Source organism: Candidatus Soleaferrea massiliensis AP7 (genome assembly GCF_000820765.1).
GTDB lineage: Bacteria > Bacillota > Clostridia > Oscillospirales > Ruminococcaceae > Soleaferrea > Soleaferrea massiliensis.
In genome coordinates, this window is the sequence record NZ_CCYH01000044.1 from 1 (window position 1) to 57,671 (window position 57,671).

The following is a 57,671-nucleotide window of genomic DNA, read 5'->3' on the forward strand; positions in this document are numbered from 1 at the left end:
TGGCCTCCCACTGTCTGATGGCCTCCCACTGTCTGATGGCCTTCCACTGTCTGATGGCCTTCCACTGTCTGATGGCCTTCCACTGTCTGATGGCCTTCCACTGTCTGACGGACTCCACTGTCTGACGGACTCCACTGTCTGACGGACTCCACTGTCTGACGGACTCCACTGTCTGACGGACTCCACTGTCTGACGGACTCCACTGTCTGACGGACTCCACTGTCTGACGGACTCCACTGTCTGACGGACTCCACTGTCTGACGGACTCCACTGTCTGATAGCTCCTCTTGTGTCATTGGTCTTCATGGCAGATCAGTCCTCTTAAAAACCGGCGCGAACGCTCCCGTTCCAGCATCAGAAGCCGTATGGTTTCCGGGTTCCGGGGATCGCAGAGGGACGGATGTGCATCCGAAAGCCGCGCATCCTTCAAGTTCAGCCGATCCAGCAGATCGGGAATCCGTTCGTCATCTTCTTTGACCGCCGTGAGAAACGGGATTCCGAACAGAACGGCAAAGGCCGCGCCATGGAATGAATCGGTCAGCAGGCCGCCGGCATGGGACATCAGCCACAAAAACTCCCGCGGCCCGACGCCCCGCATCGGATGCAGCTTCCGAATCGGCCGCACGCCGTTGGTGATATAGAGGATGCGTTTTCCGGTTTCCCGGGAAATCCGGCGCGCCGTGTCCTGCATCTGTCCTGTCAGTTCAAAGGCATAGAGCAGCAGATAACCGGGTGTCTGCCCGCAGTCCGATTCCAACGCGCGGTATTCCTCCGGCGTCAGCAGCAAAACCGGGTCGAGCACCGTCTCCACCGGCACTGCCGGCAGCATCCGCATCATAATCCGGGCTGCCGTGGTTTCGCGCAGGCCCAGGGCGGTAAACTTTGCGAGGCATTCCCGGATATCGTCTAATGGATCCTGGCATTCATCCCGCAGAAATACGCCAAAGCTTGCCGCATAGGCGTATTTTTCGGCGGATGCCCCGTCAATATTCAGAAAATAGGCGTCATCCCAGCCCGAGCCACGCGGGTTGAAGACCTGATCCCCGCCGGCGATCAATATCTGATAATCATGCGCGACGGCGGCGATATCCTGCATACGGCAGGGTCCGCTTTGTCTGAGCATCTCCGCGCGGAACCGTTCAAAGCCTTCCCGGGACCGTTTTTGCCAGCGGCCGGTCAGGAGCATCCGCAGCCGGCCGGACAGCGAACGGCCATCCTTCCATGATGGAAGCGCATAGTCCCGCTCGATCTTATCACAGATGTAATCGATGATCTCGCAGTTTCCGCCCTCCTGCGTGACCGCGCGCTGAAGCGCAAACGCCTGCAGCAGAGCCCCGTAATTCTGTGCGCGGTGATAGGTCAGGATGCCGATTTTTTTATCCATGCGGTCTCCCCCCTTTCACGGATGTTATAGAATCATTCGTCTCATCATCAAATCTCGGCAATATAAGCCGTCTTCACCTTCACGCGCTGTTCTCCTTCCATCCTGCCCGCACCGGATGGTCTACGGGCATCCCGGACGGCCATCCGTACAGGTTGACCAGCAGTACCAGAAGATACAGATACACGTTGTAGTACTGGAAGGTGCCCTCGGTCAGGAAGCATCCAGCCAGCGCCAGAACCGGCAGCAGTTGCAGCATCGTCACTCGCCGTGGGAAAACCGCTTTCAGCCTGTTCCTGAACGTAAAGAGCAGGACGCCCATATACCCGTATCCGGCAAGACCCCATGACATCAGCAGATCGAGGTAAAGGTTGTGCGCCATCGCACTGAAACGGTATCCCTCCTGTACGCCGATTTCGACATAATGGAACGCACCGCTTCCGAAAAACAGCCGCAGCGGATGTTCCCACAGATAATATAGGCAGTCGCGGTAGATGTCCAGTCTGCCGCTGCCCGCATCCTCCCGCAGCCGCAGGTAGACCGCATCGGTCAGCTGCCCGAACAGCGCCGGGAAAAACAGCCAAAACAGCAGGACCGCGCCTGCCGCACATAAGATAAGCTGCAGAATGCGAGCGGTTCTCCCCTTTCCCATACAGAGCAAAACCGCTGCGGCCAGGATCAGCAGGCCGAGCAGATAGACCCGGGACTGTGTCAGGACACCGGCCAGACCCGCAAAAATCATCAGGGCCAGACAGAGGACTCTGCCGCGGATGGTGCGAAGCCCACACAGATACGATTGCGCCAGCAGCGACAATATCAGCAGGCAGTAGACCGGCAGACCCATCGCGCCGCCAAGCGCGCGCAGCTGCTCGCCGAACCTCGCGGAAAAGATGCCGGCTCCAAGACTGCCGAGCAGGGTGAACAGCACCGCTGAAAACAGCGAGCCGATCAGGGTAAGCTGAAGCCGGTACACCTGTATTTTGGAGATGGGCAGAAACAATACCGCCAAAGAGAAATAGCACAGGATGGATTCCAGATAAAGCAGCCGTCCGACGCTCACATACAGCACATCCTGCACGATGGTCATGCCAATAAACAACATCAATCCGGCCCAGCCAGCGGTATGCAGCCGCTTTTTCCGTCCGGCCAGCAGCAGCTTTCCACAGGAGAACAGCAGACAAGCAAACAGCAGATTGTATCCGGATATTTCACAGAGTCCCGCGTAGGGAATCAGTGCGGCATAGACCAGCAGATCATCCGCTTCGTCTCCGGTCAATATCAGAAACGCCAGCACCGGCAGTGCCGCAACGCGAAGAACATCCGTTCCAAACGCCGCCGATGCGCCCAGCAGCCCGCATAAAAGGATCAGGCATGGCGTTTGCAGAGCAGCATTCTTTGCTTTTATATGTTTCATGGTGTTCATCCCTCATTGGTGTCGGTTCGGTGTCTGATGTGACTGCACGGTTTTGATACAACCGCTCATTTTTTCATAACATGGCCCGTGATTCTCTGAAAACTCCGTTCAGAAGGAAATTTGATTGATGAGCTTGTGCAAGAACATCATCCCGTTTTTATTCCGCAGAGTCTTGTATCGGTTTCTCTTGATGCCGGAGCGTCCGGTACTGCAGACGGCGTTTGAAGGCCAGCATGTATCCGGGCAGTATCGACGCGGATGCGTTCATCTTTCTGCATATGCGGAAGATTTGTTTTTCTCCGCTAAGGATAGCATAGCAGACAAACTGCCGCAGATGATGCCGCCGCTGCGGCCGATTATCGGAAAACAACGCACACTGCCTGTGGTAAAGCGCCCAGCCCTTTGGGTTGTCCCTGAGCAGCCGCAGGGCGTTGTGCGTGTAGCCGTCCGGCCGCGTCTCGGTGATGGTCAGTACCCGGTACAGCGGCAGAAGCGGATACTCACGGTCAATCTGTGCGTAGACGACGTTCTCCGTCATGAATTTTTCTCCCGGTATCTCCGGAAAGGGATGCTCCTTGAGCAGCTTTGTGCGGTAGACCAGCGCCGCGTCGCCGGTCAGCCCGTTTTGATAGAAGCTTCGCAGGCTTGCCGGATGGCGGGTATACAGCCGTCCTCCGGTCTCCCGGTCTGAAAACCGCTGTTTATAGGCAATGATGCCGGCCAGCTGCTTTTCCGCACAGGCATTCCAATGACACAGCAGCTTCTCCACCGCGTCGCCGGGCAGAACATCGTCCGAATCCACACAGAAGAAAAGCTCCGTTTCAGCCAGCCGGACGCCGAGGTTGTGAGCGCGGTGTTTCCCACCGTTCTCCGTACGCAGCCACCGCAGCGCAAGCTTTCCTTCGCCGCTCCATTTCCGCAGCAATGCCGGCGTTTCATCCTGTGATCCGTCGTCGACAACGAGCCAGATGAAATCCCGGCAGGACTGCAGCAGAAGGCTTTGGTACAGCCTGTTCAGACAAGCCGCGCGATTATAGGTCGGAGTAAAGACCGTCAGCTGTTCCATAAAAACCTCCTGAACCGCAGGCTCCACAATTCTTTATGCGCGATATGTTCCATTCAGGCGGAAAGGCATGCCTGTTCCCATATGACACCTCCATATGGAAGGGGCGATGCTATTCCGTAGACCGATCTTTCCGGACCTCTTCGTGTCTGCCTTCCAAGACATCTTCTGTTTTCCCCGAAGGCCTCAAGAGAAAACGCCTGCATTTCGCCATTCGCAGAACACACTGCGCACCGAATATGCGGGTCAGCCGCCGAAGCATCCTCTGCCGGGCCTGCTGCGGCCATGAAAGCCAGCTCCCCTGCGCATGATGAATCGTATAGGTCTGCGCTCCGAGTGCATATCCGCCCCTTTTCATCGGCGGATAGAATCGATCTGCCTCAAGCAATGCCGGCCCGCCCGGAATACAGGCAAAGGGATTTGCCAGGTCGATGTCGTACCGTCTGCACAATTCCCGTGTCAGTATCGTGACGATGGTCTCATCCCCCATCGAATCGGACAATGCGAATGTGCGGGATTCGTAGTACTCCAGCATCTGTGCGATCCATTCACAATGCTTCGGGGCCGCGATGACGCCGGCCGAGATGTACCGGTTTTCCTGTTCTTTGGCCAGAAAACCCTGTTCCAGCGGCAGATCGTCAAAGGGGCGCAGTACCTGCATATCGGTGTCGAGATAGATGCCGCCATACTCATACAACACCCGCAGCCGCGCATAATCCGCGACAAACGCCCATTTCTTTGCCGCATACGCTTTTCTTGCATAGGTACAGTCTGAGAAGACAAAGTTCCGCTCATTCCACTCGGCAATCCTGTAGTCAGGCAGGAATTTCCGCCAGCTTTCCATGCAGCTTTGCACGATATTCGGTTTTCTGCGCGGTCCAAACCAGCAGGTGTGCAGCAGTTTTGGAATCATGCCGTGCCCTCCTCATACAGCTTCTCATAGGCCCGTACCGTCTTTCGTATGTCATACCCGGATACTATCGACCGGGATGCCTTTCCCATCCTTCTTCTCGTCCGGCAATCAAGCGACAGGATGGCATCTGCCAGCGCCTTTGCATCCCCGACCGGAACCAATCTCCCGTTTTTCCCTTCTTGAACGAGCTGCGACACCCCGCCGACATCGGTTGAAACGACCGGAAGGCCGCAGGCCATGGCTTCCAGCACACAAAACGGCATCCCCTCGTAATTCGAGCTGAGCACAAACAGATCGGACCGCGTCAATGCCGCCCCGACATCCCGCACGATGCTGGGCAGAAACACTTTACTTGCCAGCCCTCCGCTTTGGATGCGTGCTTCGAGGTTCGGGCGCAGAACCCCTTCGCCCAGAATGGTCAGCGTCAGATCGCACCTGCGTGCACACGCCAATTCGAAGGCGTCCAACAGCATCAGATGATTCTTCGGGCCGTACAGCGCACCCACCGTCACCAGCCGCACAGGGCTGCTCCTTTTATCCGTCTCCCGCTCCACTCGATGCAAGGCGTTTATCTCGACGCCGTTTGGAATGCAGACGACGTCTTTTGGGGGCAGCCGGTAGAGCCGCCCAATGCTTTCGGACACATCCCTGCCGACAGCGACCGGACGGAAGCCGAACAGGCGATAGGCCATATGCATGATCAGGCGCAGCGGGCCAGCGGCCTCCTTCTGTGCCATGCTGTGCACCGTGTGCAGACGCAGCTTGGGCCGTGCGGCCAAAACCGCCGGCAGCAGATACGGCACCGCGTGCAGATGGGTGTGCAGCACGTCCGGTTTCATGCTTTTGAGCATGCCGCACAGGCTCAAAAGCAATCTCACATCCGGCCCGGGCCGCTTGCCAAGGTAAGCGGCCGGAATGCCGGTTTGATCGAGTGCTTCTTCAAATGGCCCGCCGGTTCTGCCGGACAGGCACAGAATCTGCAGATCAAACCGCTCACGGTCCAGATATCTGGCAAGCTGCAGCACCAGCTTTTGTGCCCCGCCGACACCCATGGAAGGAATCACGATGCATACTCTTTTCATCGTCTCACCTTCTCCACTCAGAAATAATAATCCATCAGCAGTCATCGGCCTGCCATACCTGCCGTAAAATAGAATTCATCACATATACGGCTGGTCTGAACAGCGGTATCGATTGTTCAAATAAGTTCCACAAGCAATTTATATCAGCTGTGACGATTGGAAAATCGGATCCATCTCATGTATAGTAGGTCCAAATGACAGCATTGACCGATCAGACAGAACCTGCAAGCAGCCATTGTTTATCCATAGCTGCCAAAGAATAAAACGCATCACATTTACAGCTGATGCAGATAGCGGCATAGATTGTTCCGATAGAATTCACTTTACAAGCTGCATATTCCCGCTTTTATCTATTCTTATTTATACGGGCTGAAGCTTTGTTATCCGGAAAGCGTGCCCGGCATTTCTGTCCCGGCGCGCCCGTATAGATGCTGCCGGGCGGCAGATCGCGCGTGACGACGCTCGCGGCCCCAACGACGCTGCCCGTTCCAATCCGGACGCCTTTGAGAATGCACGCGCCTGCCCCAATCCAGACATCGTCCTCCAGAATGATATCCCGATCATTTTCCGCAAGCTTCTGCGCTTCGGTCACACGGTGCATCGGCAAGTCGGGCAGATCGATGCGGTGATCGCCTGAAATCATCATGACCCGCGGCGCGATCATGCAGCCTTCTCCAATCGTGATGCTTGCCACCGTACTCATCAGAAGCGCATTGTCCCCGATCGAGCTGTGACTGCCCACCGACACATTCCGGTAACGGATGCGGCAATTGCGGCCGATGTAAACATCCTTTCCGCAGGATGCAAACAGCCGCCGCTGAAACGGCAGAATCAGCAGACGCCGCACACCGCGCCGCATCCCGGAACAGATGTGGTAAACTGCCCGGCAGATTCCTTTCATCCTCATGTCAATTCCTCCTGATGCTGTTCAAGAACCTTTTGATAGATGTTGGACAGACGGCTGAGCACAGATTCCGCAGTGTAGCAATCGCGCACCTTTTTGGCATTCCGTCTGCCCAGCATCTCTCTGAGCCGTGCATCCTGCAAACGGCCGATCGCCGCAATCAGGCCGTCCGTATCCCCGGGCCGGATCAGGATGCCGCCATCCCGCCCGAGCATTTCCGGAATTGCGCCGACATCCGCCGCAATGACCGGCAGCGCGTTCGCCATCGCTTCCAGAACCGCATAGGGGAACCCCTCCGAACGGGATGGGAATAAAAACAGGTCGGCTTCCCGGAGTTCCTGTTGAACGCCTTTCCACCCCTTTTGACCGGTCAGCCGGATATTTTCCGGCAGGCTTTCGCACAGCCAATCCTCTTTGACGCGTCCGACTAAGCGGAAGGTGATATCCGGCAGCGCCTGAGCCGCCTTCAGGATGACATCACAGCCCTTCTGAACCGATAGTTCCCCGACAAAGACGGCATTTCGTATGTTCGGAGGAACCGGTTTCGGCTCCGGTTCCTCCACGCCGCTCAGAAAATTCGGCAGGATATCAGCTGTGACGCCGCAGACTTTTTGCAGATAGTCCCGGGAAGGCCTGTTCAGGCAGATCACCCGGCCAGACCGCCCGCACAGCCTGCGGATGAGAAACCGCGCGCATCGATGCGCCGCCGCGTCCGGCAGGTTTCGATGGCAGTGCAGGATGACAGGAACGCCGCGGCGCCTTGCCAGCTGCAGCAAACAGCTGTCGCGCAGCATACCGCCAACGGAAAGCGCCGTATTCAGGTGGATGAGGTCGGCCTGTTCCTCATCCAGTGCATGCCGCAGTTCATTTCGAATGCGCCACGCACGCCGAAGCTCCTCTCCAAGCCGGCGCCGGGAGGGCTTTCCGCTCCGTTTCCCGCGAACCGCGCAGTCGATCAGTCTCCACGCCACATCGTCCGGCAAACCGGACTGCATGAGATGGTCCGTCCAAGTCGCAATCCCGCCTGCCGGAGGGGGAAGCGGAGAAAGCAGCAGCACACGCATCACGGCTTTCTCCAGACCTTTCGCTGGATCACCCCGGTATAGCTGCCGATCAAACGCACCACCCGCCGTGAGACATCCAGCGGCATGTACGCTTCGACCTCACAGGCATCCTGCGGCCCTGTCTCCAGCAGAAGCTGTACGGCGCGCAGCACCTCGTCCGGATGAATCCCGCCCAGCAGCATGCCGCCGCAGTCAAATATTTCCGGCCGCTCGGTTGAGGTACGCATCAGCACGGCGGGGAACCGTTCTATGGCGCTTTCCTCACTGAGGGTCCCGCTGTCCGACAGCACAAAGAAGCTGTCCTTCTGTAACCGCACATAATCCGGGAAGCCAAACGGCTCCAGTAAACGCACCCGCTTGTCAAACCGGGTATGGCGCGTCTCTATCCATTTTCTGGTGCGCGGATGCACCGAAAACAGCACCGGCCGGTCATAGGTATATGCGGCGGCGTTGACCGATGCGACGATCTGCGCGAAGGTCTCTTCCCGGTCGACATTTTCCTCCCGATGGGCTGAAACGACGATGTATTCCTTCTTCTGCAGCCCGAGGCGGCACAGCACATCGCTTTGGCTGATCAGCGGCGCGTAATACCGCAGCACCTCGCGCATCGGGGACCCGACGACAAACAGCATATCCCGTTCGCGGCCCTCATCCTGCAGGTTTTGCCGCGCATGCTCGGTATAACACAGATTGACGTCCGCCATGCGGTCGACAAGTTCCCGGTTGCGCGACTCGCTGAGATACCGGTCCCAGCACCGGTTTCCCGCCTCCATATGAAAGATCGGGATGTGAAGCTGTCCAGCCGCATACACCGACATCGCCGAATGGGTGTCGCCCAGCACCAGCACCGCATCCGGCCGCTCTTCTTTCAGCACATCATAGCACCTTGCAATGACATTGCCGACCGTCCGTCCGGGATTTTCCCCGGCACAGTCCAGATAGTAGTCCGGCGGCCGGATGCCAAGCTCCTCGAAAAACACCCCGCTGAGCCGGTAGTCGTAGTTCTGCCCGGTATGGACCAGCCGATGTTCAAAGCATCGTTCACACAGCGCGATGATTCTCGACAGCCGTATGATCTCCGGCCGGGTTCCGAGAATCGTTACAAGCTTCATCCGTTCCATTCTGTCATCTCCTTCCATATCTGTATCTGTCATGTCTCCGTTTCTGTGAGGCTCTACTCCCCGTGCTTCACTTTTGCCGCGCTCCGTTTCTGACGCGCTCCGCTTCTGTCGTGCTCCGCTTCTGCCGCGCTCCGCTTCTGTCGTGCTCCGCTTCTGTCGTGCTCCGCTTCTGTCGTGCTCCGCTTCTGCCGCGCTCCGCTTCTGTCGTGCTCCGCTTCTGTCGTGCTCCGCTTCTGCCGCGCTCCGCTTCTGTCGTGCTCCGCTTCTGTCGTGCTCCGCTTCTGTCGTGCTCCGCTTCTGCCGTGCCCCGCTTTGGTCATGTCCTATGGCTTCGGCGTTTTATGCCAGCGCGGTTTCACGCCGGCCAAACCTCTTCGAAATGCCGGTCCAGGAAACCCATACATTTTAACGCAATCGGGGTTTCTATCCTTTTCAGGAGCGTTCCTGTATCTCTTCCATATCCACGGCTTCCCGTATCGTATCCGGCGTGTTCTCATCGTAGTTCTCGTCGGCCCAGATCACAAAGACAAGATCGCCCATTCCAGTGTTCCGAATATCGTGCACATAGCCGGGCGGGATCGATAGAACCTGCGGATACCGTGCATGGACATACCATCGATGGATTTCCTGTTCCCCGACCCGGCGCAGGCGGATGACTCCGCTGCCCGCGGTGACCAGAAAACGTTCATGCTTGGTCCTGTGCCAGTGCCCGCCCTTGCGGACGCCGGGACCGCAGCGGTTGACGGAGATCTGCCCGCAGCCGGGCGTACGCACAAATTCCGCAAACATTCCGCGCGCATCCGTATGTGCCGTCAAATCCCGGCACAGCCGCTGCATCGGGAGAAAGCTCTGGTAGGTGCTGTAAAGCTTTCTGATCAGTTCATCCCGCAGGTCGGGAATCTGTTTTTCACACAGTTGTCCAAAGGAAGCGATGGTTTCCGCCAGCTTTGCAACGCTGATCTGATAGACCGGCTTTACCTCTGCAAACGGACTTTGAGGCGGCGTTTGCAGAACCTCCAAAAACCGGTTTACCACATCGTCGATGTAACAGAGCGTCAGCATCCGGTCCTCCAGCACCTGGAGCGCTTCGCCGCGCGCGGCCCGGTGGCAGAAGGTTGCGACAACAGAATTGTAGTCCGGGCGGCTCCATTTTCCAAACACGCCGGGCAGCCGGAAGATATGGACCGGCGACCCGCTTTTCCACGCATAGCGGCACAGCGCCTGCTCTTCCGCCAGCTTGCATCCTCCATAGGCGCTGCCGGACTGCGCCTGTACGGAGGATGCAAAGAGCACCGGGCAGGGTTTGCCGCGTTCCAGCAGCAGGCCGGTCAGCGTTTCTGTGAACGCCAGATTGTTCGTCCAGTATTCCTGAGGGTCTTTGGGCCGGCAGCATCCTGCCAGATGGATGACCGCCTGACAGCGCGTCGCCCATTTGCGCAGCCGCTGGGACGAGGTTTTCCGGGTGCAGCAGAACGCCGTCTGACCGCGCGCACGAAGCTCCGCCGTCAGATTTCGTCCGATAAATCCGTCTGCCCCGGTGACAAGCACCGGGCCTAACGGTTCTTCCCGTTCCATCTTCTGAGCGCCTCCTTTACAACATCCACTTCGCGCAGAATCTCCGCAACTTCGCCGGCATGCAGAAGCGTTCCCGCATCGGAGGTATAGGCCGTTCTCCTGCATTCCGCATCCGGCCTGCGGTTCTGTGAGATGCAGAGATACCCGCCCAGGTCCGCCGTGCGCGGCATCTCCTCAAGAGAGATGAGCGTTTCGTGCCGCTTCTCCCCGCCGCGCGGGCCGGTCACGGTCACTTCACCCTTGTACCCAAACAACTCCTGAACCGCCTGCGCCAGTACGGCAACCGTGCAGCTCCTCATTTTGGGAACCAGGATACCGCCGTTCTCGCCGTGCCGCAGTGCCAAAAGCGCAAGCTCCACGGCTTCGGGCAGGGTCATCAAAAATCGGGTCATGTCCGGGTCGGTGACGGTCAGCGGCTTTCCCGCGAGCATCTGCCCGATGAACAGCGGCACCACCGATCCGCGTGAACACAGCACATTTCCAAACCGTGTCAGGCAGTAGGAGATCCGTTCATCCGGACGCCGCATGGCCTTCGCAAGCACCAGCTTCTCCATCATCGCTTTGGTGCATCCCATGGCGTTGACCGGATAAACGGCCTTGTCGGTCGATAGGCAGACCACCCGTTCGACGCCGCAGAATTCCGCCAGCTCCAGCAGGTTCTGTGTCCCCGCGACATTGGTCTTGTACGCCTCCATCGGATTCTCCTCGCAGGCCGGCACCTGCTTGAGCGCGGCGGCGTGGAAGACGCGCTGTGCGCCGTACACCGCCGGCCGCATGCTGTCCCGGTCCCGCACGTCGCCGAGAAAGAACCGCAGGCGGCCGTCCGGATGCCGTCTTCGCAGCTCCTGCTGTTTCCTTTCATCCCTTGACAGGATGCGCAGCTCCTTCACATCCTCCTGAAGCAGCCTGCCGACCGCCGTCCTGCCGAATGATCCGGTTCCGCCGGTAATCAGCAGCGTTTCCCCTTCAAACATGTCGTATCTCCTCTCCGTTTTTGATATTCCGGCCCATCAGCCGCAGCAGCCGTCAGCAGGCTTTAAACAGGCCTTGTCTTCTCCTCGCGTTTGGCAAGCTCCCACGCTTCCGGCTGTACGGCACACGCAGCGCAGTCCGGTTTTTCCGCCGCATGAACCTGGTCCCGCCGTCCGGCGTCTTCTGACCAATCCTGTCTGCTCCTGTTTGCCGGCCGCTTCGGCTCCTTGAGGCCCTCCGGACAACTCTTCTTTCGTGCACGCACTGGCTGCTCTAGCTCCTGGAGCAGCTGCACATACTGATCCGTACAGATCGACCGCTCATACTTCTGCTCGAACAGCCGCTTTGCGTGCTCCCCCATCCGGCGCGCCGCTTCCGGATGGTTCTTCAGCCAGAGCAGATTTCTCTGAAAGCCATCCGTATCGCCGGGCGCGCTGATAAGCCCGGCCCCGGCAAGCTCGCGCGCCAAGGAACAGTCAAGCTTCATCACGTCCAGAACCGGCCTGCCCGCCGCCAGATACGATGCGGTTTTGCTTGGCGCGCTGCAGTCCTCGACCCCCTCCCGGATCGAGACGATCAGACAATCCGAATCCCGCAGCAGATCAGTGTAGGACTCCCCCGTCAGAAAACCGTGGAACCGCACCCGGGAAAGACCCATCTGTTTTGCACGGCGCTCCAATTCGTCCTTTTTGCAGCCGTGTCCGGCCAGCACAAACTCGATGTCCTCCTCCCTGAGCCGATCCGCCGCAGTCAGAATGATGTCCATGTCCTGGCATACGCCCATATTGCCGCAGTAGGAAACCACAAACGTGCCGTTCGCGCAACATCCCTTCTGTGCGGAACTTTCATCCGTCCGCGGCCTGTCCGGCAGCCGCTCATACCAGTTCGGGATCACCCGCACCTTCTCCGGCGCTGCCCGGTCCGTATGAATCAGCTGGGCCTTCATATCGTCCGACAGCGCGACGGCAGCGGCGGCCTTCCGGTAAACGAAGCGGTTTGCGCGCTTCCAGGCCCTGCAAAACAGCGAACCGGAAGACAATCCGCTGAACCGCACGGCCAGCTGCGGATAGCGGTCAAAGCAGACGACCACCAGCCTCTTTCGCAGCAGGAACGCGCCCAGCGCCGCGGCGAACGGCAGGACCGGCGGCGTGGTGTAGACGATGATTGTCCGGTAATAAACAAACCCCGGCAGATGAAGGAGCACCGCCAGAAAGAATGATAAATAATTGATAACTCTGCCGGCAGCGCGTTTTCGAGAGCACTGCAGGTAGCGCATCCGCCGGATATGGACGCCTTCGTAAATCTCCCTGCGGGGAACCCGGACCGATGGTGTATATTCCTTTGGCATACCGCACAGCACGTCGACCCGATGGCCGGAACCGGCCAGATCCGCGCAAAGCTGCGTCGGCAGCGTCGCGCTGGAGATACAATCCGGATAAAAATACTGGCAGAGCACCAAAACATCTCTCTTCTTCAATGATGTCAACTCCCTGGTGAAAATAAGACGCGGCCCGTGAAACGAGCCGCGCCTTATCGAACAAAATTACAGGAGAGCAGAAATCAGTGCGCCTTGCGATTATTCTCACTTTTTTCACTGTTTTTTCAAACCCTCAACTGTATTATAAATAATTTGTCGAATAATGTCAAGACATATTTCGACAAATTTTGAAAAAAACCAAATATTTTTTTGACAGCATCCGCATTAAACCCAAAACGATGTTCTTCCAGATTGTACACGGCAAGCCTATAGCACAGCCAGTTACTGAAAAACATCCTGCGGAGAAGGATTCATCCCCATCTTTTTAAAGAACCTTACCAAAGCTGATGATCTCCGGGCAAAAACTGCAAAGAGACCCTTGCGCGGCTTTATCCGCCGCGCAAGGGTCTCTTGTTATCACGTACCATCTCCCTGCACAGGAGATTTCTTTTTTAAAATCTGGTTTGTTGCAGCAAATCGGCCGCCTTACGCCTCTTCCGCAAACTTCGCGATGATCTGAACCGCACCGTCGATGCCGATTTTAGAACTGTTGATGCACAGATCGTAGTTGTCCGCGCGGTCCCATTTGCGGTCGGAGTAGTAGTTGTAGTAGTTGGCGCGCTTCTTGTCGGTCCGGATCATCAGCTCCTTCGCCTTTTTGGCCGGAAGGTTATACAGCTTCTCAATCCGGCTGATGCGGCTTTCGTCATCGGCGTGAATGAACACGCTGAAGCTGTTCGCCCTGTCCCGCAGGATGTAGTCGGCGCAGCGGCCTACAATCACGCAGGGGCCTTTGTCCGCCAGCTCCTTGATCACATCCGACTGGATCAGAAACAGCCTGTTTTCCAGCGGCATCTCGCCGTAGCTGGAGATGCGGTTTCCCATCATATAGCTGCCCACGGAGAGCGAATACAGCAGGCTGTTCGTCGCCTTCTCATCGTTCTGGCTGAACACCTCTTCGCTCATGCCGCTTTGCTTGGCGGCGAGTTCAATGAGCTCCTTATCATAAAATCCGACGTTCAGAAGCTCCGCCAGCTTTTTGCCGATCTCCCGGCCCCCGCTGCCGAACTGCCTGCCAATGGTAATAATCTTATTCGCGTTCATCATCGATTCCTCCTTTATTTGAATGCGTTCCCGTACAGATATATCGGTTCCCTGATTCTATTATACCCCTTCCGGTGTATTTTTCAAGGTTTTCAGATGCTTTTTATCCAGCCGCTTCATCTCATACACAATGAAGCCCGCCGCAAGCAGCGCCGCGCCGGCATCTGCCACTGCTCCCGAATAGAGCGCGCCTTCGACGCCAAAGAAGAGCGGCAGGATCAGCAGCATCGGGATCAGGAACAGAATCTGCCTGGAAAGCGAAAGGATCGACGATCTGACCGGCTTTCCGATGGCCTGGAAGTAGATGGATGACACGATCTGGAAGCCGTTTGCAAAGCAGAACATCAGATAAAGGCGGAAGCATTTGATTGCAAACTCCTGATAGAGCGCATCCCCCTGTCCGAAGACCGCGACGATGTATTCCGGGAAAAACATGAAGGCGATCCACCCAAGCACCGCAATAACGGTCGCAATCGTGACCAGCCGCAGATAGGTCTTCTTGACGCGGTCGAAATTCCGCGCGCCGTAGTTGAAGCCGATGATCGGCTGTCCGCCGACCGACAGGCCGACAAAGAAGGACATCAGGATCTGGTTGACCTTCATGACGATGCCGAAGACCGACAGCGGGATCTCCGCGCCGTAGACCGACTGCGCGCCGAAGATGCGCAGCACATTGTTCGATACGATGATCACCAGCGTGACCGCGACCTGCGTGATAAAGCTCGACGCGCCGAAGGACAGGAAGGTCCGGGTGGTCTTCCAATCCAGCTTCATGAGCTTTGCGTGGAATTTGACATTCTTGAACCGGCCCAGATAGACAAACGAGATGATGCAGCCGGCAATCTGGCCGATGATGGTCGCCCAGGCCGCGCCGGCCACGCCCCATTTAAAGACAAAAATGAAGATCGGGTCGAGTATCGTGTTGATGACTGCGCCGGTCAGCATCGAGACCATCGCGAACTTCGGACTGGAATCCGCGCGGATGCTCGCGTTCAGCGCGGTGGAGATCATCATGAACGGCAGGCCCAGAATGATGACCTGGGTGTACTGCTGCGCGTACGGCAGCACCTTGTCGGTTGCGCCGAACAGCCCCAGCAAAGGATTGAAGAACAGCAGGCCCAGTACCAGGAACAGCACGCCCGCAATGACCGACACCGTGACCATGTTGCCGAGTCCCTTCGCGGCCTTCTCCTTGTCGCCCTCGCCGAGCTTCAGGCTGAAATATGCCGCGCCGCCGTCGCCGATCAGCAGCGCAATCGCCAGCGAGATCGTGACCATCGGAAACGCGACGTTGGTCGCCGCGTTTCCCAGATAGCCGACGCCGTTGCCGATGAAGATCTGGTCGACGATGTTGTACAGCGAATTGACCAGCATCGCCACGACGCTGGGGACGCCGAATTTTATAATCAGCTTTGACACCTTTTCGGTGGCAAGGGGGTTCTGCTGTACCCCCGTCTGTACTTCTTGATTCATACTTTCACACTCCTATCTCTTTCTTCGCGTTGCGCATCGCATTTTCTGTGATCCGCATCAGGATGCTCTCGGCCTGCACGGCCTCCGCTTCGGTAAAGCCCTCCAGAAGGATGTCGTTCCAGCGATCCATCGTTTCAACGATTTTCGGATAAAGCGCGATCGCTTTTGGGGTCGGAAAGATGTGGCTGACCCTTCGATCATACGCGTCGTCCTCCTTGCAGGCGAAGCCGTCGGCCTGCAGCGACGCCACCGCGCGGGTCACGGTGCTCTTGTTGAGCGAAAGCTCCTCGGCGATCTGCTCCTGCGTAAAGCCCGCATGCTGGCAGATGCAGATGATGAACATGAACTGGCCGCTGCCCAGTCCCATCCGTTCAAATTGTTTGGTTGTGTAGATCTGACTGTAACGCGAGGCAATTGAGATCCATTTACTTAAAATCTTCATAATTTCCGCGCACCATAATGATGCAGCCGGATTCTCCCCTTTCCTCTCCGAAGCTCCCCCGGGCACAATTAGTTGCGCAGGAAACCAATTGGTTTCGAACGAAACTAATTATACGACGAAACGTTTTTATTGTCAAGGAACAATTTGTGAATCTATTGTTTCCCGCATATCGCCCGGCAGGCCCGTCTGCCGAACCGGATGCCGGTCGGGTTCGGCAGCGTTTTCAGCCGGCAAAAGCCCCCTGCATACCGAATCCCGACTCCTATACAAGCCCTTTATATAATAGAAACCATAGGCTACGCCGTCAGGCAGCGGCTGCTATCCGGGCACCACCGGGCGGATATTTTTTCCTGTTTCACATAGCGGTTCGAGTAACTTCAGATATTCTGTACATTGGATAACCTGATGTCCCTGTTTCGATTCGTATTGTTATTCTCCCAATGCTGTTTGCATCTTCCGTCACATATATAAATTAATTTAATTGATTTATATATTAATCATCTTAATTATAGTATTGACAATATTGATTATCGGTGATATACTACAGTCAGAACAGAGAGGAGGCCGATGACATGCATTACCATGCACCATCCCGCTGTCCGGTCTGCGGACACACCATGGAGATCACCCGGCTGCACTGTGAAACCTGCAACACCGAACTGACCGGTAAATTTACTCCCTGCCGGTTCTGTATGCTGGAAGAGAAGCATCTGCAGTTTGTCGAGGTATTCCTGCGCTGCCGCGGATCGATCAAGGAAGTGGAGAAGGCGCTCGGAGTCAGCTATCCCACCGTGCGCAACATGATGGATGCGGCGCTGACGGCCCTGGGCTTCGACGAAAAGACCGAACCGGCCGCAGACCCCAACGAAGAGAAACGCCAGGCAATTCTGGCAAGGCTGTCCAGCCATGAAATCGATGTGGAGACCGCCGTTCAGCAGCTGAGCGGCCTGAAGGAGGAAATGAACGATGAACAGTGAGAAACAGAAGGTACTGGAGATGCTTGCAAACGGAACCATTTCGGCCGAGGAGGCCGAACGGCTGCTGGAATGCCTCGAAGAGGACGCAAAGAAGGAAGCCGCCGGCATCCGGCTGCAGAAGGACGACCGCACGCAGGGCAAAAAGCTGCGCGTGCAGGTGAACGGCTGCACCGAAGAGGATGGCAAGATCAACGTCAATGTCAGCGTTCCGCTGGTGCTGGCACGGTATGCGGACAACATCATCGCCAACTGCATTCCGGCATCCGCCGACAAGGAGCTCAAGGAAAACGGCTTCGACCTGCGCAGCCTGAAAATCGGAGAAATCATCGACACCATTGAAAACCTGGATGAGGACATCGCGAATGTGGACATCGTGCAGGACGCGACGGATTTGAAGGTGCGGGTCTATGTGGAGTAAGCAGGCGCCGCTTCTGAGCGTGCGTGTCTCGCACCATGGCAAGCGCCCGCGGCTGCGGCTTTGTCTGGCGATCTTCCTTCCGGTGCTGCATTGGCTGCTGCTGTGCTATGAGGATCTGCTCGCGCTGCTGCCGGGCACTGCCGGACGCACCTCCCGCGGCGCTGTCGACGCGGCGCATGGCATGATTCTCGGCATCATCGCTTCCAAACCGCAGGAATTTGTGCGGGTGGAGCATGAGAAGGACGCGGAAAAGCTGCGCGTTTCGGTCCGGACCATTGGCTGGGGAAGGGGGAAGAACCGTGATAAGACTGGTCTGTAGATGGCTCGGCTGTTTTTTGTCCCTGCTGGCGGCAGGATGCGTTTTCCTTGGAGAGCTGAACCTCTGGCCGGCCTTCTGGAGCGGACTGCTGCTGACGCTCTTCTACCTGCTCCTGCGCCCGATCATGCAGACGCTGATTCTTCCGTTCAATTTATTTTTACTGGGGCTGCTGATCCCGATCACCGACGCGCTGTTCGTCCTATGGGCCGCATCCTCGTTCGGCATCGGGCTTCATTACTGGCAAAGCGTGCTGACAGCGCTGCTGATCAGCCTGTGCTATCTGCCGGTTTCGATCTATAAGAGATGGAAGCTTTCCCCCTCACACAGCTGATTGAATCAACTGCCCCGATACGCGGCGGTTGCTCTCGGACAAATACACGCATATTTCCATGATCATATCTTTCCCGATAGAAAGCACCCCAAAACGACTATGAGCAAACGGCATCCGCTTTGGCGGATGCCGTTTGCTCATTTATAGATAGGTTTTAATGGGGGTTGACTCATTCATTCGGGCCGTCATACGCCGCGAACTCTCCGGGGAACAGCGTGTCCTCGACGATCCTTGCGCAGTCGATGACACATCCGCGGCAGCTGCGCAGCCGGTCGGTCACGCCGTCGGTGCCGCGCAGGGTTTTGCAGACGATGGTCGTGTTCATCTCTGTAAACTTGTCGGACATCCGGCGGCCCAGCTCGAAGGTCGAAAGCTTGGTGGCGGGCTTTTCGAGATTTCCGTCGCTGTTTTGCAGGCCCGCCAGCAGCACCATGGCGCAGACGCTGCCGCAGGTCTCATACATGCCGGCCACGCCGAGGCCGAAGCCCTCCGATGCCCGGAAGGCCGTCTGCTCATCCATTCCCAGCAAATCGCTGTAGGCACATACGACGGCCTGACAGCAGTTATATCCATTTTGATGCTTCTGTGCGGCAATGCCGACTCTGCTCTCTTTCATATCTATTCGCTCCTTTATAACAATGATGCCGCCCGTTTTGGAGGGCGGCTCTTCCCTCTTTACCAGATGCCCAGCAGATGCTGTGCCAGCAGGCTGACGCCTGCGATGCCGATCCAGCAGCAAAGGCCCATCAGAATCGGCTTGCCGCCCGTTTTGACCAGTTTCACCACGTTGGTGTTGAGCCCGATGGCCGCCATTGCCATGATGATCAGAAACTTGCTGAGCTCCTTGATCGGATCGGTGACCATGGCCGGAAGCTGGAAGACCGTTGTGATAACCGAAGCGAGGATGAAGAACAGCACGAAGAACGGAAAGATCTTTTTCAGCTGCACCTTGTTTCCCGATCCGCGCTCCCTGCGGGTGCGCACAAACGCCAGCACCAGCGTGATCGGGATGATGGCCAGCGTCCGGGTCAGCTTGACAATCGTCGCCGCCTCCAGCGTGTTGCTCAGATACATGCCGTCCCACGCCGCGGCCGCCGCGGTCACCGACGAGGTGTCGTTGATCGCCGTGCCGGCAAACAGGCCGAAGCCCTCATTGGAAAGCCCCAGGAGGCCGCCGAGCGTCGGGAAGATCAGCGCCGCGACAATGTTGAACAGGAAGATGACCGAAATCGACTGCGCGATCTCCTCATCGTCGGCATCAATGACCGGGGCGGTCGCCGCGATTGCCGATCCGCCGCAGATGGAGGAGCCGACGCCGACCAGCGTCGAAATTTTGGCCGGAATCTTCAAAGCCTTATGCAGCACAAACGCGATGATCAGCGAAACGGAGATGGTCGACAGGATGATCGGCAGGGACTGCGTGCCGGTCTTCAGGACGACCGACAGGTTCATGCCGAAACCGAGCAGCACCACCGCGGCCTGCAGAATCTTCTTGGATGTAAAGGTCACACCGGGCTGCAGCCGGTCCTTCTTCTTTAAAAACAGCGTCAGAACCATACCCGCCAGAATCGCAAATACCGGGCCGCCCACGACCGGCAGAAGCTTGCCCAACAGCCATGCCGGAACAGATATGCCAATGCAGAGCAGCAGTCCGGCCCAGTTTTGTTTGATAAAATTCATGCATTCTCCTCCTTTATCGTGTTTCTATTATAGCATCTCTGCACCATTATGTAAAATGATGATTCTTTATTTATCGATAAAAATATGTTATGATATAGAAAAGGAGGGAAACCGCATGCTGGATTTCCGTATCGATACATTCCTGATGGTATGCAAGCACATGAATTTCACCCGGGCAGCTGAGGAGCTGAACATCACACAGCCCGGCGTTTCTGGGCATATCCGGCAGCTTGAGGACAGCTACGGCGTCAAGCTGTTTCACCATGAGGGAAAAAAACTGACATTGACCGATGCCGGCCGGCTGTTTCTGGAGACCGCCCGGACCATGAAGCACGACGAACGCTATCTGAAAAGCCGGCTCAGCCTGCTCGGCGGACGGCGCAGAGCGCTGATCTTCGGCGCGACGCTGACGGTCGGCGCGTTTGTGATGCCGGCAGCCATTGCGCGGTACCTGAAACGCCATCCCGACGCGCCGATTGAGATGCAGGTGGCCAACACCAAGGAGCTGCTCAGGCGGGTGGACGACGGGACCATCGATTTCGCGGTTGTGGAGGGAAACTTCTCAAAGCACAGCTATGACCACCTGACCCTTGAAACTGACCGGTACATCGCGGTCTGCGCGCCGGATTACAAGTTTCACAAGCCGGTCAGCACGGTGGAGGACCTGTTTGGCGAACGCCTGCTGCTGCGGGAATCCGGTTCCGGAACCCGTGAAATACTGGAGAAGCATCTTGCATCGCTCGGGCGCAGTGTCCGCGATTTCGCCGGTATGGTCGAAATCGGCAGCGTACACGCGGTCAAGCAGCTGGCGAAAGCCGGCTGCGGCATCACCTTCCTGTATGAAGCGGCGGTGATGGAGGAGCTGCGCACCGGCACACTGAAAAGAATCGATCTGGAGGACCTGCACGTTCTGCACGCCTTCAGCTTTTTGTGGCGGAAGAACAGCGCCTTTTCCGCGGATTACCATGCGCTGTTCGCCGAGCTCTGTGAACGGGCTTCCGATGCCCATCTGTGATGGCTATTTCTGTATAAAATGGATTCCACAGACGCAGCAATATCGCTTGACGGTTACAGATTCAGAATCTTCTCCGATGTAATTGTTGTTGTATATAAATTTAGATAACATAAACAGGTTCTGGAACAGCGTTGTGCTGATGTCGCGAACGAACGGCACAATGCATGCAGATAACAATTTTAAAAGACTCTACCCTTGCAATATCAACAAAATCACATAGTAAAAGCCCATCTGCAAGCAGATGGGCTTTGGCGCGCTGTAAGGGACTCGAACCCCTGACCTACTGGTTCGTAGCCAGTCACTCTATCCAGCTGAGCTAACAGCGCAATGATTAAGATACCTTCGGTCTTCTCTCAGGTACTCGAATATTATAGCACAAATTAAAGAGCTTGTCAACAGGTACCTCGGCGGATTTCTGCCAATTCCGCCCTGATTTTTCTTCTTCCGTCGATACGGAACCTCCTGTATTGAAAACCATCTCTCAGTTTTTTCAGTTTCACTTTAGCACGGCGATCAAACATCATATCTGTTTTATAATGGTTTATCAGAAATTCCGTAGAAATTTGCTATAAATCGTAGAAAATTGCATGTACAATTCCATTTTTCTTCTTTACAATGATAGATGTCAACATTTTTTCTGTCCGAAAAGGACGCATATAACATCTTCACATCAGCGGCCAGGTTTAAATGGTCCCTTCAAAAACGCTTATTCCGCCGGCCGGGCGATATCAAAAGAAAAACCGGCCGTGGTGTCCTAAGCAGTTCTGCACCGTCCGCTGATGTAATCGGCAAGCTTCCGCCATCCATTCCAACATTTTTACAGAAAGGGGATGCCTATCAACTTCGTATCAAACGGATCGTTCCATCATTTCATACGAACATGAAAGGAGATTTCTTATGAGACTGTTTAAAAAGCTCGCGGCGATATTCCTGAGCGCCGCCGTCATGTTTTCCGCTTTCCCTGCGGCAGGGATGCACGCAGCCGCCGCGGACGCGGAAGCGTTCTGCTATCTGGAGGACGCCGGGATCCTGAGCGCAACCACCGGCTGGGGCAGCGTCGGCTACGGCAAAACCACAAACGGCACCACCATGGAGCTGTTCGACAAAGAGAATGGCGGCAACCGGCAGTTTTCGCACGGCATCGGCGTCCACGCCCATTCGGAAATCGTGGTCAACCTCGAAGACTGTGGGTACAGCGCCTTTGAAACGTATCTGGGCGTCGATGTCAACGGCGACAGCAAATGGCTTGACCGCGGCAGCGTCAATTTCAAGATTTATCTGGATGACACGCTTGCCTACCAATCGGGAACCCTGAAGGTGGGCGACGGGATGCGCGCCGTTTCCATTCCATTGGGGGAACATAAGCGGCTGAAGCTTGTGGCGGACCCGGACGGCAGCAATGCGGCGGACTGGGCGGATTGGGCGGACGCCCGCCTGATCCTGGACCCGGCAAAACAGAACAACCTGAAATCGGTTCAGCTTTCCATCGATCAGCCGCTGCTTCCCGTTGGAGACGCTTTGGAAACCACGCTGCGGGCGGTACGCATCAACGGCAGCGAAGTCGATCTGACAAAGGAAGGCGATGTGACCTATCGTTCCAGCAACGATGCGGTCGCATCCGTCGATGAAAACGGCCGCGTAACCGGTCTTGCGGACGGCATTGCCGACATCACCGCATCGGTATCGCTGGACGGCATTGTAAAAGAGTCCTCTGCCGCCGTCATTGTCGGCACCGGCGCGACCGATCATTCCTGGCCGACCCTCTCCCCGGACGGCAGCAACATGATCCTGTTTGTGCAGAACGGGAACGGGTCTGTCGACTACTTCGTATCCCGGAACGGCAAAAGCGTCGTGAGCGCATCCCCGACCGGGCTTATCACCAGTCTCGGCGATTTTACCAGCGGCCTTACGTTTGTATCGGCCGATACCAGTGAAATTTACGAGGAATACGACATGACCGCGGGCAAGCAGTCCCATGTCGTGAACCACGCAAATGAAACCACCCTGCACTTCGAAAAGGACGGCGTTGCCTTTTCCATTGTCAGCCGCGCCTATGACGACGGCGTCGCGTTCCGTTACATCATCACCGGAAAAGACGGAGAGAAGATGGTGATCGATTCGGAGGAAACCGGTTTTGCGGTGCCGGACGGCTCCATGACCTATGCGCAGCCGTATTCCACCGACGACTATGAAGCCTCGTATACGCAGCAGGATATCTCAGCGGTCAAGGGCAACTACGGCTGGACCTTCCTGTATCGGACCCCATCGGATGTGTGGGCGCTTCTCGCCGAGGCCGAGCACACGCCGCAGTATGCGGGCATCATGCTTCAGTCCACCGGCGACGGCATGCTGAGCACCGGCTACACCCCGCAGGTGGGCAGCAAGAGACCGGAGACCGCCGCCCCGTTTGTCTCGCCCTGGAGATCGATGATGCTTGGCGATCTCGAAACCATCGCGAAAAGCATGCTGGTGGAAAACCTGAGCGCGCCCTGCCAGATCGAGGACACCAGCTGGATCAAGCCCGGCATCTCCGGCTGGACCTGGCTCAACGGCGACTCGACCAGCAGCCCGGATGTATACAAACGGTATATCGACCTGGCCGCGGAGATGGGCTGGGAATACATCACGATGGACGACGGCTGGAGCGCCGGGGGGCGCACAAGCGTGGAATTCCCGGACTGGATGGACGACCTGATGAACTACGCCAATGAAAGAGGGGTCGGTCTCTTTGCCTGGCTGCCGAAAGATGTGGTGAACACGCCGGAGAAGCAGGAGGATGTTTTCTCGAGACTTTCCGCCAAGGGCATCAAGGGCGTGAAGATAGACTGGTTCGGCGGGGAATCCCAGAGCATCCTCACGATGTATGACCAGATCATGCGTTCCACCGCAAAGCACCATCTGCTGGTCAACCTGCACGGCGCCAACCTGCCGACCGGAGAGAGGCGGACCTGGCCGCATGTGCTGACCAGGGAGGCGGTGCGCGGCGAGGAGTGCCGCAATCCGCAGGCCGCACAGAACACCATTCTGCCGTTTACCCGCAATGTCGTGGGCGGCATGGACTACACGCCGCTGTGCACCGGATACAGCCTTTCCGACGCGCATCATGCGGCTATGGGCATTCTCTTCGAAAGCGCGGTCCAGACGCTGGCTGGAAAACCGGCTCAATACCGGGCCAGCGCGGCTTACGATCTCTACCGCAATCTTCCGGCAGCGTGGGACCAGATGGAGGTGCTGGAAGCCGAATTGGGATCGCATACCACCATCGCGCGCAGAAGCGGCGCGGACTGGTATATCGGCGGCATCAGCGCGGATGCCCGGAGCAGCAGCGTCCCGCTTACCTTCCTCGACGACGAAACCTACTATGCCTACATCTATCAGGATGGAAAGGACAACCGCTCCATCGATTTCCGGATACAAAAGGTCACCCGGGAGGATTCCCTGCCGGTTTCCATCTGCCAGTCGGGCGGCTTTGCCGTCAAGCTGACAAAAACACCGCCGACACAGGCCGAATCCATCCAGCTTGACAAGACTCAGCTGACATTGGAAGAGGGAAGCTCCGATCTCATCACCGCAGTCCTGTCCCCATCGGATGTCGACCTGACAACGGTCACCTGGTCTTCAAGCGACGACAGCGTGGCATCGGTCAGCGGCGGACAGGTGAAGGGACTGAAGCCTGGAAAGGCGGTCATCACCGCAGCCACCGGCATTGATGGTACGATTACGGCACAGTGCAGCGTGACGGTCATCGGCAAAACGTTCACCATGAAGGAAGGCTGGTCGATTATTCGGGAAGACCCGGATTTCTGGGAGCTGAACGGGACCAACCGCCTGACCATCCGCACCCAGCAGGGAGACCTTTACGGCTCCGCGAAGAGCACCAAAAACCTGATGGTCACGCCGGCGGGCGCCGGGGAGGATTTCACCGTCACCACCAAGCTTTCCTTCGCTCCGACACAGCACTGCCAGTCCGCGGGCATCATGGTATATGCGAACGACGAAGAGGCGTTTGTACTGTTCCGCCGGTATCACCGCAGCCTGCTGTCCGGCCAGCCGAACGTCATCGCAACCCTGAACAAGCGCTCCAGCTCGTATTCTGGTGAGCAGGCCATTGCCGATCCCGCAATTGGGGAGGATATTTATCTGAAGATTGAGAAGCAGGGCAATTCCCTGAGCGGATATGTCAGCACCGATTCGCAGAACTGGACACTGGTCAAATCCACCGTCACCAACGACGCGCTCGCATCCGCGGATGTAAAAGTCGGATTGTATGTGGGCACCGGCTCCAGCGTTGTCGATTCCATCCCCGCAGTCTTCACCGATTTCGCGGTCAATGGAACGGTGGTTCCATTTGCCGACTATACCGAAGGCTTCAACACCGATCTGGAGATGCAGGACGGCTTCCTCTTCACTTCGCCGCAGTCCGCCGACCTGCTCAAGGAACAGTTTACGCAGTTCGGCGAGATTGTCGTCAAGGATTCCAGCGGCAGCATTCTGGACGGCGACAAGGTTGCATCGACCGGATGCACCGTGGAGCTTGTCTATCAGGGCGCTGTGTCCGCCTCCGCCGCCATCGTGGTCAAAGGGGATGTGGACGGCGACGGCAAGAAGAGCGTTCTCGATCTGATCACCATAAAGCAGTATATCCTGCGTTCACAAACGCCAAACCGCGCCGCGTTCCTGGCCGCAGACTATGACGGCAGCGGCAGGATCGACATCTTCGACCTGCTTCATGTCAAGCTGGATATCCTGAACGGCGGAACCTTTGACTAACCATACATGTTTTAAAGGGATGCGATACAGTCTTTTCTGTATCGCATCCCTTCTTTTGCCCGGCAAACTCTGGGCATCTTTTATAATTCTCCAGTTTTTCAGTATTGATTTGCTGTCTGAGATATACGGCGGACAAACAAAGCGTATGGCACAGCGATTGCTCCGCCGCAGGCGGGCTCCCTTAAACGGCCTTTCTTGATACCTTCTTTGGCCGGCCGAGAAGGTACCGCCTCCTTTCCAAGGTTTTTTGAAAGACAACGTGCAACCGCTGAGATACGGCGATGGGCTTATCCTTTAAAATATCCCGGCAAATAAAGATGATACTTGTTAAGTGTTTAAAACAGATGAAAAGCCGTGCATCCTTTCCCAAAAGGATGCACGGCTTTATAAGGTTTGATATCTTTTATCATTGAATGATTAAACCGCCAGCAGCTTCAGCTCTCCATCCTCCGCTGTCAGCTTGATGATTGACAGATTGTGCTGTTCGTCGTTGTCCAGCAGCAGGCCGCAGATCTTATCCTCGACCTCCTTGCGGATGATCCGGTAGATGTCTCTCGCGCCGCTCTGCTTGCCGAAGGATTTCGACGCAATCAGATCCAGCGCGGACTGTTCGTATCCGAACTTGATGTCCCGCTCCTCCAGCGACTGCTTGAATTCATCCAGCAGCAGCGCCGCAATGCGCGCATAATCCTTCTCGTCCAGGTTGCGGAAGACCACAACCTCATCCACACGGCCCAGAAACTCCGGCCGCAGGAACTCGGAAAGCGCCTTCATGACCTTATCCTTGACCACCTTGTTCGGCTGCTTGTTGAAGCCGACCGTGCCCTCTTTAATCTGAGAACCGGCGTTGGAGGTCATGACGATGACGGTATTTTCAAAGCTGACCGTCCGGCCGTGCGCGTCGGTGATCCGGCCCTCGTCGAGAATCTGCAGCAGGATGTTCATGACATCCGGATGCGCCTTCTCGATCTCGTCGAACAGGATGACGCTGTATGGCTTGCGGCGCACCTTCTCGGTGAGCTGTCCCGCCTCGTCGTAGCCGACATAGCCCGGCGGCGAGCCGACGATCCTGGAGACACTGTGCTTCTCCATGAATTCGGACATGTCCAGACGGATCAGAGGGTCGGCCGTGTCGAACAGCTCTTCAGAAAGCACCTTGACCAGCTCGGTCTTTCCGACGCCGGTCGGGCCGACAAAGATGAACGACGCCGGCCTGCGCTTCGGGCTGATCTGCACGCGGGTGCGGCGCACTGCGGCCGCCACCAGCTCCACCGCCTCATCCTGGCCGATGATGCGCTTCTTGAGCGCTTCATCGAGCTTTGCAACGCGCCGAAGCTCGGTCTCCTTGATCTTGGACGCCGGAATGCCGGTCCAAAGCTCGATGACCTTCGCCAGATCGTCGTCGGTCACCGCGGCATCCAATGCCAGCGGCTCCAGATCCTTCTGTTTCTGCTGCAGCTGCAGCTCGCTTGCACGCAGCTTCGCGGCCTGTTCGTAATCGAGCGTTTCCGGCTTCGCTTCCATCTCGTCGATCTGATTGTTGAGCTCTGCAAGCTCGCGGGAAATTTTATCGTATTCGTCCAGGTATTTGTTCTTCAAAGAGGCACAGGAACATGCCTCATCCAGCAGGTCAATGGCCTTATCCGGCAGGAACCGGTCGGTGATGTACCGCTCGGACAGCACGGTCGCCTTGCGCACAATCGCATCGGACACCTTGACGCGGTGATGGTTTTCGTAGTAATCCTTGATGCCCTTCAGCACCTCGACCGTATCCTCGATCGACGGCTCGTTGATCGTGACCGGCTGGAAACGGCGTTCAAGCGCCGCATCCTTTTCGATGTATTTGCGGTATTCGTTGAAGGTCGTCGCGCCGATGACCTGAATCTCGCCGCGGGACAGCGCCGGCTTCAGGATGTTGGCCGCGTTCATCGTGCCCTCGGAATCCCCGGTTCCGACCAGGTTGTGCACCTCGTCGATGAACAGGATGATGTTGCCGCAGGCCTTGACCTCATCCACCAGCCCCTTGACGCGGCTTTCGAACTGGCCGCGGAACTGCGTGCCCGCAACCAGCGCGGTCAGATCGAGCAGGAACACCTCTTTGTCAGAAAGCCTGCCCGGCACATCGTTCGAGACGATCTTCTGGGCGATGCCCTCCGCAATGGCGGTCTTGCCGACGCCCGGCTCGCCGATCAGGCAGGGATTGTTCTTGGTCCGGCGGTTCAGGATCTGAATCACACGGTAGATCTCCTTATCCCGGCCGATGATGCGGTCAATCTGGCCGTCGCGCGCCTTCTTGGTCAAATCCACGCAGTAGCTGTTCAGATACTTGCGCTTCGACTGCTTCTGCTGTGCGCTTTTCGGATCCCTTTTTTCCTTTTTGACCGTCTCGGACGCATCGTTTCCGGCAGCTTCCGCGGTCGGCATCATGGCGTTCTTCGAGAACATCTCGCCGAGCGGGAAGGTCTGCGCGCCGCCAAGCTCGAACATCGCGTTTGCATCGTCCGGGCTCATCGAGTTCATAAACTCGGTGTTCATGTCCTCGATCTCCTCGAGCTGCTTGTCATCCAGTCCCAGCTTTCCGATAAAATCGTTGGCCGGCTTGATGCCCAGCTTCTTGGCGCAGGTCAGGCAGTAGCCTTTGGTCTGGCCGGTGCCCTCCGCGATGAATACAACGGCGGCCCGTTTTTTGCATTTATCACAAATCATATAGTACCCCTTTAATTGTTGGAAATTTAAGCGAGAACCGGAAACAGGACCGTTTCCGGAATATGAATGCGCCCTTCAAGCTTCGATTGAAGGGCGGATAGCTTTCAGAATTATGGCTGCTCCTCTTCGGACGCCTGGGCATCCGGAGCCTTGTTCAGGCGCATAAAGACCGGGATGTACATCACAAACGCAAAGATCATAAAGAATGCGGAAATGATGACCAGCGTATACACCAAACCGTGCGGCAGCTTCGGAAACGCGACGATCAGCAGCATCACCACATAGAAGATGACGGTGCCGGCCTTGCCAAACCACTGCGATGAGGTGATTTTGACCTTCTTCACCATCAGGCGGGTTCCGGCGATCAGCATCAGGATCTCCTTGAGGACGACGACCGCCAGGAAGATGGTCAGCCACGGATAACGCAGCGACACGGCGATACAGACCGACAGCTGGGTCAGCTTGTCGGCGAGCGGATCGATGATTTTGCCGAACTGTGTGACCATTTTGTATTTGCGTGCGATAAAGCCGTCCAGCACATCCGTCACACCGGAAACGAGCAGGACGACCGCGGCGATGATAAAATACGGCTGTTCCGCGGCGCCGATGTACAGCACCAAAAACACCGGAATCAGAATGATTCTGAAAATCGAAAGCATGTTGGGGATGTTGATCCCTTTTTTTCTCTCTGTTTGTTCCATATAGTCCTCCCAAGAACACAGAAATGACGATAACCGGCCGGGATGACAGGTCCCGTGCCGTCTCATTTCCATCTCTTTATCTACTCTTTAACGCTTCTTCCGGCCATGCTTTCAGGAAAAGCCGCCGGCCAGCTCCTTCTTCTACTTCCCCATATTTATTAAACTACATTATAACATACCCACCGGCAGGTAACAAGTTCTAACTTCAAATTTATCTGCGGCCCTTTGTGAATTTAGTTCGAATAAAAAGGAATTATCTTTCTATTTATCCATCTGAACCCATCAACCAGAAGAACAGGCACTTGACCAGATAGGTCTGCTCGATGCCAGCCGCACACTGGATATGCCGTCTTCGGGGAAGAACCAGAGCACCACAACCACGAGCAGCGCGACGGCTCCCTGGATAAACCCGGGCAGGCCGTTTTAAAGAATCGTTAGAACGAACCCCGCAGCGGAACAAGAATGCACCTTCCTGTTTCTCCATCGGCCTCCATTTACCAGAAAAACAGGTACTTGACCAGATAGGTCTGCTCGATGGCGAGCCGCACGCTCGATGCGCCGTCTCCCGGGAAAAACCAGAGCGCCACGTTTGCGAGCAGCGCGATGACCAGCAGCACGATGGCTCCCTGGATGAAACCGAGCACGCCGCCCAGAAAATAGTTGAACGGGCCCAGCAGCGGAATCCGGTTGACAAACCGGAGCGAACGCATCAGCCTGCGCACAAGGAACATGCACAGCGCAAACAGGATGCAGAAGATAACCGCGCGGATCATACCGGTGACAACCGGCGCAACAACCGTGTCGACAAAGGTGGCCGACATATTCTGCACCGAGCCGGACAGGCCCGCGGTCTCAAAGCCGGCCGATGCGACCGCATTGGAGACGTAGCCCGGCAGCGTGTCGATAAAGCCCTGCAGCGAAGCCGCCAGGTCCGAGGTGTTGAGCTGCGCGGAAAGGCTCGTAACCATGTTATCCCGCAGGAACTGCGTAAATATGAACTGGGATACGGTCTTTGCTACGAACATCGCGGCCGAAAAGGCCAGCAGATATCCCAGAAAGGATACCACCGTTCCGGCAAAGCCGCGTTTTGCGCCGCGCGATATCATATAAATCAAAATCGCAACGGCGACGATATCCAGGATGATGGGAAGCATAAACAGCCCTCCTATCCATTCTATGTAGTGGACACAGAATCAGAAACTGTGTCCGGGCCTTAAATCCAAATGGCGCCGCGTTTTTCTCTGCGGCATAGGCTCCTACTGCTGAACCTTGAGGATATTGGAGGCGTCGGCGGCATAGATCGTCTCGTTGGCGGTCACCAGAATCTTCTGCAGCGGCCTTTCAAGCCCGATTTCCTTCACCAGCTCGCCGTCCATATTGTAGCACAGGATTTTCTCATCTGTCAGCAGATAAATCCTGTCGTTTTGTACCGTCAGCTGTTTGACGGCCTGCTCGAGCACCACCTCTTTCGAAGCCTGCTTGTTTTGGTCAAGCAGGACCAGCTTGTTGTCAATGTCCTCCTTCGACCCGCCCAGAATCAGAGCAGTCCGCTCGCCGGCATCGCTGTAATGGTAGAGCTTCTGATCGGCATAATCATAGACCGCCTTCTCCTGGCCGCCCTCATCAATAGACAGCGCCCTTTTCTCCCCAATCAGCTTGATCTCCCCTTTTTTATAGACAGCCGACAGAATCAGCTCATCCGGCAGTTCGTACCTGCCGAGCGGCTCCTCCTGATCGAATTGGAAGATGGTCACCGCGCTGATCATCCTGCCATCCTGCGCGTTGACGGAACACACCGCCATGCGGCTCTCATCCGGCGAAAACACGACATCACTGACAAAACCGGCCGCGCTGGAATAACGGTACAGCTCCTCGAGCTGCGGGTCGAACACCGTGACCACCGCCGCGCTGGACTGTGACCCGGTCACCACCGCAAGCTTGTTTTTCGGCGACAAAACCGCCGTCGTAATCGGATAATCAAACGACTTTTTGTATAAATCAGTATCTTTTAAACGGATGGTAACTTCTTTTCCACCTCGTCCAAACAGCGCGATGCGTTCCTTGTTGGCAGAAACGCGCGCCTTGGTCAGATTATGGGGGGTATCGAAAATCTGCGCGCCGCCGGAATCAAACAGCGCAAAATTGCTTTGTGTCAGCACCACGCAGTTGTTGTCCATTTCATAGAGCCCGATCAGATCGCCGACCGGCAGACTGCGCGGAAAGGATTTTTCAGAGGAAAGGCCGTCCACATAGCCTTTGAGTTCATCCTGCACCTTCTGGTTGTGCCATAAAAACACCACAATACCTGTCAGGATGATCACAATACCCAGAATGATCAGGCTTCGGATCATCTTTCGCTTCCGTCGCTGCCGGCGCAGCTGTTCAATGCGGGTTGCGTTTGCCAATCAGGTTCACCGCCTTTCAAATTTTTAACCGGCAAAGCCGATTACTTTCTATCAAAACGCCGGTCAAAACCGGCCGGTTTTTTCATCTTCATATGAGCCATCCAGCTCTGTTGAAATACGGGTGAGGAAGATATTCTCTCTCCACAAAACAGAACCGTCCATCGGGAAAGAGCCATTCCTCCAAAGCGTGGCAGAAGCAATGAGGCTAAACGTCAGTTTTTTGAATGGGATGACGCCGCTTGCAGCGACAGTGTCATGAAACAAAAAGGCACAGTACATCGCGGGGCCTCTGATCCGAGCCATTGCGGGCACAAATCCGTCATCTGGAAGCTGAAACTACCCAACTCAAAAAAAGCTGCGTGATTGGGGGATTTTTAAGGGGGAGGCAGTCCCCTTAAACGGCCTTTTCTGGTTACTCTTTTGGCCACCAAAAGAGTAACTGCCACTTTGCCAAGGCTTATTCGGTAAAACAAAGGAAACCTGCCGCGTATCGGTGTACAAACAGCGCAGCCGCCCTCAGCGCAGCGCAGTCTCGTCATAGAACACCTCATCCAGATACAGCCCGCAGGCCGGCGCCGTGCGCCCCGCGCGCGCCCGCTCCCCGGAAGCGATGATATCGGGCAGCTGCTGCGCCGGGATGCGCCCTTCGGCAACTTCCAGCAGGGTGCCGACGATGATCCGCACCATGTTGTACAGAAATCCGTCCCCGGTTATGGAAACCGTCACCATCTCGCCTGAGCGGGAGACCGAACAGTCATAGACGGTGCGCACCGTATCCTCGACATCGCTGCCGCTGGCGCAGAACGCCGCAAAGTCATGCGTGCCGACAAACGCCTTCGCCGCCCGGTGAAGCTGCGCTTCGTCGATCGGCCGCGCATAGAGATGGCACATCGAAATCAGAAACGGGCTGCGGACACCACTGTTGCGGATGCGGTAAAGATACCGTTTCCCGCGGCAGTCATACCGCGCATGAAAGTCCATTGGGACCTCGTCGCAGCTGAGCACCGCGATGTCATCCGGCAGAAGGTTGTTGAGGGCCTTTACAAATCCCCCGCAGGGAATCTTGCTGCCGGTTTTCATATTCAAGGTAAAGCGGTTCGCGTGTACGCCGGCATCGGTGCGGGAACAGCCCTTGACCTCGTGCCGCGCGCCGGTCAGCCGCTCCAGTGCGTCCTGAAACGCCCCGCAGACGGTCGGTGCGTTCTGCTGCACCTGAAAGCCATGATAGCGCGCGCCATTATAGGCAAGCTTAAAACGTAAATTTCTCATCATAACAAAATATTCAGGACAATCACGCCGGCAAAGCAGATGGTCATAAACAGCGCCGCAAACAGATCCGGCAGCCCCATGTGCAGGATCTTCATGCGGGTGCGGCCCTCGCCGCCCTTATAGCAGCGGCATTCCATCGCAAGCGCCAGCTCGTCCGCCCGGCGGAACGCCGAGACAAACAGCGGAATCAGGATTGGGATCAGCGCCTTCGCGCGCTGGATCAGCGAGCCGGTTTCAAGGTCGGCTCCGCGCGCCTTCTGCGCGTTCATGATCTTATCGGTCTCCTCGATCAGCGTCGGGATAAAGCGCAGCGCGATGGTCATCATCATGGCAAGCTCATGCACCGGGAACCGGATCTTCTTGAGCGGGCCTAACAGCCGTTCGATGCCGTCGGTCAATGCGATCGGCGAGGTCGTATAGGTCATCAGCGACGTGCCCGCTATCAGGCAGACAATGCGCACCAGCATGAAGATCGCCAGGCTGATGCCCTCCCTGGTGATCTTGAAAATCCAGAACTCGACGATCGGGGTGCCGGAGACAAAGAACATGTTGAGGATTGCCGTAAACAGGATGATCGGGACAATCGGCTTCATGCTCTTGAGGATCATCCGCGGCGGCACTTTCGAGATGCCGTAGGTGACAATCAAAAACAGGATGCCGACGAGCAGCCCGAACATGCTGTTTGCGACAAACAGCATGATGATGTACGCAAAGGTCAATACAATCTTCATGCGCGGATCCATGCGGTGGATCAGTGAATTTCCCGGGAAATACTGACCGATTGTGATATCCTTAAGCATCCGTTTCCCCCCTCAGCAGCTGCAGCAGCTCGTGTTTGGCCTTTTCCACCGTGTAGACATTGTCGTTCAGATGGAAGCCGCGCGCCTTCAGGTCGTAGAAGACCTGCGTGATCTGCGGCACAGCCAGCCCGATTTCGCGCAGCTCCTCGACATGCGCGAACACCTTCTCGACCGTGTCGTATAAAAACACCTTCGACTGGTTCATGACCAGCACCTTGGTACAGTATTTCGCGATATCCTCCATGCTGTGCGACACCAGCAGAATGGTCTTCTTCTGGGCGCGGTGGTACAGGCTGATCTGATTCAGAATCCGGTCGCGTCCGTACGGGTCAAGCCCCGCGGTCGGCTCGTCCAGAATCAGCACCTGCGGATCCATGGCCAGCACACCCGCGATGGCGACCCGGCGCTTCTGTCCGCCGGACAGCTCGAACGGGGATTTCTCCAGATGCTTTTCCTTCAGTCCTACAAAGCCAGCCGCCTCGCGTACCCGGCGGTCGATCTGCTGTTCATCCATGCCCATGTTCTTCGGGCCGAACGCGATGTCCTTATATACCGTTTCCTCAAACAGCTGGTATTCCGGATACTGGAAAACCAAACCGACCTGGAAACGGAATTTCCGGATTTCCTTCTCATTCTCCCACATATCCTGCCCGTCGATGTAGATCTTGCCGGAGGTGGGACGCAGCAATGCGTTGAAATGCTGGATCAGCGTGGATTTTCCCGATCCGGTGTGGCCGATGATGCCGACGAACTCCCCTTCCTCGATCGACAGGTTCAGATCGTCGACCGCCACCTTTTCATAGGGAGTGTTCTGGTTGTAGACATAGGAAAGATGTTCTGTTTTAATGATTTCCATATCTTCCCTCCATCAGCTTCTGCAGCGCATCGACACATTCTTCTGGATATAGGATGTCCTGCGGCAGCGGGAAGCCCGCCTTGCGCAGCTCATAGATCAGTTCGGTCGACTGCGGGACGTCCAGCCCGATGTCCTTGAGCAGCTCCACCTGGGAAAACACCCTGCGCGGCTCGTCGTCCAGCAGGATTTTTCCGCGGTCCATGACCACCACGCGGCCTGCCTGAGTCGCCTCGTCCATATAGTGTGTGATCAGGATAACCGTGACACCCTCATCCCGGTTCAGCCGCTTGATGGTCTTCATGACCTCTCGGCGTCCCTTCGGGTCGAGCATCGCGGTCGGCTCGTCCAGCACGATGCACTGTGGCTTCATCGCGAGGATGCCGGCAATCGCAACCCGCTGCTTCTGTCCGCCGGACAGCTGATGCGGCGCGCGGTCGCGGTATTCATACATCCCAACCGTTCTGAGCGCCTCGTCCACCCGTTCCCGGATTTCCTTCGGCGGCACGCCGAGGTTTTCGAGCGCAAACGCGACATCCTCTTCCACAATCGTGGCAACGATCTGGTTGTCCGGATTCTGGAAGACCATGCCGACATTCTGCCGGATATCATAGAGCTTGTCCTCATCCTTGGTATTGATGCCATTTACGGCGACATCACCCCTATAGGGCGTGAAGATCGCATTGAAATGCTTGGCAAGCGTCGACTTGCCGCAGCCGTTATGGCCTAAAATCGCCACAAACTCGCCGGAGCTGATCTCAAGCGAGACATCCTCCAGCGCGTTGACGATCACCTCGGCCTCATCGTCGTATGTAAAATAGGCGTGGCCTGCACGAATCATACCGGTCAAATTGGATTGGCACCTCCATCTATTTCAAGGTCGCTTTGTTTCTATAGGATTGGCAGGGTTTCCGCCGCATATGCGGGATATGAGGGGCGGGACGCCTTAAAACAGGCTCTCGCGCAGATAGAGCGCGGAGCATCCGCAGGGCAGGGCGTAATCGCTCTCGGTGACCGGGAGTCCCAGCTCGTTTGCGATGAAAAGCCCTTTGTTCCGCGAACCGACTGTCGTGCCCAGGATGTACTGCATCACCGAAGCGGACAATCCGGTCGTGTAGGAGTTGATCAGGAAGGCCACCGGATCGTCGGACAGCAGCTTGGAACACAGTGCCACAAAATCGTAGATTTCGTCCTCGAGCTTCCAGATTTCTCCGCCGGGGCCGCGTCCATAGGACGGCGGATCCATGACGATGACGTCATACCGCCGTTTTCTTCGGATTTCGCGTTCCACGAATTTTTTGCAGTCGTCCACAATCCAGCGGATGGGCTTGTCCGCAAGGCCGGAGAGGGCCGCGTTTTCCCGCGCCCAGTTGACCATCCCTTTCGAGGCGTCTACATGGCAGACCTGCGCGCCGCCCGCCGCGCAGGCAAGCGTCGCGCCGCCTGTGTAGGCGAACAGGTTCAGCACGTTTAACTGCCTTCCGCCGGCGTTTTCAATGACCTTGCGCAGAAAATCCCAGTTGTATGCCTGCTCCGGAAACAGGCCGGTATGCTTGAAGCCGGTCGGCTTGATGCGGAAGGTCAGGTCCCCGTAACGGATGTCCCATTCCTTCTTCGGCATATTGTATTCTTCCCAATAGCCGCCGCCGGTTTTGGAGCGGATGTATCGGGCGTTCGCCTTGTACCAGAGCTTGTTGTTCTTTGGCGTGCGCCAGATGACCTGCGGGTCCGGGCGGATCAGGATGGTATCGCCCCAGCGTTCCAGCTTTTCCCCGCCGGTACAGTCGATGAGCTCGTAGTCTTTCCAGTTTGTTGAAAGCAACATAGATGGTTTTCCTTCCCCTTCAGCGGTGTCTTCTCTTTCTTTTTTTCCTCATGGCTGATTTCATTCATCGATGGCTCGATGACTATATCGCTTGATCATTGCCGCTGTCTGGCGGCTTTGTTCGTTTTCCTTGACAGGTGTTTTTGTACGGATGTGCGGCGCATCGGCCGATGTTTGCCTGTCTGCCCCGGCAAGGTGGCAGTTACTCTTTTGCGTGGCCAAAAGAGTAACCAGAAAAGGCCATTCAAGGGGTCTGCCGCCCCCTTAAAAATCCCCCAATCACGCAGCTTCTCCGGAATTGGGCAGTTCCTGCGTCGAGATGACGGCAGGCCGCCCGCCATAGCTCAGTTCAGAGGCACCACGTTGCGCAGTGCTCCAATGTATCTCCGTTCTGTCGCTGTCAGCTTTATCTTCCAACAACGCACAAATCTCGTCTAGCCTCATTGTTTCTACCACGCTATAGCGGGAATCGTTCTTTTTAGGATAGAACTGCATTGAAACTGATTTTGCTGATGCAAAAAACCTGCTTTCCAATATGGTATTCAGTTACCTCTCAGCCTTTGGTTTCAGGGTACTAAAAAAGCATCCTTTCACCGCGAAATCCTCCGCTGCTAGCCCTGCCCAACCACTCTGCCCAAAACCAAACGCCGCCCGCAGGCGGCCGATACAGATAACGGGATGTCTGAGGGGGATTTTCAAGGGGGGCCATCTGGCCCTAAGCGCCTCTGTGCATGGCCCCCCTTGAACGGCCTTTCTTGGTTACTTCTTTGGCCGCGCAAAGAAGTAACTACCACATTGCCAAGTGTCACTTGGTAACAACGTAAGATCACTGGCCTTCAGTGGTAAAAAACCACACTGCCAAGTGGAACCTGGCAAGCATATTGTGACCGCTGAGACTCAGCGGTCCCCCCCCATCGTGCATGGATATTTTACCTGCACGATTCAGCAGAGTCTTTCCTTGATTTTATCGGCAATCTTTTCGGCGTATTCGTTGATCTCCGTTTGATTCTTTCCTTCAATCATGACGCGGACCAGCGGTTCTGTTCCGGATGCCCGGACCAGAATGCGGCCCTCTTCTCCAAGAATTTCTTCATATTTTTGAATCTCCGCAAGGATCTCCTCATCCGAATCAAATTTGCTCTTGCGCGCATTGTCAACCTTGATGTTGATCAGCACCTGCGGATAGGTCTGCATGGCGCTTGCCAGCTCCTTCGCGGATTTCTTCGTCTCCTTGACGATGTGGGTCAGCCACAGGCCGGTCAGCTGGCCGTCCCCAGTCGACATGTGGTCCAGCAGGATCACGTGCCCGGACTGCTCGCCGCCGATGTTGTAGCCGCCGCTGAGCATCTCTTCCAGGACATAGCGGTCTCCTACCGCCGTTTTCGCGGTGTTGATGCCGTGTTCCTTGGCAAATTTGAAGAAGCCGATGTTCGACATGACCGTCACAACCGCCGTATCCTGTTTCAGCTTCCCATGTTCCTTTAAATATCTCGAAATGATGGCGATGATGTTGTCGCCGTCAATCAGATTTCCTTCTCCATCCAGCGCAAGGCACCGGTCGGCGTCGCCGTCAAACGAGAGGCCAAGGTCATATGCGCCGCCCTTCATAAATCTCTGCAGCTCGTCGATATGGGTGGAGCCGCAGCCGTCGTTGATGTTGGTGCCGTCAAAATCCCGATGGATGATGGCCACCTGTGCCCCCAGCGAGGTGAACAGCTTCTCCGCCGTCACGCTGGAGCTTCCGTTTGCACAGTCCATCGCGATGCGCATACCGGTCAGATCGCCGTCCAGCGTGGACTGCAGGTGCTCGATGTAATCATCCAGCGCGCTTTGGCATCTCTTTGGACGCCCAATCTGCACACCGGTCTTGAGTTCCTTCTGATAGCTTTTGCTGCGGATGATCGCTTCAATTTCATCCTCGAGACTGTCGGAGAGCTTGAAGCCCTCTCCGTTGAAGATCTTGATGCCGTTGAACTCAACCGGATTGTGCGACGCCGAAATCATAATGCCCGCATCCGCACCGTAGCGCTTGACCAGATAGGCCACCGCCGGGGTCGGCACGACGCCCAGCAGCAGGGTGTCCGCCCCGACCGAGGAAAGTCCCGCTACCAACGCGTTTTCCAGCATGTCGGAGGATATCCGCGTATCCTTGCCGATGAGTACGACCGGCTTGTGATGGGACTGTTCGGTCAGTACCATGGCCGCCGCGCGTCCGATGTTGATGGCAAGTTCACAGTCCAGCTCGGCGTTCGCCACACCGCGCACGCCGTCGGTTCCAAATAATCTACCCATATTCTCTATTTCTCCTTTTATCGCTTTATGTAATCAGTCCGCCGCATGCGGGGCTGTTTGGTTTCGACATGATCATGCAAGGGGAAGCTGCGGCACATCTTCGCATCCTATTCGCGGATGCGGCCGTTTCGTTTCCTTCCTTCATGACGGCCGCTATGGCTTTTATCGATCTCCTGAAATCGTCTGTTTACAGATGAAGCTGTTCCGTTTCATCTCTGCCGCTTCCCGGCATCGGGATGCCCAGATGCTCATAGCCCAGCGGCGTCACGCAGCGGCCGCGCGGTGTGCGGCTCAAAAAGCCGATTTGCATCAGGTACGGCTCATAGACATCCTCCAGCGTGACCGATTCCTCGCCGATCGCCGCCGCGAGGGTGTCCAGCCCGACCGGACCGCCCGCGTAATTTTTGATAATCGTCTGCAGCATCAGCCGGTCGATGGCGTCCAGTCCCAGTTCGTCGACCTCCAAACGCATCAGCGCCTTATCGGTGATCTCCCTGGTGATGACGCCGTCCCCCATGACCTCGGCGAAGTCGCGCACCCGCTTTAAGAACCGGTTCGCGATACGCGGCGTTCCGCGGGAGCGTTTTGCAAGCTCCATCGCGCCGCTCTCGTCGCAGGGGATATTGAGGATCGATGCGCTCCGCAGGATGATCTGCGTCAGCTCTTCATCGTTATAAAGCTCGAGCCGCAGCACCACGCCGAACCGGTCGCGCAGCGGCCCGGTCAGCTGTCCGGCCCTTGTGGTCGCGCCGACCAGCGTAAAGCGCGGCAGGTCAATGCGGATGGAGCGCGCCGACGGTCCCTTGCCGATGATGATATCCAGCGCATAGTCCTCCATCGCTGGGTAGAGCACCTCCTCGACACTGCGGGACAACCGGTGGATTTCGTCGATAAACAGGATGTCGTTCTCACTCAGGTTGGTCAGCAGCGCGGCCAGGTCTCCCGGCTTCTCGATGGCCGGGCCCGATGTGATGCGGATGCCGACCCCCATCTCGTTTGCGATGATGCCCGAGAGGGTGGTCTTGCCGAGTCCCGGCGGCCCGTACAGCAGCACGTGGTCCAGCGGCTCGTTTCTCCGCTTCGCCGCTTCGATGAAAACGGTCAGGTTCTCCTTCGCCTTCTGCTGGCCGATGTATTCCTCGAGCGTCTTCGGCCGCAGCGAAAACTCCACCTGGCTGTCTTCCTCGAGGTATTCCGGCGCGGCTATGCGGTTTTCCAGATCCATATCGAAATCATTCATCATGTATTACGCCTTTCCCGCCAATTGTTTCAGCGCATGCTTGATCAGTTCCTGGACGCTCCGGGTTTCATCCTGCTTGCCCAGCGCCTGCGCGGCTTCGGACTGGCTGTAGCCCAGCACGACCAGCGCGCTGATCGCTTCGGCGACGTTGCCCGATTCCATCTGCGGAGCGGCCGGCAGGTCGAAGGAATCCGGCAGCTCGACCGATTTCATCTTGTCCTTCAGCTCCAGCACAATCCTTCCGGCCGATTTCGGCCCGATGCCCGACACCTTGGTCAGGCTTTTTACGTCGTTCGCGATCACGCAGAGCGCGAATTTCTCCGGCGTCATCTCCGAAAGTACCGCCAGCGCGGCCTTCGGCCCGATGCCCGAAACGCCCAGAAGCATCCGGAAATAGGAGAGCTCCTGCCTGGTCAGAAAACCAAAGATGTCAAAAATGTCTTCTTTCACATATACATGGGTATACAGCATTACCTGGGACCCCACCTTCGGCAGGGCCGACAGGGTGGAAAGCGTTGTATAACATTTATATCCAACGCCGCCGCATTCGATGACGGCGAAATTCTCCTCTGCATGCACATAGGTGCCTCGTATGCTGTAAAACATCGTCTTATCCTCTCATCCTCTGGTACCCGCGAAACGTTTCTGCGTTTCGCCGCCCCTCGGGGGCGTACCTCTTTTTCTTTCGAACGGCAGATTTTCGGGAAGGCCGTCCGCGGTCTTCCCCAATCTGCCGGTATTTTTTATCCTGCAGATTGACGCCGCGATGCCCTTCCGTATTGGATGCACGGTTCAATCTGCGTATCCCATATACAGATTATCGCGCCCGCTTCGATCCTATCATCCGTTTACACGGATATTGATCATGGGCGAGATGTCCCTTTCAGCCGCCGCTTCCAGCTTTTCAGCTTCTGATAGGCACGGTCGGGCAGAATACCGATCATCTCGAAGCACAGTGCGAACCCGAACAGCATCCCCAGAAGCAGTTCCGGGGTTTCATCAAAGACATTCAGCAGCAAAAATACGCCAAACAGGCACAGGCCTATGCGAAGCTCCTTGCGCATCATCATTCCTCCTATCTGTGACATTCCGACAAGAGAGAAGCCGGTTTCCTCCTCGGCAAATTCCGGTGTCCCCTGTATGGACTGTACGGGCACGCTTTCCTGCGCCGTCAGTCCTCTCTATATAAAGACTTCCATTATAAAGTTCCATTTATTATCCTGATGCTTTGCGGCGTCACACCGCCCATCTTCCCTGATGGAACAGGATGGTTTCCTGCCCGTCCTTCGAGACAGCTGTAATTTCCATATCCTCGGTTCCGATCATGAAGTCGATGTGCGTCATCGAATCGTTTGCGCCGGCTGCCTTCAGTTCGTCTTTGCTCATCTGCAGGCCGCCTTTGATACAGGATGCGTATGCGCGTCCCAACGCCAGATGGCAGGCCGCATTCTCATCAAACAGTGTGTTGTAGAACAGCGTGCGCAGCCTGGATATCGGCGAGCCTGCCGGCACCAGCGCCACCTCGCCGAGCATCGATGCGCCCTCGTCGGTTTCAAGCAGGCGTTTCAGCGCCTCTTCCCCTTTTGCCGCCTGATAGGAAACAACCTTGCCATTTTGGAAGGTCAGGCTGAAATTCTCGATCAGACTGCCCTGATAGCACAGCGGCATCGATGCGACGGCGGTTCCGTCGACACGCTCACGGTGCGGCAGACAGAAGACCTCCTCGGTCGGCATGTTCGGGAAAAAGGCGACCCCATGCGCGGTGCGTTCCGCGCCGCCGGCCCAGACATGGCCCTCGGGCAGCTCGAGCGTGAGGTCGGTTCCATTCGAAGCCTTGAAATGCAGCCTGGCAAATTGTCTTTCGTTCAGGTAGGCAACCTTCTCATTTAAATAGGCGTGATGCCGCTCCCAGGCCGCAACCGGGTCGTCGAGGTCGGCGCGCACCGTCTTCAAGATTGCCTGCCAGAGCTTCTCGACCGCTTCGACCGCTTCGCAGTCCGGATAAACCTTTTTTGCCCAGGCCGCCGTCGGCACCGAGACGACATTCCACGCGATGCCGTTGACGTCCAAGATATCGTAGAAAGGCTTGAACGCCTGGAAACTTGCCTTCGTCGCGGCGTCCAGCTTGGCCGAATCGACCAACTGGAACAGGTCGGGATCCTGCGCGGCAATCGATACAAAGGCCGCGCCGCGCCTTGCGTAGTAGTTGTTCGACTCGGCGATCCAGTCCGGCACCGACTCAAACACCTCAAGCGGGGAATGGGTGTACTTGATCTTCGAAAACTTTTCGTCGTCCCACAGGATGGTGACCTCCCGTGCGCCTGCCGCATAGCCCGCTTCGGCAATCTGCCGCGCAAACGGCGCGCACTCTATCGGGGAACGGATCAACAATTCCTGATCCTTCTGTATGTTGACGCCCATTTTAACAATCAGGGCGGCGTAGTTCTGTAACTGCCGTTCTGTCGGCATGGCCAAAACCTCTTTTCTTTTCAGCTTACGCGGATGTTTTCCGCGGCTTGATTCTATCAAATTCAATGGTCCGAATTCCGCGCCGCCCGGCTCCCACTTTAAAGAGAAGGGCCGGCAATCAGCATTTCGCTTTTATATCGGCTGACGCGCGGCACTGTCCTTTCCATGCGCAGCAGGAAATACATACATTGCCGTGTTCTGCGCTTCTATTCCGATCGTATGCTCTTGATAACCGCCGCTGTGCCGCGTTATCAAACGACTGCAGCTTCAGATGCAGATATGTAGATGAATGGACGATCTGTTGTCTCTTCTATGTAAAACTTTTCCCGGATTACCGCCTGCCACAGCATACACAGCTCAAAACCCACACTTGGGCCAGATCCGGTACGGAGGTTTGACACACCTGTCACAGCATGCACAGATAAAAATCCGCGCCCGAGACAGATTCTGCACGGCAGATTTGATCATGCTGTCACAGCATGCGCAGACGGGAACCCGCGCTGTGCGCATGACAGATGGCAATGGCCAGCGCATCCGCCGTATCGTCCGGCTTGGGTACCTCCTTGAGGTGCAGGATCATGCGGGTCATCTCCATGACCTGCTTCTTGACCGCTTTGCCATATCCCACCACGGCCTGCTTGACCTGCAGCGGCGTATATTCAAAGATCGGCACCTGCCTTTCAATGGCCGACAGCAGCATGACGCCGCGCGCCTGCGCCACATCGATGGCGGTCTTCTGATTGGATGTGAAATAGAGCCGTTCAATCGCCATGGCCTGCGGATGAAAATTGTCCAGCAGGTAGCACATCCCCTCGTGGATGATTTTCAGCCGTTCTTCAAATGGCTGCTTCGCCGCGGTTGTGATGGCCCCGTAATGGAGCACCTCAAATTTTGCCCGCTCGTATCGAATCAGGCCGTAGCCGACAATCGCGTAGCCGGGATCGATGCCCAGTATAATCATCTTTCAGCTTCCTTATCCAAATATTTCTGTATCCAAACTGTATAATCCTCTATAAAACCGCCAATATTCTTATTATTCTATCATAGAACGATGGATTTATCAATTTCGCATCGGAACTTTATTCATATAGCATATGAAAATTCAAATTTCATCTTATTTTCTTGTAATAATACACAAATCTCGAAAAAGGGATTGATTTTTGGTGAATCCTGTAGTATAATCTAGAAGTCGTCAGAAAGACCAATCATATATGAACGATTAGCTCAGCTGGTAGAGCACCTGCTTGACGTGCAGGGGGTCAGGGGTTCAAGTCCCTTATCGTTCACCAGGGGTGCTGTTCCTGCAATAGTGGGGGCGGCATTATTTTGCCCAAAATTAGATTCCAAATATTTGAATATTCTTCGAAACGGGACGCGTTGACCGCCGCTTTTAAAGCTGTGGTCCGCGTCCCTTTTTTGATTTCCCGCCGCTGTCAGGAGGCCCGCGCATCCTGAAAAGCCGTCTCTTATCCGTTCGCAGGATATGGCCCTGTCCATCCTGCGCCGCATCCCGTCACACACCGATGATACCGGAGGTTTGGACAGCTTCTCTGATACCGGCGGACTAACCCAGTTCTCCGACGGTGATCTGCTCGCACAGGCGCCGCACATCCTCCCTGCGGGGCGGATGCGTGCCGTCGAGCAGGACGGATGCGCTGCCGAACGCCGCCGCCAGCTCTACGCATCGTTCGGGCGTTTCGCCGCCCGCAAGCCCCAGCAGGAATCCGGCCAAGGCGTTGTCCCCCGCGCCGACGGTGTTGACCGCCTTCACCGACGGAACCGACGCCGCCAGAATCCGCCGCGGCGTAACCAGCGCCAAACCGTCCGAGCCAAGGCTCAGCAGGATCTGTTCAATGCCCTTGCCGGCATACTTCTGCGCCCGGCGCATGGCCTGCTGTGCCTCGAGTTTTTTTTGATTGGTCATTCGGCAGAATTCCTCGAGGTTCGGCTTGATCAGATATGGTTTCAGTTCCATCAGCTGCCCGATATGCAGCGCCGATGTATCGAGTACCAGACGGCCTGCCTTCGCAGATATCTCCTTTACAAAGGTGCCGAACATCGCGGCGTCCATCCCTTCGGGCAGGCTTCCCGACACCACCAGAATGGTGTCCTCATCGCTCGCTTCCCGGACCATCCGCGCCAGGATGCGCAGCCGTTTTTCATCGGCCTGCAGCCCGTTTCGGTTGACCTTATAAAACCTTCCGTCCTCGGTGATGATATGGATATTTTCGCGCACCGCGCCTTCGGCCGGCACATAGTGGCATCGGATGCCCTCCTGTTTTAACAGGCTGAGATACTCCGCCGCGCTGCGTTCGCCGCAGAGGAAGAACGCCGGCGTGTCGACGCCGAATTTCTTCAATGTCCGGGAGATGTTGACGCCCTTGCCACCCGCCTGGTATTCCTCGCGGCTTGTGCGGCACACCTCGCCGTCCTCGAGTCTCTTCACCCAGAGACTGGTGTCAATCGCCGGATTCAAGGTGACGGTCAGCACCTTCTCATGCATCATTTTCCCTTCTCCATTTGACGCCGTTCGGGGTGTCTTCCAGCAGGATGCCCATCTCTTTCAGATCGTCGCGGATCTTATCGGCCATGGCAAAATTTTTATACTGCCTGGCCTGCTGCCGCTGTTCGATCAGGCTTTCAATCTGCACGTCGATGTTCTCCGTGTTGCGGTTGTACACAAGGCCCAGCACGCCGGTCAGCTCGTCGAAGAGCTTCATGGCCTCCTCGAGATACTGTCTCGAATAGCTGCCGCTGCCGGCAATGGCGGTGTTGATATCCTTGACCAGCTCAAAAATCGCCGCGATTGCATCCGCGGTGTTGAGGTCGTCGTCCATCGCGTCGATAAACTGCTGCTTGCGCTGCGCGAGCCGCTCCAGCTGAACGTCCTCGTCCGCGCCCCGCTCGTCTCCGGCGCTTTTCAGCTCAAAGTCCAGATTGTCACGGCAGTTGTAGAGACGTTCCAGCGACGACTGGCACTGCTTGATGACGTCGAGGCTGTAGTTGATCGGGCTGCGGTAATGCGCCTGCAGCATCATGAACTTGATCGGTTCATAGCCGAACTGGTTGGCGACCTCGCGGGTGGTGAAGAAGTTGCCCAGAGATTTGGACATCTTTTTGTTGTCGACGTTGATATATCCGTTGTGCATCCAGAAATGCGCGTACGGCTTGCCGGTGCAGCATTCGCCCTGCGCGATCTCATTCTCATGGTGCGGGAAGATCAGGTCCTGCCCGCCGCAGTGGATGTCGATGGTCTCTCCCAAATATTTGCGGATCATGGCGGTGCATTCGATGTGCCATCCGGGACGTCCGGGGCCCCACGGGGATTCCCAGGCCGGTTCGCCCGGCTTTGCGCCCTTCCAGAGCACAAAGTCCAGCGGGTCCTCCTTCTGCTGGCTGACGTCGATGCGCGCGCCGGCAGTCAGGTCGTCGATCGGCATATGCGAAAGCTTGCCATACTCCTCGAAATGCAGCGTGCGGAAGTAGACGTCGCCGTCCTTTGCATAGGCGTAGTCCTTGTCCACCAGCGTCTTCACGATGTCGATGATCATGTCGATCGTTTCCGTCGCTTTCGGATGGTAGGTTGCTTCCCGGATATTGAGTCCCTTTGCATCGCGCTCGTACTCCCGGATGTACTTTTCCGCCAACTCCTTGACGGTGGTATTCTCTTCCTTCGCACGGTTGATCAGCTTGTCGTCGATATCGGTGAAGTTCTGCACAAAAATAACCTTGTAGCCGCGGTATTCCAGATACCGGCGCAGTGTATCGAATACACAGATAGGCCTGGCGTTGCCTATATGGATAAAGTTGTACACGGTCGGTCCGCAGGCATACATTTTGATCTCTCCCGGCGTGATGGGTACAAGTTCTTCCTTCTGTCTGGTCAGCGTGTTGTAGACTCTCATAAATCTTCTCCTTTTGCATCTTCTGTGGTGGACTGTTGATTCGATACTTCGTTAATTCTATAGTATACGATAGAGTTTAAGAAATAAACCATATATTTGGAAATGTAATGACAAATATGTATCTTTTTTGCCACCGGCATTGGATGGCCGGCGGCACCTTGGTGGTGTTTGCCGGATTTCGCCGATTTGCCGCGGGGCTTGTCATATAAGGGCTTGGACGGCTTTATCCTGCGCCGCCGCACGGTGTTCCATTCATGTTCGCCGATGAGTCTTGGCTGGTGGTTGCTGCACCGCTGTTTTCCAGCGGTTTCACTGGGTCTGCCAGGATGCCTTGGCCGGGTGGCAGTTACTCTTTTGCCGGCCAAAAGAGTAACCAGAAAAGGCCGTTCAAGGGGACTGACGCCCCCTTGAAAATCCCCCAATCACGCAGCTTATTCCGAATTGGACAATTTCTGCTTCGTGATGACGGCTCTCTGCCCGCCATGGCGCGGTTCAGAGGCACGACGGTGCACAGCGCTTTTTATAATGCCCCGTTCTGTCGCTGCTGGAATACCTCTTCTTTTCAACGGCGTCTCGTTTAGCCTCATTGTCCCTGCCACGCCATGGAAAAAAATCGGCCTTGCCGTTTCGCTATGTTCAGATGAAAACACTTCTTTTTCCGGGTACATATCATACAACAGCATCAAATGTTATCCACCGTTTTTATACACTGCAGATGCCTGCATGTTTGCTGTTCCTTTACCGGCACATTCCACCAAATGGGTTTATATCTTGTTTACTCGACATTGGAGCCGTGTTCGCTTTCGAGCTGTGCAACCTTCTTTTCCAAATGCTCAATCTTCATCAGCATTCTGCACAGCTCCTGTGACACCGGGTCCGGGATGTGCACCTGGTCAAGCTCGTCGGAAACCTTCTGTCCGTTCCTGCGTACAATTCTTGCCGGGATGCCGACTGCCGTGCTGTCCTCCGGAACCTCTTCGAGCACCACGGCGCCGGATGCTATTTTGGCGTTGTCGCCGACCTTGAACGGGCCGAGTACCTTCGCGCCGGAGCCGACCATGACGTTCTTTCCAAGCGTCGGATGCCGCTTGCCCTTCTCCTTGCCGGTACCGCCGAGTGTGACACCCTGATAGATCATGCATCCATCCCCGACCTCGGCCGTTTCTCCGATCACGATGCCGCTGCCGTGGTCGATCATGACCCCGACGCCGATCTTCGCGCCCGGATGGATCTCCACCTGTGTGAAGAACCGCGCCAGCTGTGAGATAAACCGCGCCAGAAAGACACAGTGATGCTTGTAAAGCCAATGTGCGGGGCGATGCCACATGATCGCGTGCAGACCGGAATATAACAGCAGAATTTCAAACGAACTGCGCGCGGCCGGATCGTGCTCCTTGATCGTCCGGATGTCCGCCCTGAGCCGTTTTAACATAGATGATCTCCCCTTCGCTCTGTTTCACCCGCCCTGTCCGGCGGCGGGATTCCATGTTTCCTTACAACGAAAAACGCCTTCGCAGCCGGGATATCCCGGCTGCGAAGGCGGTATTGACGACCGCGGTTCCACTCCGCTTCTGCCACTCTTGTTCCCGCAAAACTGCGGAAACCGGCTGAATGTCCTTAACGCGGACCGGACGCAAAGAGATACTGCCCCGCTTTCGGCAGGGGTTCCCCCTTTGTGCTAGTGGGCGCAGCCGCTTCCGAATCCGCAATGATGGATGCTCTCAGCCTTCGGCATCCACGCTCTGTCACCTGAAATTCGATAACGCCCGGAGATTTCCGGGTTCCCACATAATCGCATCCACTCTATGTTCACGCTCTATTGTATGTTGGCCGGATGAAATCGGACACTGTCCGTCTCCGGCATGCTTCTTTAAGAATAACACAGTTTCTGAGCTTTGACAAGCTTTTTGAGCCGTGCCGCTCCAATTTTCCGGACAAATGCCCGGTTCAGCTTTTGGCATCGATGCAGTGGCGGTTTTTGATCAGATAATTTGCGCCCGAAACGACCGCCGCCGCCGCGCACAGCCAGCTGAGCACCGACGCAGCCGTCGTAAGCGATGAAGCCAGGAAGGTCATATCCATGACCTGAATCAGGCAGAGCATCAGCAGCAGCGCGATGATGCTGAACATCTGGATGACCGTTTTGACCTTGCCGAAGATATCGGCCGCGATGACCTTCCCGTCCCCGACGGCGATCAGCCGCAGCGAGGTCACCAGGAATTCCCGCATGACCAGGATGATGACCACGACGGGATTCACCAGCCCGAACGCCTGCAGGCAGATAAAGGCTGATATCACCAGCGATTTATCAGCAAGCGGATCGAGGAATTTGCCGAAATTCGTGACGATGTCGCGCTTGCGCGCAATCCTGCCGTCAAACAGGTCGGTCAGCGACGCCGCGATGAACACCACGATCGCACCGACATAATTGTATGGGATGAAATCCCCGCCCAGCATAAACAGCACAAAGACCGGGATCAGCAAAATCCGCAGCATTGTGAGTTTATTCGGTGTATTCATAAATTTTCCCACCCCTTTAAGCTGTAGTTTCTCCAATCAAATCGTAACCGACAGCCTTGGTGATCCGTACGTTGACAAAACTGCCGGGCCGGGGTTTTTTGTCTGCATAAAAGTACACATAGCTGTCTATATCCGGCGCGTCCATGCGGCTTCTGCCGAAGCACAGGCCGGTTTCCCTGTCGTAGCCCTCCGCCAGCACCTCCAGGGTGCTGCCGACCTGCGCCAGATTTTTTTGTTCCATAATCGCGTACTGCGTCTCCATGATCACCTCGGCGCGCCGCTGCTTATCCTCCTCGTCGATCTGGTCCCCGAACGACGCCGCCGGCGTATCCTCTTCACGGGAATACGCAAAACAGCCGAGCCGGTCGAACTTCACGTCCTTGACAAAGCCGCAGAGCGATTCAAACTGCTCTTCGGTTTCCCCGGGAAATCCGGTGATCAGCGTGGTGCGGATGGTGACGCCCGGCACCTGTTCACGGATTCTTTCCATCAGCGCGGTCAGGCTTTCGCGGTCGCCGCGCCGGTTCATACGCGACAGCACCGTTCCATCACAGTGCTGGATCGGCAGGTCGATGTATTTGACAAGCTTTTCCTCCCGGTTCATCACCTCGAGCAGCTCGTCGGTGACCCGGTCTGGATAACAGTATAGCACGCGGATCCAGTGAAGTTTGTCAATTTGACAAAGCTTCTCCAAAAGTTCGGGCAGCATCAGCTTTCCATATAAATCCTCGCCGTAGCGGGTCGTATCCTGCGCGACGACATTGAGCTCGCGCACACCCATATCGGCAAGCCTTTGTGCCTCATCGAGGATATCCTCCATTTTACGGCTGCGGAACGAGCCGCGGATCAGCGGGATTGCGCAGTAGGTACAGCGGTTGTCACAGCCGTCCGCCAGTTTCAGGTAGGCGAAGTAGTTTTCATTCGCCAGCACCCTCTCGCCGTTTAGCATCAGCTTGTCCTTCTCCGGGAACGATGTCGTCCGCTGTCCGTTCAGCGCCTGCTCGACCGCTTCCACAATCGAAGCGTTCGCGCCGATGCCCAGCACCACATCCGCTTCCGGGATTTCTTCGACCAGCTGCTGACGGTACCGTTCGGCCAGGCATCCGGTCACCACGACCACCTTGAGCTCCCCCTGCGCCTTGCGCTGGCAGAACTCCAATATCTGTTCAATCGATTCCCGCTTGGCGTCCTCAATGAACCCGCAGGTGTTCACAATCACAACGTCGCACTCGTCGGCGTCCGCGCACAGCGCATAGCCGCCCTTTTTGAGCAGCGCGAGCATGATCTCCGCATCCACCTGGTTCTTCGAACAGCCCAGCGACACCATACCAACCTTAACCGCCAATTTCTACGCTCCTAACTCTGCGATCACTGCCTTCACCTGACAGGCGCTGTAGCCCAGCCGGTGAAGCGCGGCGATCGTCTTTTGTATCCCCTTCGGATCATCCAGATAAGGGAGGTATTTCTTCTCGAGGATGCGCCGTATTTCGGCCTCCTCGTCTATTTCCAGTTCATCCAGCGCCGCTTCAATGACCGCTTTCGGGATGCCAAGCTTCTGCAGCTCCAGCCGGATGCGCTGTTTGCCGAAGGACTTGAAATGCCTGAGATCCTTCGCGTACCGGCGCGCATAATCCTCATCGTCGATCAGGCCGGTCTCGCAAAGCTTTCCGGCAACCTCTTCGATCAGTTCACGCGAATAGCGTTCCTCCTCGAATTCATCGGTCTTTTTATTCAGCGACTGGTATAATTTATCACATAGTTTACGTCTTGTATAGGCTTTGAAGGAGAGCAGTGACAGCGCCTTCTCCTTCACGGCATGATAGTTCACCTGATATTGAAACTCCGCCAGCTCCTCGGCGGCCATCTCCGCGCCGGGCTTGACCTTATGGAGAAAAATCGTCTCATAGGACGCCGTCACAAAGTATTCGTCCTCGACGAAGACGTCGTACCAGACGCCTTTCTTCTGACGGACCGCAGTAATTCTCACGCGTCATTCTCCTCGTCCGGCTTGACCTCAACGTCGATGTTGACCTGTCGCGCGGCCGGCTTGCGAATCGGCTTCGGCGCTTTCGGCGACGCGAGCTTATCCGAATTCTCGCGGATCTGCTTGTCGAGCGTCTCCATCAGCTCGGGATGCTCGCGCAGGTAAATTTTGATGTTATCGCGACCCTGTCCCAGACGGTCGCCGTTATAGCTGAACCACGAACCGCTCTTGTTGATGATGTCGAGCTTGACCGCCAGATCCAGAATCTCGCCCTCCTTGGAGATGCCCTCGCCGTACATGATATCGAATTCCGCGTCCTTGAACGGAGGCGCGACCTTGTTCTTCACAATTTTGCAGCGGGTGCGGTTGCCGATGATCTCGCTGCCGTTCTTGAGCGCTTCGATGCGGCGGATCTCCATCCGCACCGAGGAATAGAATTTCAGCGCGCGGCCGCCCGGCGTGGTCTCCGGGTTTCCGTAAACGATGCCGACCTTTTCGCGCAGCTGGTTGATGAAGATGCAGACGCAGTTGGACTTCGAGATGACCGAGGTCAGCTTGCGCAGCGCCTGGCTCATCAGCCTTGCCTGCAGGCCGACATGCGCGTCGCCCATCTCGCCTTCAATCTCCTGGCGCGGCACAAGCGCGGCGACCGAGTCGATGACGATGACGTCGATGGCGTTCGAGCGCACCAGCGCTTCGGTGATTTCCAGCGCCTGTTCGCCGGTGTCCGGCTGGGAGATCAGCAGGGAATCTATGTCCACGCCGAGATTTGATGCGTATTCCGGGTCGAGCGCGTGCTCAACGTCGATGAACGCCGCTTCGCCGCCGGCCTTCTGCGATTCCGCGACGATGTGCAGCGCGACGGTGGTTTTACCGGAGCTTTCCGGGCCGTAGATCTCCACGACTCTGCCGCGCGGCACGCCGCCGATGCCCAGCGCCATATCCAGCGCAATCGAGCCGGTCGGGATCGCCTCAACCTGCAGCGACGAGTGTTCGCCGAGCTTCATGACCGCGCCTTTGCCAAACTGTTTTTCTATCTGAGCCAGCGCTGTTTCGAGCGCTTTTTTCTTATCCGCCATACTTGAAATTTCCTTTCCTGTGGAGCGTATTTCCGTCCGCGGCAAGCCCTCAGACAGATCTCCCTTTTTTGATGTTCCTTTCATTATAGTAGATCGCTTTCACAAAATCAACCATAATTGTGTTAACGCCCATCTCCCATCCCCGTCAAAAAATTGGGCAAGATCGTACAAGAATTCGTCGCATTCCTGTGGTAAACTGTCAGCAGATACACCGAACGCATCCGAATCAGAGACCTGCCGAACGGCTCAGGGGAATTTACGCGGAAGACGGGCCATCAGTCACCCGCAGCCATCAGGGACACGGCGTTTACCTGCGTACCGCGTGGCGTTCCGGTTTGCTCACCGTACGGCCTGACCTGCGTTCACAGGTACATTGCGCATCGTTTCGGCTTGCATAACTGCACGGCCTGACCTGCTTTCACCAGCACACCGTGTATCGCTTTGCCATGCGTCATCGTATACGGTCCGGCAGCGTTCACCGGCTTACCATACGACGCTCCGGCTTACGTCACTATACGGGATGACTCGTGTCCATCATACATGGTCATGGTTTTATCTTCCCGGCAAGAACCTTTACATGCCTATTTCAATTATTAACACCTCAGGGCGTAAATGATATACCGTAAGAAAGGAGGGATGCCAGATGACACCGGAACAGAGAATCATCCGTTATGATGCGGAGCTTGGCATCGAAGCTTATTATTTTGAGGGCGTCATGCAGCGGTTTCCGAATCACTTCCATGAACACTATGTCGTCGGCGCAATTGTCAGCGGCGCGCGCAGGCTCACCTGCTGCAGCCGGGAATACATCATCCGTCCCGGCGATCTGGTGCTCTTCAACCCGCTGGACAGCCATGCCTGCGAGCAGGTCGGGGACTGCCCGCTCGAGCTGCGTTTTCTGAACATCCCACCCAAGGTGATGGAACGTGCGGCCGAGGAAATCACCGGATACGCCTATCAGCCGCGGTTCGCACACAACACCGTGCCGGACAGCGAGCTGTGCGGCATCATCGCAGAGCTGCACCGCATGATTATGGATGGCGACCAGTCGCTTGGACGGGAAGAACTGTTCTGTCTGCTGATGGAACAGCTTTTCGACCTGTACGCGCTGCCGCCCGAAAAACCGGTGCGTACACAGGAGGACGACGGCATGCAAAGGGTCTGCGAATATCTGCAGGAGCACTATGCCGAACACATCGGGCTCGAAGAGCTTGGCCGGATTGCGAACTGCAGCAAATACCACCTGGTGCGCAGCTTTACCAAGGAAAAGGGCATCTCCCCGTACAGCTACCTGATGACCATCCGAATCGGCGAGGCCAAAAAGCTGCTGGAAACCGGACAAACGCCCGCACAGGCCGCTCTGCTTGCCGGATTTTCCGACCAGAGCCATTTCACGCGCTGTTTTAAGCGGCTGACCGGCCTGACGCCGCGGCAGTATCACAACATCTTTTATCAAGGAGAAAACCGCCATGCAACATAAATCGCTGTCCGGCCACCTGACCGCCCTGCTGACCATTGTGATCTGGGGCACCACCTTTATTTCAACCAAGGTCCTGTTACAGGATTTCTCTCCGGTAGAAATCCTCTTCACCCGGTTTGTGATCGGCTTCATCGCCCTGATTCTGGTCTGTCCGCGCCGCATGAAGCTCGAAAACCGGAAACAGGAGTGGTATTTTATCGGCGCCGGATTGTGCGGCGTGACGTTTTACTTCCTGCTGGAAAACATCGCGCTGACCTATACGCTCGCGTCGAATGTCGGCATCATCATTTCAGTCGCGCCGTTCTTCACCGCCATCTTCGCACATCTGTTTCTGCATGGCGAAAGGCTCCACGCACGGTTTTTCATCGGATTCGCGGCCGCGATCGCCGGCATTGTGCTGATCAGCTGGAATGGCTCCCAGCTTCAGCTGAGCCCGCTCGGCGACCTGCTGGCGCTGCTTGCCGCGGTCGTCTGGGGCGTCTATTCCATTTTGACGAGGAAAATCTCGGAATTCTCACAGAACACGGTGCTGGCCACCCGCCGGACCTTTTTTTACGGCATCCTGTTTATGGTACCGGCGCTGTTCCTGTTGGATTTCCACCCGGACTGGGGCAAATTTTTAGAGATGCAGAATCTCGGAAACCTGCTGTATCTCGGACTTGGCGCGTCGGCGCTCTGCTTCGTGACCTGGAACCTTGCGGTCAAAAAGCTGGGGGCTGTGAAGACCAGCGTGTATATCTATCTGGTGCCGGTCGTCACCGTTTCAGCCTCGGCGCTGATTCTTCATGAACCGCTGACTCCGCTTTCACTGCTCGGCGCCGTCCTTGCGCTTGCCGGCCTGTTCATCTCGGAAGGCACGCTGAGCCGCCGCAGGAAGGTTCCTTTCATTCGGCCTGATGAGACATAACCGGGATATTTTTGGAACATTTGCTCCGGCAATTGCATTCCGATAATTGCATAGAAGGCCATCAGCCCTTGCGCTGATGGCCTTCTGTTGTTTTCTTTCTATTTGGTATGGCATCTTTCTCCCACCTTTTGATGTCCATTTCTGTCACTGCAAAAGCGAACCAAGGCAAACGTATTCACTCATAGTATTGCGGGAGTCCGTAATACTACGTGTCCCATCATTCACGCAATCATTGTAAAAGCCCCCCTTTTCAGATTGTTACTTCACGGAAAACTGTAGTATGAAAACCGATCTGGCGTTGTGAAATGCAATTGCCGCGGCCCAAACCGGGGAGCCTGTCCGCTTTTCTTTCTGTTATGAATATGATATAATGAAAGCGATATACAGAGAAAGGAAGCGACAGCTATGGACGAGCTTCAGATTATCAAAGCCGATACCGACGCACAGCTGAAAACGGTGAGTGAACTCGCCGAAAAGATCTGGCATCAACATTTTACACCAATTATCGGCACAGATCAGGTCAACTATATGGTGGATAAATTTCAGTCCTGCCGGGCGATTTCCGGGCAGGTCAAGGACAACGGATATGAATACTACCTGTTCCATTACAACGGCGCGGATGTCGGATATCTCGGCGTCAAGGCCGAAAACGGCGCGCTGTTCCTGAGCAAAATCTATCTGGAGCAGTCCTTCCGCGGCAGAAAGATTGCATCCCGGGCCATCCGGTTCCTGATGGATCGCTGTGAGCGGGAAGGGCTTTCGAAGATCTGGCTGACCGTCAACCGCGAAAACCTGAACACCATCGCGGCCTATGAGACGATGGGCTTCGTCAAAGTCCGGGAACAGAAAGCCGATATCGGAAACGGCTTTTATATGGACGACTACATCATGGAAAAAACGATTTGAATGGGCTTTGTCCCATATCACGGGAGGATCCGCGGATGCGCTGCGGATCCTCCTTTATTTTTTATTCCGGTCATCCAGATGTTCCCCAATCAAAAACGCAACCGTCACAGCGGTGACAACGGCAAAGATCACAATGTAGAGCGTCACAGAATAACCTCCTTCCGCAAACCGGGACATTGTTACGTTGACATATGAAAAGGCTTAAGAGGCGCTCGTTTCATAAGCGTTCCGTCTTAGCGGCTTTCCTGTCAACTTAACAAAGCCCGAACCGATAATCCGATGTTCCATTGTATGAATGCGAGGGAAAAATTGTGCAGGAAACGGATATTTTCCGCTCTTTCTGGTAAAACTCTTACTAAATCCATACAGTTTTACATCTGTGAACGGCGGCCGCTTTGGCCGTTTCGGTTCGATCATACCATTGTGAAGGAAGTGTTTCTGTTTGAATCAAAAGACAGTTTCGAAAGTACTGCGGATCGCTGTCGTCGTGCTGCTCAACATCTTTATCATTGTGTTGGCGGGCTATGCGGTCAACACGGCGCTGCAGGAAAATACCCAGAGCGTTGAAACCCTGTCCAAGAACGGATCCCGCGGCGATGAGGTCCGCAAAATTCAGCAGCGGCTCAAGGACTGGGGCTACTATGACGGCAATGTCGACGGCATCTTCGGCCCGCAGACAGAAAAGGCCGTTCGGTATTTCCAGAGCAAGAACGGCCTGCAGGTCGACGGCATTGCCGGACCGGCAACGCTGGCCGCCATCGGCATCAGCTCGTCGGGTTTCGGCGGCAACTCGGGCGGCGGTTCCGGCGCTCCATCCGGCACCAGCGATTCCGACTACCGCCTGCTCGCACGGCTGATCTCTGCGGAAGCGCGCGGCGAGCCCTATGTCGGCCAGGTTGCGGTGGGCGCCGTCATCCTGAACCGTGTGCAGCATCCGTCCTTCCCAAACTCGATCGCGGGGGTTGCATACCAGCCGGGCGCCTTTACGGCGATGACCGACGGGCAGATCAACCAGCCGGTTTCCGAATCCGCCTATAAAGCCGCGCAGGATGCCTTAAACGGATGGGATCCGTCGGGCGGCGCGATTTACTATTTCAACCCGGATAAGACCTCGAACAAATGGATGCGCACACGTCCGGTGATCACGCGCATCGGCGCACATCTCTTCTGCAGTTGATTCAAAGTCAAAGGAGCTGCCATTTCCGGCGGCTCCTTTTTGCGCCTGCACACATCATTTCCGATGCGGCTGGTTTTCACACGAAGAAAGCCGCAGAGACGCGAAAGTATCCGCCGTATACTCGCCATCCAAGCCCAACCACAGAGGAATCCACATATCCGCACAGGCGTTTTCCGCCTCGCAACCTCCATCATGTTCATCGGCCCCGGATACGGCAGATAAAAGGTTTATGCTGATATTCCAATGACTGTGCCCCCCGGCATCCTTGACGGGATACCGGGGGTATTTTGTAACGCTGCATCCGCAGAAAAAGATTATGGTTCTCTGCGCGTCTCAAAGGCCGGCGTGTACCTTCGCCGGCTGCCGCAAGTGCCGGCGGGGCGGCATCGGAAGAGGGGATGCGGCGGCGGTGATATGGACCATACAGCAACTTTCGCATGTGTGCAATATCCGATCCTGTCTTTTTCTTATCTAATATGGCCTTTTCTCCCACTTTCACAAAGCTTCTGATTCCATTGAAGAAGATGGGGATGCGGCGGCCCTCATAATCTGTTATAATAGCAGGTAAGAAAAACCATACCATACGCTGTATCGATTCATGATATAAATATGACAGACCCTGACAGGTTTATTGGGGTATACTGTTCTTGTACTGTAACAAAAGGAGGTTTCCCGCTATGCTTGAACTGCCCGAAAGCCGTACCATTGCCGAACAGGCGCGTGAGGCCCTGACAGGGCGGACCATCCGCAGCGTACAGGCCAACGCTTCCCCGCACGGCTTTGCATTCTATTTCGGAGACCCGCAGGACTATGCCCGGCGGCTTTGCGGCCGCACCATCGAATCAGCGCATTCCTATGGCGGTCTGGTGGAGCTTTCCGCCTCGGAAATGCGGCTGCTGATGGGAGACGGTACGAACATCCGCTATCTTGCCCCCGGGGAAAAGCTTCCCCAAAAGCATCAGCTGCTGGTCGAATTCGACGACGGCGCGCACCTGTGCTGCACCATTCAGACGTACGGCGGCATCTGGGCTTTTGCCGACGGGGAGAACGACAACTTCTATTATCTGGTGGCAAAAGAGAAGCCGGAGCCGCTGGCCGATGCTTTCACCTGGACATATTTTGAGCGGATGATGGCCGGCATCAAGCCTACACTGAGCGCAAAGGCGCTCTTAGCAACCGAACAGCGGATTCCCGGACTCGGCAATGGCGTACTGCAGGACATCCTGTTTGAAGCCCGCATTCATCCGAAATCCAAGATTTCCACGCTGTCCGAGGAGGAAAAACACCGGCTTTACGAGCAGACGCGCCGGGTGCTGTTTGAAATGACCGTCAAGGGCGGGCGTGACACCGAACGGGATCTGTTCGGCTGTCCCGGCGGCTATGTGACTCGGCTGTCCAAGAAGACCCTGGAAAAGCCCTGCCCGGTCTGCGGCGGGGTTCTTGTGCGTCAGGCATATCTCGGCGGCAACGTCTATTTGTGCCCCATCTGCCAGCCGCTGAAAAAATAACCGCAACAGCCGCAAAGGAACCCAACATTTTCTCTGTCGGAGAACCGCGCAGACAATCGCTCCCCGCCAAGTGGTCCGGCCGTCTGCAAACCGCATTAGAAGAAATGATATCGGTTCGCAAAGCGGTGTTTGGATGAAATTTTGGAATTG

Annotated in this window: 51 protein-coding genes and 2 tRNA genes; 12 read left to right on the plus strand and 41 right to left on the minus strand. The window is 56.1% G+C overall.

Features of this window, described 5'->3' with window-relative positions; genetic code table 11:
• Positions 1-292: 292 nt before the first annotated feature.
• From BN348_RS11440 to BN348_RS11510, 14 genes are all read right to left on the minus strand, one after another.
• Positions 293-1,384 (minus strand): polysaccharide pyruvyl transferase family protein, encoded by a 1,092-nt coding sequence (locus BN348_RS11440; RefSeq protein WP_040198156.1) that lies wholly within the window; start codon positions 1,382-1,384, stop codon positions 293-295.
• A gap of 79 nt (positions 1,385-1,463) precedes the next feature.
• Entirely contained in the window at positions 1,464-2,795 is a 1,332-nt protein-coding gene (locus BN348_RS11445) for an O-antigen ligase family protein (RefSeq protein WP_040198157.1), read from the minus strand.
• Between the two features lie 157 nt (positions 2,796-2,952).
• Entirely contained in the window at positions 2,953-3,861 is a 909-nt protein-coding gene (locus BN348_RS11450) for a glycosyltransferase family 2 protein (RefSeq protein ID WP_052446906.1), read from the minus strand.
• A gap of 109 nt (positions 3,862-3,970) precedes the next feature.
• Complete coding sequence (locus BN348_RS13350) at positions 3,971-4,771, minus strand: glycosyltransferase family 32 protein (protein WP_052446907.1); 801 nt, start codon at positions 4,769-4,771, stop codon at positions 3,971-3,973.
• A complete protein-coding gene (locus BN348_RS11460) occupies positions 4,768-5,853 on the minus strand; it encodes a glycosyltransferase (RefSeq protein WP_040198158.1) in 1,086 nt (361 codons plus the stop codon). The genes BN348_RS13350 and BN348_RS11460 overlap by 4 nt, the downstream gene beginning before the upstream one ends.
• 346 nt (positions 5,854-6,199) lie before the next feature.
• The gene (locus BN348_RS11465; protein ID WP_040198159.1) at positions 6,200-6,760 is read right to left on the minus strand and encodes an acyltransferase; all 561 of its coding nucleotides are present in this window, start codon (positions 6,758-6,760) and stop codon (positions 6,200-6,202) included.
• Positions 6,757-7,821, minus strand: coding sequence for a glycosyltransferase family 4 protein (locus BN348_RS11470; RefSeq protein WP_040198160.1), 1,065 nt, complete (start codon positions 7,819-7,821; stop codon positions 6,757-6,759). The genes BN348_RS11465 and BN348_RS11470 overlap by 4 nt, the downstream gene beginning before the upstream one ends.
• Positions 7,821-8,942 (minus strand): non-hydrolyzing UDP-N-acetylglucosamine 2-epimerase, encoded by a 1,122-nt coding sequence (gene wecB, locus BN348_RS11475; protein ID WP_040198161.1) that lies wholly within the window; start codon positions 8,940-8,942, stop codon positions 7,821-7,823. Before wecB ends, BN348_RS11470 begins: the two co-directional genes overlap by 1 nt.
• 432 nt (positions 8,943-9,374) lie before the next feature.
• Entirely contained in the window at positions 9,375-10,517 is a 1,143-nt protein-coding gene (locus BN348_RS11485; RefSeq protein WP_040198164.1) for a polysaccharide biosynthesis C-terminal domain-containing protein, read from the minus strand.
• The gene (locus BN348_RS11490; protein ID WP_040198165.1) at positions 10,496-11,491 is read right to left on the minus strand and encodes a polysaccharide biosynthesis protein; all 996 of its coding nucleotides are present in this window, start codon (positions 11,489-11,491) and stop codon (positions 10,496-10,498) included. The genes BN348_RS11485 and BN348_RS11490 overlap by 22 nt, the downstream gene beginning before the upstream one ends.
• Positions 11,492-11,553: 62 nt before the next feature.
• Positions 11,554-12,966, minus strand: a complete 1,413-nt coding sequence (locus BN348_RS11495) for a glycosyltransferase family 4 protein (RefSeq protein ID WP_156136508.1) — start codon at positions 12,964-12,966, stop codon at positions 11,554-11,556.
• 486 nt (positions 12,967-13,452) lie between these two features.
• The gene (locus tag BN348_RS11500; RefSeq protein WP_040198168.1) at positions 13,453-14,070 is read right to left on the minus strand and encodes a cytidylate kinase family protein; all 618 of its coding nucleotides are present in this window, start codon (positions 14,068-14,070) and stop codon (positions 13,453-13,455) included.
• Between the two features lie 60 nt (positions 14,071-14,130).
• Positions 14,131-15,543, minus strand: a complete 1,413-nt coding sequence (locus tag BN348_RS11505; protein WP_040198169.1) for an MATE family efflux transporter — start codon at positions 15,541-15,543, stop codon at positions 14,131-14,133.
• Positions 15,544-15,547: 4 nt separating this feature from the next.
• Positions 15,548-15,985, minus strand: a complete 438-nt coding sequence (locus BN348_RS11510) for a MarR family winged helix-turn-helix transcriptional regulator (protein ID WP_040198170.1) — start codon at positions 15,983-15,985, stop codon at positions 15,548-15,550.
• 572 nt (positions 15,986-16,557) lie between these two features.
• On the opposite strand from BN348_RS11510, the gene BN348_RS11515 reads away from it, so the two are divergent.
• The 4 genes from BN348_RS11515 to BN348_RS11530 are packed head-to-tail and all read left to right on the plus strand — an operon-like array spanning position 16,558 to position 18,030.
• Positions 16,558-16,962 (plus strand): DUF2089 domain-containing protein, encoded by a 405-nt coding sequence (locus BN348_RS11515; RefSeq protein WP_040198172.1) that lies wholly within the window; start codon positions 16,558-16,560, stop codon positions 16,960-16,962.
• Positions 16,952-17,380 (plus strand): SHOCT-like domain-containing protein, encoded by a 429-nt coding sequence (locus tag BN348_RS11520; RefSeq protein ID WP_040198174.1) that lies wholly within the window; start codon positions 16,952-16,954, stop codon positions 17,378-17,380. Before BN348_RS11515 ends, BN348_RS11520 begins: the two co-directional genes overlap by 11 nt.
• Entirely contained in the window at positions 17,370-17,699 is a 330-nt protein-coding gene (locus BN348_RS11525) for a hypothetical protein (RefSeq protein ID WP_040198175.1), read from the plus strand. The genes BN348_RS11520 and BN348_RS11525 overlap by 11 nt, the downstream gene beginning before the upstream one ends.
• On the plus strand, positions 17,680-18,030 hold the full coding sequence (locus tag BN348_RS11530; RefSeq protein WP_197068347.1) for a phage holin family protein: 351 nt from the start codon (positions 17,680-17,682) through the stop codon (positions 18,028-18,030). The genes BN348_RS11525 and BN348_RS11530 overlap by 20 nt, the downstream gene beginning before the upstream one ends.
• A gap of 169 nt (positions 18,031-18,199) precedes the next feature.
• On the opposite strand, the gene BN348_RS11535 is transcribed toward BN348_RS11530, so the two are convergent.
• Both BN348_RS11535 and BN348_RS11540 read right to left on the minus strand, forming a co-directional pair.
• Positions 18,200-18,646 carry a C-GCAxxG-C-C family protein gene (locus tag BN348_RS11535; protein WP_040198178.1) on the minus strand — a complete coding sequence of 149 codons (447 nt, stop codon included), beginning with the start codon at positions 18,644-18,646 and terminating at the stop codon, positions 18,200-18,202.
• A gap of 59 nt (positions 18,647-18,705) precedes the next feature.
• A complete protein-coding gene (locus BN348_RS11540; RefSeq protein ID WP_040198179.1) occupies positions 18,706-19,710 on the minus strand; it encodes a YeiH family protein in 1,005 nt (334 codons plus the stop codon).
• 115 nt (positions 19,711-19,825) lie between these two features.
• On the opposite strand from BN348_RS11540, the gene BN348_RS11545 reads away from it, so the two are divergent.
• Positions 19,826-20,725 carry a LysR family transcriptional regulator gene (locus BN348_RS11545; protein ID WP_040198180.1) on the plus strand — a complete coding sequence of 300 codons (900 nt, stop codon included), beginning with the start codon at positions 19,826-19,828 and terminating at the stop codon, positions 20,723-20,725.
• A 249-nt stretch (positions 20,726-20,974) separates the two neighbouring features.
• Here the strand turns inward: BN348_RS11545 and BN348_RS11550 are convergent.
• Positions 20,975-21,051, minus strand: a tRNA-Arg gene (locus BN348_RS11550).
• A 571-nt stretch (positions 21,052-21,622) separates the two neighbouring features.
• Between BN348_RS11550 and BN348_RS11555 the strand changes: the two genes are divergently transcribed.
• Positions 21,623-25,495, plus strand: coding sequence for a glycoside hydrolase family 97 N-terminal domain-containing protein (locus BN348_RS11555; RefSeq protein WP_040198181.1), 3,873 nt, complete (start codon positions 21,623-21,625; stop codon positions 25,493-25,495).
• A gap of 417 nt (positions 25,496-25,912) precedes the next feature.
• Here BN348_RS11555 and BN348_RS11560 read toward each other — a convergent pair whose 3' ends face one another.
• The 16 genes from BN348_RS11560 to ruvC form a co-directional block, all read right to left on the minus strand.
• Positions 25,913-28,201, minus strand: coding sequence for an ATP-dependent Clp protease ATP-binding subunit (locus BN348_RS11560; protein WP_040198182.1), 2,289 nt, complete (start codon positions 28,199-28,201; stop codon positions 25,913-25,915).
• A 110-nt stretch (positions 28,202-28,311) separates the two neighbouring features.
• The gene (locus BN348_RS11565; RefSeq protein WP_040198183.1) at positions 28,312-28,902 is read right to left on the minus strand and encodes a CDP-alcohol phosphatidyltransferase family protein; all 591 of its coding nucleotides are present in this window, start codon (positions 28,900-28,902) and stop codon (positions 28,312-28,314) included.
• Positions 28,903-29,396: 494 nt separating this feature from the next.
• Positions 29,397-30,056 carry a CvpA family protein gene (locus tag BN348_RS11570; RefSeq protein ID WP_040198184.1) on the minus strand — a complete coding sequence of 220 codons (660 nt, stop codon included), beginning with the start codon at positions 30,054-30,056 and terminating at the stop codon, positions 29,397-29,399.
• A gap of 102 nt (positions 30,057-30,158) precedes the next feature.
• Complete coding sequence (locus tag BN348_RS11575) at positions 30,159-31,307, minus strand: DUF5711 family protein (protein ID WP_040198185.1); 1,149 nt, start codon at positions 31,305-31,307, stop codon at positions 30,159-30,161.
• A gap of 63 nt (positions 31,308-31,370) precedes the next feature.
• Positions 31,371-31,610 (minus strand): hypothetical protein, encoded by a 240-nt coding sequence (locus BN348_RS11580; RefSeq protein ID WP_156136509.1) that lies wholly within the window; start codon positions 31,608-31,610, stop codon positions 31,371-31,373.
• 213 nt (positions 31,611-31,823) lie between these two features.
• The gene (gene truA / locus BN348_RS11585; RefSeq protein WP_320408685.1) at positions 31,824-32,579 is read right to left on the minus strand and encodes a tRNA pseudouridine(38-40) synthase TruA; all 756 of its coding nucleotides are present in this window, start codon (positions 32,577-32,579) and stop codon (positions 31,824-31,826) included.
• On the minus strand, positions 32,576-33,376 hold the full coding sequence (locus BN348_RS11590) for an energy-coupling factor transporter transmembrane component T family protein (RefSeq protein WP_040198188.1): 801 nt from the start codon (positions 33,374-33,376) through the stop codon (positions 32,576-32,578). The genes truA and BN348_RS11590 overlap by 4 nt, the downstream gene beginning before the upstream one ends.
• Positions 33,369-34,232, minus strand: coding sequence for an energy-coupling factor transporter ATPase (locus tag BN348_RS11595; RefSeq protein WP_040198189.1), 864 nt, complete (start codon positions 34,230-34,232; stop codon positions 33,369-33,371). Before BN348_RS11595 ends, BN348_RS11590 begins: the two co-directional genes overlap by 8 nt.
• Positions 34,219-35,070, minus strand: a complete 852-nt coding sequence (locus BN348_RS11600; RefSeq protein WP_040198226.1) for an energy-coupling factor transporter ATPase — start codon at positions 35,068-35,070, stop codon at positions 34,219-34,221. The genes BN348_RS11595 and BN348_RS11600 overlap by 14 nt, the downstream gene beginning before the upstream one ends.
• A 105-nt stretch (positions 35,071-35,175) precedes the next feature.
• Positions 35,176-36,054, minus strand: a complete 879-nt coding sequence (locus BN348_RS11605; RefSeq protein WP_197068348.1) for a class I SAM-dependent methyltransferase — start codon at positions 36,052-36,054, stop codon at positions 35,176-35,178.
• Positions 36,055-36,996: 942 nt separating this feature from the next.
• Positions 36,997-38,346 (minus strand): phosphoglucosamine mutase, encoded by a 1,350-nt coding sequence (glmM, locus tag BN348_RS11615; protein ID WP_040198191.1) that lies wholly within the window; start codon positions 38,344-38,346, stop codon positions 36,997-36,999.
• A gap of 187 nt (positions 38,347-38,533) precedes the next feature.
• Positions 38,534-39,571 carry a Holliday junction branch migration DNA helicase RuvB gene (gene ruvB, locus BN348_RS11620; RefSeq protein WP_420885262.1) on the minus strand — a complete coding sequence of 346 codons (1,038 nt, stop codon included), beginning with the start codon at positions 39,569-39,571 and terminating at the stop codon, positions 38,534-38,536.
• A gap of 21 nt (positions 39,572-39,592) precedes the next feature.
• Positions 39,593-40,192 carry a Holliday junction branch migration protein RuvA gene (gene ruvA, locus BN348_RS11625; RefSeq protein WP_040198193.1) on the minus strand — a complete coding sequence of 200 codons (600 nt, stop codon included), beginning with the start codon at positions 40,190-40,192 and terminating at the stop codon, positions 39,593-39,595.
• A gap of 257 nt (positions 40,193-40,449) precedes the next feature.
• Positions 40,450-40,650, minus strand: coding sequence for a hypothetical protein (locus BN348_RS11630; RefSeq protein ID WP_040198194.1), 201 nt, complete (start codon positions 40,648-40,650; stop codon positions 40,450-40,452).
• Positions 40,651-40,822: 172 nt separating this feature from the next.
• Positions 40,823-42,055, minus strand: a complete 1,233-nt coding sequence (locus tag BN348_RS11635; RefSeq protein WP_040198196.1) for an aminopeptidase — start codon at positions 42,053-42,055, stop codon at positions 40,823-40,825.
• A gap of 472 nt (positions 42,056-42,527) precedes the next feature.
• Positions 42,528-43,016: a crossover junction endodeoxyribonuclease RuvC gene (gene ruvC / locus BN348_RS11640; protein WP_040198197.1), complete on the minus strand. Its 489-nt coding sequence runs from the start codon at positions 43,014-43,016 to the stop codon at positions 42,528-42,530.
• Between the two features lie 252 nt (positions 43,017-43,268).
• Here ruvC and BN348_RS11645 point away from each other — a divergent pair.
• A tRNA-Val gene (locus BN348_RS11645) sits at positions 43,269-43,344 on the plus strand.
• A gap of 275 nt (positions 43,345-43,619) precedes the next feature.
• Here the strand turns inward: BN348_RS11645 and BN348_RS11650 are convergent.
• The 8 genes from BN348_RS11650 to recA form a co-directional block, all read right to left on the minus strand.
• Positions 43,620-44,561: a 1-phosphofructokinase family hexose kinase gene (locus BN348_RS11650; protein ID WP_082020960.1), complete on the minus strand. Its 942-nt coding sequence runs from the start codon at positions 44,559-44,561 to the stop codon at positions 43,620-43,622.
• A complete protein-coding gene (gene cysS / locus BN348_RS11655) occupies positions 44,551-45,960 on the minus strand; it encodes a cysteine--tRNA ligase (protein ID WP_040198199.1) in 1,410 nt (469 codons plus the stop codon). The genes BN348_RS11650 and cysS overlap by 11 nt, the downstream gene beginning before the upstream one ends.
• A 431-nt stretch (positions 45,961-46,391) precedes the next feature.
• Positions 46,392-46,646: a hypothetical protein gene (locus BN348_RS11660; protein WP_156136511.1), complete on the minus strand. Its 255-nt coding sequence runs from the start codon at positions 46,644-46,646 to the stop codon at positions 46,392-46,394.
• A gap of 89 nt (positions 46,647-46,735) precedes the next feature.
• Positions 46,736-47,392: a serine O-acetyltransferase gene (cysE, locus tag BN348_RS11665; protein WP_040198202.1), complete on the minus strand. Its 657-nt coding sequence runs from the start codon at positions 47,390-47,392 to the stop codon at positions 46,736-46,738.
• Between the two features lie 515 nt (positions 47,393-47,907).
• Positions 47,908-48,480 carry a CDP-diacylglycerol--glycerol-3-phosphate 3-phosphatidyltransferase gene (pgsA, locus tag BN348_RS11670; RefSeq protein WP_040198203.1) on the minus strand — a complete coding sequence of 191 codons (573 nt, stop codon included), beginning with the start codon at positions 48,478-48,480 and terminating at the stop codon, positions 47,908-47,910.
• Positions 48,481-48,496: 16 nt separating this feature from the next.
• Positions 48,497-49,825, minus strand: coding sequence for a 30S ribosomal protein S12 methylthiotransferase RimO (gene rimO, locus BN348_RS11675; protein ID WP_040198204.1), 1,329 nt, complete (start codon positions 49,823-49,825; stop codon positions 48,497-48,499).
• Between the two features lie 3 nt (positions 49,826-49,828).
• On the minus strand, positions 49,829-50,467 hold the full coding sequence (locus tag BN348_RS11680; protein WP_040198206.1) for a regulatory protein RecX: 639 nt from the start codon (positions 50,465-50,467) through the stop codon (positions 49,829-49,831).
• The gene (gene recA / locus BN348_RS11685) at positions 50,464-51,543 is read right to left on the minus strand and encodes a recombinase RecA (protein WP_040198207.1); all 1,080 of its coding nucleotides are present in this window, start codon (positions 51,541-51,543) and stop codon (positions 50,464-50,466) included. Before recA ends, BN348_RS11680 begins: the two co-directional genes overlap by 4 nt.
• Positions 51,544-52,186: 643 nt before the next feature.
• Here recA and BN348_RS11690 point away from each other — a divergent pair.
• From BN348_RS11690 to BN348_RS11710, 5 genes are all read left to right on the plus strand, one after another.
• A complete protein-coding gene (locus BN348_RS11690; RefSeq protein ID WP_040198208.1) occupies positions 52,187-53,023 on the plus strand; it encodes an AraC family transcriptional regulator in 837 nt (278 codons plus the stop codon).
• Positions 53,013-53,930 (plus strand): DMT family transporter, encoded by a 918-nt coding sequence (locus tag BN348_RS11695; protein WP_040198210.1) that lies wholly within the window; start codon positions 53,013-53,015, stop codon positions 53,928-53,930. The genes BN348_RS11690 and BN348_RS11695 overlap by 11 nt, the downstream gene beginning before the upstream one ends.
• A gap of 405 nt (positions 53,931-54,335) precedes the next feature.
• Positions 54,336-54,836 (plus strand): GNAT family N-acetyltransferase, encoded by a 501-nt coding sequence (locus tag BN348_RS11700; RefSeq protein WP_040198211.1) that lies wholly within the window; start codon positions 54,336-54,338, stop codon positions 54,834-54,836.
• 442 nt (positions 54,837-55,278) lie between these two features.
• A complete protein-coding gene (sleB, locus tag BN348_RS11705) occupies positions 55,279-56,013 on the plus strand; it encodes a spore cortex-lytic enzyme (protein ID WP_040198212.1) in 735 nt (244 codons plus the stop codon).
• Between the two features lie 677 nt (positions 56,014-56,690).
• Positions 56,691-57,521 (plus strand): DNA-formamidopyrimidine glycosylase family protein, encoded by an 831-nt coding sequence (locus BN348_RS11710; protein WP_040198214.1) that lies wholly within the window; start codon positions 56,691-56,693, stop codon positions 57,519-57,521.
• The last annotated feature ends 150 nt before the right edge of the window (positions 57,522-57,671 follow it).

Coding starts and splice junctions, on each gene's coding strand:
- ruvC (WP_040198197.1), bottom strand. CDS start 43,016: ATGATTATACTGGGCATCGATCCCGGCTACGCGATTGTCGGCTACGGC.
- BN348_RS11700 (WP_040198211.1), top strand. CDS start 54,336: ATGGACGAGCTTCAGATTATCAAAGCCGATACCGACGCACAGCTGAAA.
- wecB (WP_040198161.1), bottom strand. CDS start 8,942: ATGGAACGGATGAAGCTTGTAACGATTCTCGGAACCCGGCCGGAGATC.
- BN348_RS11500 (WP_040198168.1), bottom strand. CDS start 14,070: ATGAACGCGAATAAGATTATTACCATTGGCAGGCAGTTCGGCAGCGGG.
- BN348_RS11600 (WP_040198226.1), bottom strand. CDS start 35,070: ATGATTCGTGCAGGCCACGCCTATTTTACATACGACGATGAGGCCGAG.
- cysE (WP_040198202.1), bottom strand. CDS start 47,392: ATGTTAAAACGGCTCAGGGCGGACATCCGGACGATCAAGGAGCACGAT.
- BN348_RS11460 (WP_040198158.1), bottom strand. CDS start 5,853: ATGAAAAGAGTATGCATCGTGATTCCTTCCATGGGTGTCGGCGGGGCA.
- glmM (WP_040198191.1), bottom strand. CDS start 38,346: ATGGGTAGATTATTTGGAACCGACGGCGTGCGCGGTGTGGCGAACGCC.
- BN348_RS11590 (WP_040198188.1), bottom strand. CDS start 33,376: ATGCTTAAGGATATCACAATCGGTCAGTATTTCCCGGGAAATTCACTG.
- BN348_RS11650 (WP_082020960.1), bottom strand. CDS start 44,561: ATGATGCATGAGAAGGTGCTGACCGTCACCTTGAATCCGGCGATTGAC.
- BN348_RS11595 (WP_040198189.1), bottom strand. CDS start 34,232: ATGGAAATCATTAAAACAGAACATCTTTCCTATGTCTACAACCAGAAC.
- BN348_RS11465 (WP_040198159.1), bottom strand. CDS start 6,760: ATGAGGATGAAAGGAATCTGCCGGGCAGTTTACCACATCTGTTCCGGG.
- BN348_RS11635 (WP_040198196.1), bottom strand. CDS start 42,055: ATGCCGACAGAACGGCAGTTACAGAACTACGCCGCCCTGATTGTTAAA.
- BN348_RS11510 (WP_040198170.1), bottom strand. CDS start 15,985: ATGAAGATTTTAAGTAAATGGATCTCAATTGCCTCGCGTTACAGTCAG.
- BN348_RS11565 (WP_040198183.1), bottom strand. CDS start 28,902: ATGGAACAAACAGAGAGAAAAAAAGGGATCAACATCCCCAACATGCTT.
- BN348_RS11555 (WP_040198181.1), top strand. CDS start 21,623: ATGAGACTGTTTAAAAAGCTCGCGGCGATATTCCTGAGCGCCGCCGTC.
- BN348_RS11520 (WP_040198174.1), top strand. CDS start 16,952: ATGAACAGTGAGAAACAGAAGGTACTGGAGATGCTTGCAAACGGAACC.
- BN348_RS11710 (WP_040198214.1), top strand. CDS start 56,691: ATGCTTGAACTGCCCGAAAGCCGTACCATTGCCGAACAGGCGCGTGAG.
- BN348_RS11560 (WP_040198182.1), bottom strand. CDS start 28,201: ATGATTTGTGATAAATGCAAAAAACGGGCCGCCGTTGTATTCATCGCG.
- BN348_RS11485 (WP_040198164.1), bottom strand. CDS start 10,517: ATGGAACGGGAAGAACCGTTAGGCCCGGTGCTTGTCACCGGGGCAGAC.
- ruvA (WP_040198193.1), bottom strand. CDS start 40,192: ATGTTTTACAGCATACGAGGCACCTATGTGCATGCAGAGGAGAATTTC.
- BN348_RS11630 (WP_040198194.1), bottom strand. CDS start 40,650: ATGCGCAAGGAGCTTCGCATAGGCCTGTGCCTGTTTGGCGTATTTTTG.
- BN348_RS11515 (WP_040198172.1), top strand. CDS start 16,558: ATGCATTACCATGCACCATCCCGCTGTCCGGTCTGCGGACACACCATG.
- BN348_RS11540 (WP_040198179.1), bottom strand. CDS start 19,710: ATGAATTTTATCAAACAAAACTGGGCCGGACTGCTGCTCTGCATTGGC.
- BN348_RS11505 (WP_040198169.1), bottom strand. CDS start 15,543: ATGAATCAAGAAGTACAGACGGGGGTACAGCAGAACCCCCTTGCCACC.
- BN348_RS11570 (WP_040198184.1), bottom strand. CDS start 30,056: ATGCTTCCCATCATCCTGGATATCGTCGCCGTTGCGATTTTGATTTAT.
- BN348_RS13350 (WP_052446907.1), bottom strand. CDS start 4,771: ATGATTCCAAAACTGCTGCACACCTGCTGGTTTGGACCGCGCAGAAAA.
- BN348_RS11605 (WP_197068348.1), bottom strand. CDS start 36,054: ATGTTGCTTTCAACAAACTGGAAAGACTACGAGCTCATCGACTGTACC.
- BN348_RS11470 (WP_040198160.1), bottom strand. CDS start 7,821: ATGCGTGTGCTGCTGCTTTCTCCGCTTCCCCCTCCGGCAGGCGGGATT.
- ruvB (WP_420885262.1), bottom strand. CDS start 39,571: ATGGATCTGGAAAACCGCATAGCCGCGCCGGAATACCTCGAGGAAGAC.
- BN348_RS11545 (WP_040198180.1), top strand. CDS start 19,826: ATGCTGGATTTCCGTATCGATACATTCCTGATGGTATGCAAGCACATG.
- pgsA (WP_040198203.1), bottom strand. CDS start 48,480: ATGAATACACCGAATAAACTCACAATGCTGCGGATTTTGCTGATCCCG.
- truA (WP_320408685.1), bottom strand. CDS start 32,579: ATGATGAGAAATTTACGTTTTAAGCTTGCCTATAATGGCGCGCGCTAT.
- cysS (WP_040198199.1), bottom strand. CDS start 45,960: ATGAGAGTCTACAACACGCTGACCAGACAGAAGGAAGAACTTGTACCC.
- BN348_RS11490 (WP_040198165.1), bottom strand. CDS start 11,491: ATGTTTGAAGGGGAAACGCTGCTGATTACCGGCGGAACCGGATCATTC.
- BN348_RS11580 (WP_156136509.1), bottom strand. CDS start 31,610: ATGGCTCGGATCAGAGGCCCCGCGATGTACTGTGCCTTTTTGTTTCAT.
- BN348_RS11695 (WP_040198210.1), top strand. CDS start 53,013: ATGCAACATAAATCGCTGTCCGGCCACCTGACCGCCCTGCTGACCATT.
- BN348_RS11525 (WP_040198175.1), top strand. CDS start 17,370: ATGTGGAGTAAGCAGGCGCCGCTTCTGAGCGTGCGTGTCTCGCACCAT.
- BN348_RS11690 (WP_040198208.1), top strand. CDS start 52,187: ATGACACCGGAACAGAGAATCATCCGTTATGATGCGGAGCTTGGCATC.
- BN348_RS11445 (WP_040198157.1), bottom strand. CDS start 2,795: ATGAAACATATAAAAGCAAAGAATGCTGCTCTGCAAACGCCATGCCTG.
- BN348_RS11440 (WP_040198156.1), bottom strand. CDS start 1,384: ATGGATAAAAAAATCGGCATCCTGACCTATCACCGCGCACAGAATTAC.
- BN348_RS11450 (WP_052446906.1), bottom strand. CDS start 3,861: ATGGAACAGCTGACGGTCTTTACTCCGACCTATAATCGCGCGGCTTGT.
- BN348_RS11535 (WP_040198178.1), bottom strand. CDS start 18,646: ATGAAAGAGAGCAGAGTCGGCATTGCCGCACAGAAGCATCAAAATGGA.
- recA (WP_040198207.1), bottom strand. CDS start 51,543: ATGGCGGATAAGAAAAAAGCGCTCGAAACAGCGCTGGCTCAGATAGAA.